Origin of the sequence: Inquilinus sp. CA228, from assembly GCF_052078665.1 — a bacterium.
In the GTDB taxonomy this organism is placed as follows: domain Bacteria; phylum Pseudomonadota; class Alphaproteobacteria; order DSM-16000; family Inquilinaceae; genus Inquilinus.
Genome location: NZ_JBQJIK010000068.1, coordinates 1 through 46615, shown reverse-complemented (window position 1 = coordinate 46615; position 46615 = coordinate 1). Strand labels below are relative to the sequence as shown.

Below are 46615 nucleotides of genomic sequence, written 5' to 3'. Positions count from 1 at the left end.
TCAGGCCCTCGGCCTCGCCTCCGTCGCCGACCCGCTCACCGCTTAATCCCCCGAACCGCCGGATACGGACCCGTATGTCCGGTGGTGTGGGAGGGGGGAGCCGCGAGGCTTCCCCCTATCCCGATACTGACCGGGCCGCCCATGCTCTCCTACATCGTCAATCGCCTGATCGGCATGGTCGCGGTGATGTTCATCGTGGCGACGGTCGTCTTTATCATCATCCGGGTGACGCCGGGCGACCCCGCCGCGGTGATGCTCGGCCCCGATGCCCAGCCGTCGGACATCGTCGAGCTGCGGGCCAAGCTCGGCCTCGACCAGCCGCTGCCGGTGCAATATGTCGGCTGGCTCGGCCAGATCGCGGTCGGCGATCTCGGCCAGTCGATCTTCCTGAACCAGCCGGTGCTGAGCGCGATCGGCGACCGGGCCGAGCCGACCCTGATGCTGACCCTGCTGTCGATGCTGATCGCGGTGGCCATCGCGCTGCCGGTCGGCATCGCCTCCGCCGTCTGGCGCGGATCGCTGCTCGATCAGTCGGTGCTGACCGTGTCGATGCTCACCGCCAGCATCCCCAGCTTCTGGCTCGGCCTGATCCTGATGCAGATCTTCTCGGTCAAGCTCGGCTGGTTTCCGGTCGCCGGCTATGGCGGGCCGGGCGCCAGCTTCCTCGACCGCATGACTCACCTGGTGCTGCCGGCGATCGTGTTGGGCCTCGTCAACTCCGCCCTGATCACCCGCTTTACCCGGGCCAGCATGCTCGACGTGCTGAACGACGACTATGTCCGCACCGCCCGCGCCAAGGGCCTGCCGGAGTGGCGCGTGGTGCTGAAGCACGCACTGAAGAACGCGCTGATCCCGATCCTGACCGTGATCGGCCTGACCACGGCGCTGCTGGTCTCCGGCGCGGTCGTGACCGAGACCGTGTTCGGCCTGCCGGGGGTCGGCAATCTCGTGGTCAACGGCGTGCTGCGGCGCGACTACCCGGTGATCCAGGGGGCGCTGCTGGTGATCGCGGCGCTCTACGTCCTGATCAATCTCGTCATCGACCTGCTCTACCTCTTCGTCGACCCCAGGGTGCGCACCTGATGGCCGCCACCGCCTCCATGCCCCGTTTAAACAATAATGGCGCCGGCGAGCGGTTGAAGCTCGCCCGCCTGCTGGTCCGCCGCAAGACCGCGCTGATCGGCCTGATCATCCTGGTCGTGCTGGTCCTGGCCGCGGCCCTGGCGCCATACATCACCGGCTACGCGCCGCAGAAGCTGTCGATCGTGAACCGGCTGAAGCCGCCCAGCGGCGCGCATTGGTTCGGCACCGACGAGTTCGGCCGCGACGTCTTCACCCGCGCCGTCTATGGCGGCCGGCTGTCGCTGTTCGTCGGCTTCGCGGTGGTGATCCTGTCCTCGGTGCTGGGCATCGTGCTCGGCCTCGTCGCCGGCTTCTTCCGGCCGGCCGACAAGGTGGTGGCCCGGGTGATCGACGCCATGATGGCCTTCCCGGACATCCTGCTGGCGATCTCGCTGGTCGCGGCGCTGGGGCCGTCGCTGGTCAACGTCATCCTGGCGCTCGGCATCGTCTACACGCCGCGCCTGGCCCGCATCGTCCGCGCCTCGACCCTGGTGCTCCGCGAGCTGCCCTTCGTCGAGGCGGCGCGGGCGCTCGGCGTCTCCACCTGGCGCATCGTCACCGCCCATGTCCTGCGCAACCTATGGTCGCCGATCCTGGTGCAGGGCACCTTCATCTTTGCCTACGCCATCCTGGCCGAGGCCGGGCTGTCCTTCCTCGGCGTCGGCGTCTCGCCCGAAATCCCGACCTGGGGGACCATGATCAATGCCGGCCAGCAATACATGGGCTCGGCCGACTGGATGATGGTCTTCCCGGGCCTCGCCATCGTGCTGTCGGTGGTGTCGCTGCAGATGGTCGGCGACGGCCTGCGCGACATCCTCGACCCCCGCCTGCGCAAGGAACTGTGATGCCTGTCCTGATCCGCGCCGCCCGTCCGGTCGGCTTCCCCGATCACCCCGGTGACACCCCGATCGACATCCTGGTCGCCGACGGCCGCGTGACTGCGGTGGGGCAGGGGATCGACGCCCCCGCCGACGCCGAGATCGTCGACGCCCGGGACGGCTGGGTGTCGCCCGGCTGGGCCGACCTGCACGCCCATGTCTATCACGGCGGCACCGACATCTCGATCCGCCCGTCCCAGGGCGGGCTTGCGCATGGCGTCACCACCATCGTCGACGCCGGATCGGCCGGCGAGGGCAACTTCGTCGGCTTCCGCGAGTTCATCGCCGAGCCGGCGGCGGAACGGGTGGTCGCCTTCCTCAACATCGGCTCGATCGGCCTCGTCGCCTGCAACCGGGTCAGCGAGCTGATCGACCAGCGCTCGATCGACATCACCCGCACGCTCGCAGTGATAGAGATGAACCGCGACATCATCCGCGGCATCAAATGCCGGGCCTGCAGCACGGTGACCGGCGCCTGGGGCATCACCCCGGTGAAGATCGCCAAGAAGGTGGCGAAGATCGCCAAGCTGCCGCTGATGGTCCATGTCGGCGAGCCGCCGCCGCTGCTGGAGGAGGTGCTGGAGGTGCTGACCCCCGGCGATGTCCTGACCCACTGCTTCCACGGCAAGCCGGGCGGCAACATCCTCGAGGACGAGGAGCTGTTCGGCATCGCCAAGCAGGTGGCGGCGGCCGGGGTGCGGCTGGATGTCGGGCATGGCGGCGCCTCCTTCTCCTTCAAGGTGGCGCGGGCCGGGATCGAGCGCGGCCTGCATCCCTTCTCGATCTCCACCGACCTGCATCTGCGGTCGATCGAAGGCCCGGTCTGGGACATGGCGACCACCATGTCGAAGCTGCTGGCCGTCGGCATGCCCTTCGCCGAGGTGGTGGCCGCCGCCAGCACCCGCCCGCGCTCGGTGGTCGGGCTGCCGGCGGAGGGCAACCTGCGGGTCGGGGCGGAGGCGGATTTCACCGTCTTTGGGCTGGAGGATGCGTCGGTGACGCTGCCGGATTCCTCCGGCGACAGCGCCACGCTCGACAAGCTGTTCACGCCGCGCCACGCCATCCTCGGCACCAGATCGGTCAAGGCCGCGCGCCTGTTCGATCCGGCGATCCACGGATGAGCGCCAGCAGCCGCGACATCGTCCTCGCGGTCGAGGATCTGCGGACCTGGTTCCACAGCCGGGACGGCGTCGCCAAATCGGTCGACGGCGTGTCCTTCGACCTGGCGCGCGGCGAGACGCTGGCGATCGTCGGCGAATCCGGCTCCGGCAAGTCGGTCACCAGCCTGTCGATCATGGGCCTGCTGCCGAAGCCGGCCGGGCGGATCGAGAGCGGCGCCATCCGCTTCCGCGACCGCAAGGGCACGACGCATGACTTGGCCCACGCCTCCCAGGCGCTGCTCCGCCGCCTGCGCGGCGCCGAGATCGCGATGATCTTCCAGGAGCCGATGACCAGCCTGAACCCGCTGTTCACCGTCGGCGACCAGATCGCCGAGGCGGTGCAGCTGCATGAGGGCACCGGCCGCGGGAAGGCGATGGCCCGCGCCCGGGAGATGCTGGATCTGGTCGAGATCCCGGCGGCGGCGTCGCGGCTGAACGACTACCCCCACCAGATGTCGGGCGGCATGCGCCAGCGGGTGATGATCGCGCTGGCCCTGTCCTGCAACCCGTCGATGCTGATCGCGGACGAGCCGACCACCGCGCTGGACGTCACCATCCAGGCCCAGATCCTGGACCTGCTGCGCCGGCTGCAGGCGGAGATCGGCATGTCGATCCTGTTCGTCACCCACAATATGGGCGTGGTGGCCGAGATCGCGCAGCGCGTCGCCGTGATGTATGCCGGACGGGTGGTCGAGGAGGCGCCGGTGCTCGACCTGTTCGACCGGCCGCGCCACCCCTACACCAGCGGCCTGCTGTCCTGCATCCCGAACGCCCGCACCGGCGGCCGGCACGACGACGCCAGGCTGCAGCCGATCCCCGGCACGGTGCCCAGCATCATGGCCCTGCCGCCCGGCTGTGCCTTCGCGCCGCGCTGCCCGCTGACCGAGACCGCCTGCGAGACGGCAGTGCCCGGCCTCGACGCGGTGCAGGCCGGCCACCGCTCCCGCTGCCGGAGGACCGACCAGCTGTGACCGCCGCCGCCCTCCGCACCGAAACCGATCCCGCCGCGCCGCTGCTCGACGTGCAGAACCTGTCGGTGCATTTCCCGATCGGCGGCGGCCGCGTCGTCCGCGCCGTGGAAAACGTCAGCCTGTCGATCCGGCGCGGCAGCATCGTCGGCCTGGTCGGCGAATCCGGCTCCGGCAAGACCACGACCGGCCGCGCCATCCTGCGGCTGATCGAGCCGACCGGCGGCCGGGTGATGTTCGACGGCACCGACATCACCGCCTTGCCGGAGCGTGCGTTCCGCGCCTGGCGCCGGCGCATGCAGATCGTGTTCCAGGACCCCTATGCCAGCCTCAACCCGCGGATGAGCGTGGCCGAGATCCTGGGCGAGGCGCTGGACACCCATGGCCTGGCCAAGGGCCGCCGCAGCCAGCGGATCGGCGAGCTGCTGGAACGCGTCGGCCTCAACGCCGACCACCAGCGCCGCTTCCCGCATGAATTCTCCGGCGGCCAGCGCCAGCGCATCGGCATCGCCCGGGCGCTGGCGGTGGAGCCCGACTTCATCGTGGCGGACGAGCCGGTCTCGGCCCTCGACGTCTCGGTCCAGGCCCAGGTGCTGAACCTGATCCAGGACATCCAGCGCGACCTCGGCCTGACCCTGCTGTTCGTCGCCCACGACCTCGCCGTGGTCGACTATCTCTGCGACGAGATCGTGGTGATGTATCTCGGCCGGATCATGGAGAAGGGGCCGACCCGCCTGGTCTATGACCGGCCGCGCCACCCCTACACCAAGGCGCTGCTGTCGGCCGCGCCGGTGCCGGACCCGCGGGCGAAGCGCGACCGCATCATCCTGAAGGGCGACATCCCCAGCCCGATCGCGCCGCCCTCCGGCTGCGTGTTCCGCACCCGCTGCCCGATGGCGATCGAGGCCTGCGCCCAGGCGGTGCCGCCGCTGGCCGAGCGCGAGCCCGGGCGCTTCGTCGCCTGCATCCGCGACGCCGAACTGAACGATCAAACGACCACGGACTGACCATGCCCAACGTCTACGACCGCCTTGCCGCGCTCGGCATCACGCTGCCCAAGGCGCCGCCGCCGGTCGCGAATTTCGAGACCCACCGGATCTCCGGCCAGCTCCTGTTCCTGTCCGGCCAGGGCCCGACCGAGGCCGACGGCTTCATGCATCGCGGCAAGGTCGGCGCCACGATCGACCGCGAGATCGCCTACCGCCATGCGCGGCTGACCGGGATCAACCTGATCGCTGTGATGCAGGAGGCGCTGGGCGACCTCAACCGCGTCACCGGCATCGTCAAGCTGCTCGGCATGGTCAACGCCGTGCCGGAGTTCGAGCATCATCCCGCGGTGATCAACGGCTGCTCCGACCTGTTCGTCGAGCTGTTCGGGCCGGAGATAGGGCGCCATGCCCGCTCCGCCGTCGGCATGGGGTCGCTGCCGAGCCAGATCACCGTCGAGATCGAAGCCATCGTCGAATTCGCGCGCTGAAGGATAGGGCCATGAAGTCGAACGAGGATATCCGCCGCCGCCTGGGCCTGCGCCCGGTGATCAACGTCTCCGGCACCATGACCTCGCTGGGCGCCTCGATCGTGGTGCCGGAGGCGGTGCAGGCCGTGGCCGAGGTGCTGCCGCAATTCGTCGAGATCACCGACCTGCAGCGCAAGGCCAGCGCCCGGATCGCCAGGTCCTGCGCCACCGAGGCCGGCTTCGTCACCGCCTCGGCCTCGGCCGGGATCAGCCTGGCCGTGGCCGGCGCCATGACCGGCGACGACCTGCTGGCGATCGAGCGGTTGCCCGACACCACGGGCCTGCCGAAGACCGAGGTGCTGCTGCAGGTCGGCCACATGGTCAGCTACGGCGCCCCGGTCGACCAGGCGGTGCGGCTGGCCGGCGCCAGGGTGGTGCCGGTCGGCACCGCCACCGCGGCCGCGGGCTACCAGCTGGACGGCGCCATCACCGAGCGCACGGCCGCGGCGCTCTATGTCGTCTCGCACCATGTCGTGCAGTATGGCCAGATCCCGCTCGAGGAGTTCGCCGCGATCTGCCGCGCCAAGGGCGTGCCGGTGATCGTCGACGCCGCCTCGGAATACGACCTGATCGGCTTCCTGGCCCGCGGCGCGGACCTGGTGATCTACAGCTCGCACAAGTTCCTCGGCGGCCCGACCGCCGGGATCGTCGCCGGCCGCGAGGACCTGGTGCGCGCCGCCTTCCTGCAGAACCGGGGCATCGGCCGCGGCATGAAGGTCGGCAAGGAGGGCGTGGTCGGCACCATCGCCGCGCTCGACGCCTGGGAGAAGCGCGACCACGCCGCGGCGCGGGCCCGTGAGGACAGCCACCTCAAGCTCTGGCATGAGGGCCTGGCCGGGCTGCCCGGCGTCACCGCGGTGATCGAGCCGGACCCGACCGACAATCCGCTCGACCGGCTCAAGGTGACGATCGACCCGGCCAAGGCCGGCCTCGCCGCCTGGGACGTCGCCGACCGGCTGGCCGCGGGCGACCCGCCGGTGATCGTCCGCGACCACGAGGTCGAGCACGGTTATGTCACCCTCGACCCCTGCAACCAGCATGACGGCGAGGCGCAGGTCGTGCTCGACCGCCTGCTGGCGGTGCTGCGCGGCGCCGCGGGCGACCCGCCGCAGGGCGACGCCCGGGCCCGGCTGCTGGCGCGGGCGCAGAAGGGGCTGGAGTCGCTGCTGCGCTTCCCGCGCTGACGGTCAAAAAGGGGATGCGGAGCCCACCCCATTCGGTCACACTCGAACCGTATCCGAGTTCGATTTGAGCCTGCCCGCCCGTCGGGCCGGGCCATAACGACCGAATGGGGTGGAGCGCCATGCCAAGATTTTGGCTGATGACGGCGGTGACCGCCGCGGTCCTGGGCTTCGCCGCGGTCCCGGCTTTGGCCCAGGACGCCGCCGTTCCGGACGCCGCCACCCAGCTGTCCTGGCCGCGGGATTTCGACCAGGGCGACCAGCGGGTCGAGATCTACCAGCCGCAGATCGAGGATTGGAGCGGCGACCGCCTCTCCGGCCGGGCCGCCATCGCCATCGGCGCCAAGGACGGCCAGCCGGTCTACGGCGTCGCCCGGTTCAGCGCCGATACCGACATCGACAAGACCGCCGGCCTGGTCCGGCTGCACGACATCACCATCGACGCGGTCGAGGTCCCGACCGCACCCGACAAGGCGCCGGAGCTGCAGAAGGCACTGCAGGCGCAGCTTCCGGCCGACGGCATGACCGTCGCGCTCGACCATCTGCAGACCAGCTACGCCGCGCAGCAGCAGATCGCCAGGCAGGCCGGCGTGCCGGTGCAGAACGACCCGCCGAGGATCGTCTTCGCCAGCGCGCCGACCGTGCTGGTGTCGATCGACGGCGATCCGGTGCTGCGCCCGGTGGACGGGGCGGCCGGCTATCAGCGGGTGGTGAACGCCCGCGCCCTGATCCTGCAGGAGGGCGAGACCTTCCACATCCAGGCCGCCGGGTCCTGGTACGCGGCGTCCGCGCTGGGCGGCACCTGGGTGGTGACGGCGGCGCCTCTGGCGGCGCTGCAGGCGGCGGCGACGGCGGCCGCGCAATCCGCCGCGCCCGACCCGCTGCTGCCGGAGGACGGCAAGCCGCCGGCGGCTCCGCCCTCCCTCCTTGTCGTCACCCAGCCGACCGAGCTGGTGGTCACCAGCGGGCCGCCGCAGATCGCGCCCGTGGCCGGGGTCGGCCTGCTGACCATGACCAATGCCGACCACGCCGTCTTCGTCGATCCGTCCAGCAACACCTATTACCTGCTGGTCTCCGGCCGCTGGTTCAAATCGGCCGGGCTGGACGGGCCGTGGAGCTTCGTGCCGCCGGACTCGCTGCCGGCCGATTTCGCCAAGATCTCGCCCGACGACCCGAAGGCCGATGTGCTGGTCTCGGTCGCCGGCACGCCGCAGGCGAAGGAGGCGGCGATCGCGGCCTCGATCCCGCAGACCGCCACGGTCTCGCGCAGCAAGGCGAGCCTCAAGGTGTCCTATGCCGGCGACGTGCCGGAGTTCCGGCCGATCGCGGGCACGCCGCTGGCCTATGCCGCCAACACGCCGGTGCCGGTGATCCGGGTCGACGCGGAGCACTATTACGCCGTGTCGAAGGGCGTCTGGTTCGTCGCCCTGGTGCCGGCCGGCCCGTGGCGCGTCGCCGATGCGGTGCCGGCGGTGATCTACACCATCCCGGCCGCGTCGCCGCTGCACTACGTCACCTATGTCCGGATCTATTCGGCGACGCCGGAGGAGGTGGTGGTCGGCTACACGCCGGGCTATCTCGGCGTCGTCGTCAGCCCCGCCGGCACCGTGGTCTACGGCACCGGCTACGTCTACCCGGCCTATGTCGCGGGCGATGTCTGGTACGGCTATCCGGCGACCTATGGCTACGGCGCCGGCTTCGGCCTGGGCACGGCGACGGGCTTCGCCTTCGGCTTCGCGGCCGGGGCGCTGTGGGGCTCCGCGTCGCCCTATTGGGGGCCGTATTGGGGTTATGACGGCCACTACGTCAACTGGGGCCATGTCGACGTCAACCAGGTCAACGTCTACGGCCGCTGGGGCGAGGGCACGGTCACCCATGCCAGCGGCTGGAACGGCTGGACCGACACGAGCTGGAGCGGCAGCCACGTCTCCGGCTTCAACCCCTACACCGGCGCCCACGGCCAGGCCGGCCGGGCCGGGGCGTTCGACTGGAACACCGGCGGCTACGCGGCCGGACGGCAGGGCTCCTTCGCCAACCCCTCGACCGGTGTCGCCGCCGCCGGCCGGGCCGGCATCACCGGCAATATCGACACCGGCAACTACCAGGCCGGCCGCCAGGTCGCCGGGGTGAATGCGCAGACCGGCCGGATCGGCGCCGCCGAGACCACCGTCACCGGCAATGTCCAGAGCGGCGACCGCTCGGTCGACAGCAAGGGGGTCGTGGTCAATCCCCGCACCGATTCCGGCGTGGCCTGGAACAACGGCAACGTCTATGCCGGCCATGACGGCAACGTCTACCAGCACAACGATGACGGCTGGCAGAAGCACGACTCCAGCGGCTGGCAGCCGGTGCAGCGCAACGACAACGAGTTGCGCGGGCTCGACGACCAGCGCGGGGCGCGCGGCCTGGGCGAACAGCGGCTGGACAGCTTCGACCGCGGCGGGCGGTACGGCGGCAGGAGCTTCCGCCGCCGCTGACCGCCGCCGGCCCTCAGACAGGGTCCTCCAGGCTGAACTGGCTGCTCTCGCCGTCATAGGCGAACAGCTCGGCGTAGCGGCCCCAGGAGATTGCGGCGCGGAGGGTTTCCTCCGCCCGGCCCTCGGACATGAAATCCTCCAGCTCCTCGCTGAAGCGCAGCCGCGGGGCGCGGTGGGTCGGCCGCTCGTCCAGCACCCGCCGGATCAGCGCCGCGATCGGCACATGCGCCAGCAGATGCGCCGCGAACAGCCGCTTGCGGTGGTCGACATCGGACTCCGCGAACAGCCGGCCGTGCTCGGTCAGGTGGATGTCGCCGTCGGCCAGCTCGGCGAAGCGCAGCAGCTGCAGCGTCTCGGCGATCGGGAACAGCTCGTCCGCCTCCATCTGCAGCGTCGCCGCCAAATCCGGCAGGTCGGCCCGGCCGTTGTAGGGCGCCGCGGCCAGCGCCTCCATCAGGCCCGACATCAGGTTGGTCGAGACATGCGGCAGCTCCATGCCGATGCCGGTGCCGGGGAAGCCCGCCTTGGGCCCGGCCTTCTCCGCCGGGCTGCGGTTGGTCATGCGGGCGTAGATGTCGTCGACCATCCGCCGGAACTCCGGGTCCAGCCGGTTGCGCGGATGCGGCAGGTCGATCCTGATCTCTGCCGCCACCCGGCCGGGGTTGGAGGAGAAGATCAGGACGCGGTCGCACATCAGGATCGCCTCCTCGATGTTGTGCGTCACCATCAGGATCGACTTGATCGGCAGCCGGCCTTCCATCCACAGGTCGATCAGGTCGGTGCGCAGCGTCTCCGCCGTCAGGACATCCAGCGCCGAGAACGGCTCGTCCATCAGCATCAGCCGGGGATGCACGACGAGGGCGCGGGCGAAGCCGACGCGCTGGCGCATGCCGCCCGACAGCTCCTTCGGATAGGCGCTCTCGAAGCCGTCCAGGCCGATCAGGTCGATCGCCTCCAGCGCCCGCCGCCGCCGCTCCGCCGCCGGGATGCCCTGGGCCTCCAGCCCGATCTCGACGTTCTGCAGCACGGTCAGCCAGGGGAACAGGGCGAAGCTCTGGAACACCATCGACAGGCCCTCGGACGGGCCGGCGACCGGGCGGCCGCACCAGGTGACGGCGCCGGCGGTCGGCGGCACCAGCCCGGCGATGATCCGCAGCAGCGACGACTTGCCGGAGCCGGAGCGGCCGAGCAGCCCGACGATCTCGCCCTCGCGGATGGTCAGCGAGACGTCGTCCAGCACCAGCAAATCGGCGCTGTCGCCCTTGCGGTAGGCCTGGCGGACGCCGGCGATGTCGATCAGCACCGGGTTGGGGTTGGAGGCCGGGGTGTGGGCAATGGTCTGGTACATGATCGTGGCCCTCAGTCGAGGCGCAGCCGGCGGGCGGCGAAGGTGAAGAGCGGCCGCCACAGCAGGCGGTTGAACAGCGAAACGAAGACCGACATCACGGCGATGCCGAGCACGATGCGCGGATAGTCCCCGGCACTGGTGGCCTGGGCGATGTAGGCGCCGAGGCCGTGCGCGGTCAGGGTGGTGTCGCCCCAGCTCGCCACCTCGGCGACGATGCTGGCGTTCCAGGACCCGCCGCTGGCGGTGATCGCCCCGGTGACGTAGTAGGGGAAGATCCCGGGCAGGATCACCTTGCGCCACCAGCTCCAGCCGCCGATGCGGAAGCTGGCCGCCGCCTCCTTCAAATCGGTCGGGAAGGCGCTGGCGCCGGCGATGACGTTGAACAGGATGTACCACTGGGTGCCCAGCACCATCAGCGGCGCCAGCCAGATGTCTGGGTCGAGGCCCAGCCGGACGATCGCCACCACCGCGAAGGGGAAGGCGATGTTGGCCGGGAAGGCGGCCAGGAACTGGGCCAGCGGCTGCACCCGCTCGGCGACGCGGGGGCGCAGGCCGACCCAGACGCCGATCGGCACCCAGACCACCGTCGCCAGCGCGATCAGCACCACGACGCGGATCAGGGTGTAGAACCCCAGCAGCAGCGCCTCGCCGGCATCGCCCCAGCTCAGCTCGGTGGCCACGAAGCCGACGATCTGCCACAGCGCATAGGCGATCGCCGCCAGCAGCAGGGCGATGAAGCCCCGATCCGCCCAGCGGCTGGACCAGATCCGGGCGACCACGCCGTCGTCGATCGTCCCGGCCGGGATGAAGGCGAAGCGCCGGCGCGACACGGTGCGAGTCAAAAAGCCGACCGGCGACAGCGCCAGCTGGAACAGCCGGGTGCGCTGCACCAGGGTCAGCAGCCAGGAGCGCGGCCGGGTGGTGCCGGCCGACTGCTCGAACCGGAACTTCTCGGCCCAGGCCACCAGCGGCCGGAACAGCAGCTGGTCATAGGCCAGGATCACCGCGCCCATCACCAGCACGGCCCAGCCGACGGCGGCCAGGTCGCGCTGGTCGATCGCCCGGGCGACGTAGGAGCCGACGCCGGGCAGGGTGATGGTGGTGTCGCCGACCGAGATCGCCTCCGACGCCACCACGAAGAACCAGCCGCCCGACATCGACATCATGGTGTTCCACACCAGGCCGGGCATGGCGAAGGGCACCTCCAGCCGCCAGAAGCGCTGCCAGGACGACAGGCGGAAGCTGCGGCTGGCCTCGTCCAGGTCGCGCGGCACGGTCTTCAGCGACTGGTAGAAGCTGAAGGTCATGTTCCAGGCCTGGGAGGTGAAGATGGCGAACACCGCGGCGCATTCGACGCCCAGCACCTGGCCCGGGAACAGGGCCATGAAGCCGACCACGGTGAAGGACAGGAAGCCCAGCACCGGCACCGACTGCAGGATGTCGAGCAGCGGGATCAGCACCATCTCCGCCCGCCGGCTCTTGGCCGCGGCGGTGGCGTAGACGAAGGTGAAGACCAGCGAGGCGACGATCGCCGCCAGCATGCGCAGCGTGGTGCGCAGCGCATAGTCGGGCAGCGCCAGGGGATCGAGCGAGATCGGCGTCTGTTGGAGGCCGGCCAGGGGCGCCAGCGTGGCGCGGCCGCCATGGGCGACCAGCACGATGCCGCCGAAAACGAGGGCGAACGCCACCAGGTCCCAGAGATTGGGCAGATAGCGCGGACGCTCCGCCGCGAGGGCGGGATAGTGGAAGGTCATGATGTCCGTCCGGAAGGCAGGCAGTCGCAATCGCCGCGCATCCGTCGGGACGCGCGGTGCGGAATCGCCGGCGGAGTGCCGGCGTCAGCCTTGCCTTCGGTCGTCACCCTCCAGGGTGGCGCGCCGATAGGACGGACGATGATCGAAAGACTGGTGCTTCATGGGTTCACCTCGCACCGGCGCGGCCTGGCCGCGCGACGAGGTGAACCGGACCCGGAGGGTCAGGCTCGCAGCGTCGGCGCCGGCAAAGTCGCGCTAGGTCGACTGGGCGTGCTCATCGGAGCGGCGGATCCTTGATTGCGTCGGGAACTGGCCTCGACAAGGGCGATATCGCGCCGCGGAGCGAAGCGGTCAAGCCGTTTCCCGGGCCTGTACGATTTGTAAGGAAAGGGTCATGCGCGGCCGGAGGTCCCGACCTCCAGCCGCTTCAGGAAGCGCAGCAGCGCGGCCTCGCCGCGGCGCCCGTCGGGATCGTCGCCCGGGGGCCAGCGCAGGGTCGCCGCCAGGTCGCCGTCGAGGAAGGCGCCGACCACGCCCGGATGGACATAGCAGGCCCGGCACACGGCCGGCGTGTTGCCCAGCTGCACCGCCACCTGCTCGATGCAGCGCACCACCGCAATCTTGGTCGGCGGCGCCTCCGGCTCCGCGCCCGAGGCCAGGATCTGGGCGGCCAGCAGCGTGCCGGCCCAGGTGCGGAAATCCTTGGCGGTGAAGTCCTGGCCTGCGATCTCGCGCAGATAGTCGTTCACGTCGTCCGACCCGACCGAATGGCGCTCGCCCGCGTCGTCGACATATTGGAACAGGCGATGGCCGGGCAGGTCCTGACAGGACCGGACGATGCGGGCGATGCGGCGGTCGCGGAAGGCGGCGCGGTGCAGCCGGCCGCTCTTGGCCTTGAACTCGAAGCGCACGGCGCCGCCTTCGACATCGACATGGCGCTTGCGCAGGGTGGTCAGGCCGAAGCTCTTGTTGGCCTTGGTGTATTCGTCGTTGCCGATGCGGATCAGCGTCGCTTCCAGCAGGCGCACGATGGCGGCCAGCACCTTGGTCCGGGTCAGGCCGCGCTCGGCCAGGTCGGCGTCGACCCGCTTGCGGATGCGGGGCAGGGCGCGGCCGAAGGCGAGCATGCGGTTGTACTTGGTCTCCGCCCGCGCCTCCTTCCAGCGCGCATGGTAGCGGTACTGCTTGCGGCCGCGCTGGTCGCGCCCGCTGGCCTGCAGATGGCCGCGCGGGTTCAGGCAGATCCAGACATCGGTGTAGGCCGGGGGGATGGCGAGCTTGCGGATCCGGGCCAGCGTGTCCCGGTCGCGCACCGAGCTGCCGTCCGGCATCCGGTAGGCGAAGCCCGTGCCGGACCGGCGGCGGCTTATGCCGGGATCGGTGTCGGAGACATAGCGCATCCCGTTCGCCCGCGCCTCGTCGGGTGGGGAAGGGGCGGGGGCTGCGGTGTCGGCCATTCTGGAAAAGCGACTCCTGCGCGGGGAACGGCGCTTGGACCAACGGCGCCGCCGCCGCTATGGTTCCGGTCCCGACCGCAACCGTGCCGAAGCCTGTGGCCGATCCGATCCGCATCCTCGTCGACGCCGATGCCTGCCCGGTGAAGGCCGAGATCTACCGCGTCGCCGAGCGCTACGGGGTGGAGGTCTTCGTCGTCACCAATGGCGGGGTGCTGGTGCCGCGCGACCCGCGCATCCGGCTGGTGATCGTCAGCGACGGCTTCGACGCCGCCGACGACTGGATCGCCGAGCGCTGCGGGCCGTCCGACATCGTGGTCACCGCCGACATCCAGCTGGCCGACCGCTGCCTGAAGGCGGGGGCGACCGTGATCGGCAACACCGGCCGGCCCTTCACCAAGGAATCGATCGGCATGGCCCTGGCCAGCCGGGCGCTGATGGCCGATCTGCGCGCCATGGGCACGGTCGGCGGCGGCAACAAGCCGATGGTGGCCAAGGACAAGTCCACCTTCCTGTCGGCGCTCGACGCCGCCGTGGTCCGCCTGCGCCGCGCTCCGCCGCCGCGGCCGGCTTGAGGAGCCGATGGGGCGAACTGCCCGTGCGGCGAGACGATCATGTCCCGCGGCACGCCCGCCTGCAGCAGCCCCTCGCCGATCTGGCGCTCGGACGGAAAGCTGGAGATCACCACCTTGCGGCCGCCGCGCAGCACGTCGTCGGGCGCGATCACGGCGTGGCGGCCGACGGTGTGGCCGTGCTTCTGGGTGTCGCGGTCGGGGATCGCCAGGATCCGGGCAGGGCTCTCCAGCGACGTCCGCTCCAGCATGGTCGAGGTGTGCAGCCCGGCGCCCCAGACATAGATCTCCTCGCCCGGCCGGAGGCCGGCCTGCAGCCGCTCCTCGACCGCGCCCCAGCGCCGCGCCTCGACATCGCCATAGGCCCGGCAGAAGGCGCGGTTCTTGGCGAAGCCGCCGACCAGCGGCCGGTCGGGCTGCGGCGCCTGCTTGCGGGCCAGGACGGTGATCACCGGATAGGGGTAGTGCTCGACCGTGACCGGCGCCTGCAGGATGCCGAAGCCGGTGCGGGCCAGCAGGTTGTCGAGCGAGGTCTCGTCGAAGTAGTTGACGTGCTCCATCATGAACAGGCCGGGCGGGTTGACCTCCGGCGCGGCCAGGCACGGCACCTCGAGCAGCAGCAGCCCGCCCTCGGCCAGGGCCGCATGCACGCGGCGCAGCGTCGCCGCCGGGTCGTAGATGTGTTCCAGCACATGCGAGAAGGTGATCAGGTCCTCGCCGGCGCGATGCGGCAGCGCCTCCTCGTCGCCGCCCAGGTCGACCTCGATGCGGTTGCGCTCGCGCGCCTGCTCGACCGCCCTGGGCGACAGGTCGCAGCCGGCCACGGTCCAACCCAGCTTGCGGAAGTGCCAGAGCATCGAGCCGCTGGAGGAGCCGACATCATACATCCGGCCGGGCCGCACGCCGTCGGCCTGGACCATGGCGATCATCCGCCGGGCGGTGTCGATCAGCGGCGGCTCGCCGCCGCCGAAGACGGTGTAGTTGGAGAAGGTCTGGTACTGGCGCAGCATGGTCTCGGGCGAGACCGCGGGGTCCTGCAGCGTCAGGCCGCACTGGGAGCAGCAGCGCAGGGCGTAGGTGACGCGGCCGAGGCCGCAGACATCCATCGCCGTCTCGAACACCGTCTCGCCCTCGGTCGAGCCGCAGACGAAGCAGGCGCGGCGGATGGTCGAATTCTGCATTAAACTTCCCCCGGAAATCCGATGTCCCAGGAAATATTCGGAAGTTCCCGGAAGCATTCAGAAACACGATGGGAGGATAGGCGGCCGATCCCGATCTGTCACGCTTGGCGCAAGGCGCAAGGCGCCTGCGCGGGCGGGTGAGGCGGCTGCCCTACGCCTCGACCAGATCGAGGCGCTTTTTGATCCGCTCGATGTCGCCGGCCATCCGGTCAAGCCGCCGAGACACGCTGGCATACTGGCTTTCCAGATTGCCGACGCGCTCCTTCAGTTCGACGAGGTCCGTTTTGACCTCGGCGATGTCGCCGCGGATCGCACGGAGCAGATCCAGAACGATGTTGTCGGGCTTGTCGGTCATCTGTCGGCCGGAGTGTCGATGGCTGCCGGGCAGCCTACACTAGAAATGGGGACGCAGCGAAAAGCGTAAAGAGCGCCGCTGCAACCCGCGGAAGCCCAAAAAATATGGTGCCGGATGCAGGGGTCGAACCCGCGACCTTCGGTTTACAAAACCGCTGCTCTACCGACTGAGCTAATCCGGCGCCGGCCCATTCCCTAACGAGTCCCGCCGCCGCTGTCCAGCGGGGAGGCGGCCGCCGCGCGACACGCTGGCCGGGCTGGGTCCCCGGGCTCTATCATTCCCCTCCCGCCATTCGAGATAGGGCGGGTCTTTCTGCGGGACCGGCGATGAGGAGCATCGGTTCGACCGCGCCCGGCGCCTGGGGCGAACTGGCCGGGCGGAGCGCCAATGACAACAACGCGCCCGGGACCATGCGGCCCGGGCCGGCCGGGTCATGGGCATGGCGCCTGATGCTGGCCTTGGAGGATGCGCTGGAACGAATCCGCCAGCGCCGCGCCCTGGCCGGCCTGTCGGAGCCGGATCTGAAGGATCTCGGCTGGACCCGCGGCGACGCGCTGGCCGAGCTGTCGAAGCCGTTCTGGCGCTGAATGGCCTGCCACCCGAAGCCGCTGGGCGTAGGGTGGCGGAGGGACCGGGATTCGAACCCGGGCACGGAATTTCTCCCGTGGACGGTTTAGCAAACCGTTGCCTTCAGCCGCTCGGCCACCCCTCCGTCGAACGGCAGCGCCGCTCGGTCCGGGGTTCTTAAGGGGGCTTCGAGGCCTTGTCAATGACGGCTCGCGCCGCATCCCGGCCCGCTCCGCTGCCCGGCCGTGGCTGGCCCGTGGCGCGACCACCTCAGGGTGTGGCAAATCGGCATCCGGCCATGCCCCCGTCACCGGATTTTCTTGATCGCGCCATCGCTCCCCTATAGTGCTGGAAAGGTTACCGGGCAGGAAAATGATGGGGTGCTTCGGCCGAATGTCTGCCGTCACGGTGCGAGAGAGACCGATGCCGATGCCGCCCGAACCGCTGGACCAAGCCTGCCGAAAGCGAAGCTGAATGAAGCCAGTCACGCCGCTGCTCGACGCCATCCACACCCCAGAAGACCTCCGACTCCTGCCGGCTTCCGACGTGAAGCAGGTCGCCGATGAGCTCAGGGCCGAGACCATAGACGCGGTCTCGACCACGGGCGGGCATCTCGGCGCCGGCCTCGGCGTGGTCGAGCTCACCGTCGCCCTCCACCGGGTGTTCGACACCCCGCGCGACAAGCTGATCTGGGATGTCGGCCACCAGGCCTACCCGCACAAGATCCTGACCGGGCGGCGCGACCGCATCCGCACCCTGCGCCAGGGCGGCGGCCTGTCCGGCTTCACCAAGCGGTCGGAGAGCGCGTACGACCCGTTCGGCGCGGCGCACAGCTCGACCTCGATCTCGGCCGGCCTCGGCATGGCCGTGGCGCGCGACCTGAAGGGTGAGGACTTCCGAGTCGTCGCCGTGATCGGCGACGGCGCCATGAGCGCCGGCATGGCCTATGAGGCGATGAACAACGCCGGCGCGCTGAAGAGCCGCCTGGTCGTCATCCTCAACGACAACGACATGTCGATCGCCCCGCCGGTCGGCGCCATGAGCGCCTATCTGTCGCGGCTGATCTCCTCGCGCTCCTACCGCTCGCTGCGACACCTGATGCGCGACGTCACCGCGGTGTTCCCGAAGCCGGTGGCGCGCGCCGCCAAGCGGGCCGAGGAATACGCCCGCGGCTTCGTCACCGGCGGCACGCTGTTCGAGGAGCTCGGCTTCTACTATGTCGGCCCGATCGACGGGCACAATCTCGACCACCTGCTGCCGGTGCTCGAGAATGTCCGCGACGCCGATGACGGCCCGGTGCTGGTCCATGTCGTCACCCAGAAGGGCAAGGGCTACGGCCCGGCCGAAGCGGCGCCGGACAAGTATCACGGCGTCAGCCGCTTCGACGTCATCACCGGCGCCCAGGCCAAGCCGAAGAGCAACGCGCCGAGCTACACCGGCGTCTTCGCCCAGGCCCTGATCCAGGAGGCGGAGGCGGACGAGCGCATCGTCGCCGTCACCGCCGCGATGCCGTCCGGCACCGGGCTCGACAAGTTCGCCCAGCGCTTCCCGGACCGCACCTTCGATGTCGGCATCGCCGAGCAGCATGCGGTGACCTTCGCGGCGGGCATGGCGACGGAAGGCTTCAAGCCGTTCTGCGCGATCTACTCGACCTTCCTGCAGCGCGCCTACGACCAGGTGGTGCACGACGTGGCGATCCAGCACCTGCCGGTGCGCTTCGCCATCGACCGCGCCGGGCTGGTCGGCGCCGACGGCGCCACCCATGCCGGCGCCTTCGACATCCCCTATCTCGGCTGCCTGCCCGGCATGGTGCTGATGGCCGCGGCCGACGAGGCCGAGTTGGTGCACATGGTGGCGACCGCCGCGGCACTCGACGACCGGCCCTCGGCCTTCCGCTACCCGCGCGGCGACGGCGTCGGCGTCGAGCTGCCGGCCCGCGGCCAGCCGCTGCCGCTCGGCAAGGGCCGCGTGCTGCGCGAGGGCACCACCATCGCGCTGCTCAGCTATGGCACCCGGCTGCAGGAATGCCTGGCGGCGGCCGAGGTCCTGGGCGGCATGGGCCTGTCGACCACCGTCGCCGACGCCCGCTTCGCCAAGCCGCTCGACACCGGGCTGGTCGGCCAGCTGGCCCGCCACCACGCCGTGCTGATCACGGTGGAGGAGGGGGCCGAGGGCGGCTTCGGCAGCATCGTGCTGCACCATCTGGCCCGCGCCGGCCTGTTGGACCACGGGCTGAAGATGCGGCCGATGACGCTGCCGGACCGGTTCCAGGACCACGAAAAGCCGGAGCTGCAATATGCCGAGGCGGCGCTGTCGGCGCAGGACATCGTCGCCACCGCCGCCGCCGCGCTCGGCCTCGACACGCCGGCCACCGGTGTGATCCGCGCCTGACCGCTTCCGCTGTTTCCGGGTGAACGGCCGTCCCGATCTCCGGGCGGCCGTTTTCCTTTGTGCGGGACCGATTTCCCGTGCGGCGGAAGCGGCGCATCGGCGATGATGGCCGCCGAATCGATCCTGTGGGGACGGGAAGGGGGACAGAATGAGGCTGCGGCACGCCATCCTGGGGGTGGCTGCGATCACGGCGCTGGGCGCCTGCGTTCCGGCATCCGGGGAGACCAAGCCGCCCGCGGCCGCTGCGGCGCCGGCCGCGGTGACCGGGATCGAGGCGTTTCGCGGCTCCTGGGTCGGCGCCAGCCAGGGCGAGGGCGACACCCGCCGGGCCGCGGCGCTGGTGATCGATGCGTCGGCCGATGGCGGGCTGTTCCTGCGCTGGCGCAGCGCCGAGGGGCCGCGCGACGGCGCGGCCAATGACGACCAGCTCAAGATGCGCGAGAACACCGCGATCTTCGCGCCCGGCAAGACGCCGAACGTCTGGTCGGCCCGGGCGGACAGCGGCGCCCAGGCCAAGGCGCGGCTGGAAGGCTCGGTGCTGACCACCGAGCTGACGGCGAAGACCGGCGGCCAGACCGAGCTGCAGACCTACCGCCGCACCCTGACCGCGCCCGGCAAGCTGTCGCTGCACTACACCCGGACGGTGAACGGCAAGGTCGATTCCACGATCGACGCGGATTTCGTCAAGCTGCCGTGAGGTGATCGACCTCCACATGAAGCCAGAATCTTACTTGCTCGGGTAGCGGCGTAGGTTGGGTTCGCGTTTGCGAACCCAACATCGGCTCGGGCTGTTGGGTTCGCTGTCGCGAACCCAACCTACAGCTGGTCTTTTTCACACCCGGCTCAGACGGATGTCGATCTCGCGGTCGACGTAGCGCCACTCCGTCGTCTCGCGCAGCCGGCGCACCAGGGCCTCGAAGGCGTCGACATGCTCGGGCGCGTATTCGAACCAGGTCAGGAAATCGAAGGGCTCGCCCAGTTCGCGGCTGTGATGCAGGCGCTGGGCGACGGCCGGCAGGTATTCCAGGCCGATGGCGATATGGCGCGACTGCTCCTCGAACACGGCGCGGCGCTGGTCCTGGGCCAGAGCCCACCAGGCCTCGGTCTTGCGGATCGGGATCAGCGCCGCCCGGGTCGCCTCCGGCCGGCCCAATCCCTGCTGCCGGGCGACGAGCGCATCGGCCTCGGGCCGGGTGGTGTAGCGCTGGTTGCTGGTGGTGCCGCGCAGTGCCCACGCGCCACCGGCGCCATCCGGCGGCTGCGGCCCCTCCCGCACGGCGAGCCGTTCGGCCATGGGCAGGGCATCGCCGATCACGGCATCGATCCGGTCGATCCGCCACGGGCCTCGCAGGCCGGCGGCGAAGGTGACGAGGAGAGGGACGGGCATACCGCATTCTGAGCATGGCAGGAGGATCGGGTGCAATTGCTCTGGTCGTGGGAAAAGCTGTTGCAGGCGTACAAGCCCGGCCTCATCTTATGTCAAGGTTTGACATAGGTGTGTTCAATGGCGACCAACGTACACCTGACGCCAGAGCTGGAGCGCTTCGCCCGCAAATGCGTGGAGGAGGGGCGCTACAACAACGTCAGTGAGGTCGTGCGGTCCGGCCTGCGCCTGTTGCAGGAAGCCGAAGAGCGCCGCCAAGCCTTTATGGCGATGCTACGAGAGGCGGAGGAAGAAGGTGACCGGGAGGGCACGTTCACGCTGGACGAGGTTCTCGCAGAAGCTCAACAGATCATTGCCGACGCCAAACGGTGAAAGCGGCGAAATTCTTGCCACAGGCGCGGCGCGACCTTTTGGAAGCGGTGCGCTGGATCGCGAAGGATAACGCTGCGGCCGCTCAGGCTTTGCTGGATACCGCAGCGGGCGGAGCGAACCGGATCGGCGCACATCCCGACATCGGTGCTCATCGACCTGATGTCGCAGAACGGCGATATCGATTCCTGATCCTGCCGGGTTTCCCTTACGTCATGGTCTATGACTGCGAGCGCCGGCCGCCGATCATCATTCGTGTGCTGCACGGAGCTCGCGATCTCGCCGGGCTGCTGCGGGATCTGCCGCCGACGGCATGATCCTTATCTACGCTCACCCCGCCCGTCTTCCGATCGGCTCGGCTCTATATTCGTTCGGGTCGATGCCGTGGCGGGTGAGCTTGTCGTAGAAGGTCTTGCGCGGCAGGCCCAGCGCCTCGTGCGTCGCCCGCACGTCGCCCTTGTGCGCCGCCAGCGCCTCGCGCAGCAGGGCGGCCTCGTAGCGCTCGACCCGCTCCGGCAGGCTGGCCGGCGTCTCCAGCGGCGCCGGGGCGTCGATCCCGCCGAGGCCGAGCGCGACCCGGTCGGCGAAATGCGCCAGCTCCCGCACATTGCCCGGCCAGTCATGGTCCAGCAGGTGCCGCCGCACCGCGTCGCCGAGCGGCGGCGGGTCGCGGCGGAAGCGTTCGGCGGCGCGGGCCAGGAAATGGGCGAACAGCAGCGGGATGTCGGCCCGGCGCTCGCGCAAGGGCGGGATGCGCAGCGTCACCACGTTCAGCCGGTAGTACAGGTCGGCCCGGAACTTCCCCTCCTGCGACGCCGTGGCGAGGTCGGTCTTGGTGGCGGCGACCACGCGCAGATCCAGCGGCCGGCGCTCATTGGTGCCGAGCGGCTCGACCGCCCGCTCCTCCAGCACGCGCAGCAGCTTGACCTGCAGCGCCGCCGGCATGCTCTCGACCTCGTCCAGGAACAGGGTGCCGCCATCGGCATGCTCGATCCGGCCGATGCGGCGCTTCTGCGCCCCGGTGAAGGCGCCGGCCTCGTGCCCGAACAGCTCGCTCTCGATCACGCTCTCCGGCAGCGCGCCGCAGTTCAGCGCCACCAGCGGCTTCGACCGCCGCCGACTCCAGCGGTGGAGCGCCTCGGCCACCACCTCCTTGCCCGATCCGGTCTCGCCCAGCACCAGCACGTCGACATCGGCGTCGGCGACGTTGCGCACGGCGTCGCGCAGCCGCTCCATCTCCGGCGTGTCGCCAAGGAAGGCGAGGTCGTCGGCCTCTTCCAGCTGCGCCTTCAACCGGCGGTTCTCGATCACCAGGCGCCGCTTCTCCACCGCCCGGCGGACGCTGTCGACCAGCCGCTCGGCCGGGTAGGGCTTGGCCAGGAAGTCGTAGGCGCCGTCCCGCATGGCGCCGACCGCCATGGCGATGTCGCCATGGCCGGTGATCAGGATCACCGGCAGGTCGGGGTCGAGCTCGCGCAGCTTCTGGAACAAGGCGAGGCCGTCGGTCTCCGGCATGCGGATGTCGGTGACCACGGCGCCCGGGAAGTCGCGGTCGACCGTGTCCAGCGCGGCGCGGGCGGAGTCCAGCGCCGTGACCTCGAAGCCGGCCAGCTCCAGGCTTTGCACATTGGCGTGCCGGATCTCGGCCTCGTCGTCGACGAAGACCACTTGCCCCGCCGTGGTCATGGCGCCCGCTTCAGCGTCACGGTGAACACGGCGCCGCCGCCGTCGCGGTTGGTGGCGGCGATGCTGCCGCCGAACTCCCGCGCGATGTCCTGGCAGATCACCAGGCCGAGGCCGAGCCCGGCCGGCTTGGAGGTGGCGAAGGGGATGAACAGCGCCTTCATCGCGTCGGAGTCGAGGCCCTTGCCGGTATCGGACACCGCGATCCTAACCTCCTCGGCCTCCCCCGCGTCCACGGGGATGTCCACCGCGATGCGGATCTCCGGGCCGGGCCGGCCGTCGACGGCGTCGAGCGCGTTCTGCAGCAGGTTGACCAGGATCTGCTCCAGCCGCACCCGCTCCGCCACCACCCGGATGTCGCCCGGGGGCAGGTCCTGCACCAGCCGCACCGACTGGCGGCGGATCCGCGGCCGGGTCAGCAGCAGCGCCCCCTCGACCGCATCGGCGCAGGAGGTCGCCTCGATCCGGTTGGTCGCCTTGCGCGAGAAGGCGCGCAGATGCTGGGTGATGGTGCCGACCCGGTCGGTCAGCCCGGCGATGGTCGACAGGTTCTCGCGCACCGCCGCCGGCTTGTCGCGCTCCAGGAACACCGAGGCGTTGTCGGCATAGGCGCGGATCGCCGCCACCGGCTGGTTGATCTCATGCGCCACGCTGGCCGCGACCTGGCCCAGGATCGCCAGGCGGTTGGCCTGGGTCAGCTCCTCCTGCAGCTGCTGCCGGCGCTGCTCGCCGCGGCGCCGCTCCTCCATCTCCTCAGTCAGGCGCTGGTTGGCGTCGTTCAAGGCCCGGGTGCGCTCGACGACCCGGCGCTCCAGCTCCGCCTGCGCCGCCGCCTGCCGCGCCGTGTTGGTCAGGGCGCGGTTGCGGCGATACAGCAGCGCCGCGGCAGCGGCCAGGGCCAGCAGTGTCACCAGCCCGGCGATCAGCCGCGTGTCCATCATGGCGCGGCCGACGGCCGGCGAGGTCGGGGCCAGCAGATGCAGGGTCCAGCCGGTGGTCGGCACCGGGGCGGCGAGGGCCAGGAAGCGCCCGGCCATCCGCGCGCCCGGCAGGGTCGCGGTCACCGCCTCGGGCCGGGGCGAGGTCGCGTCCGGCGCGATCGGCAGCGGGTCAAGCGGCGCGCCGCCGTATTGCAGGCTCTCGCGCACCGCCGCGCGCTCTTCCTCCGGCAGCGGGCCATAGCTGCGGAAGCGCCAATCCGGCATGTCGGTCAGCAGCACCACGTTGCGCTCGTCGGTGACGAAGGCGGTCTCGGCGAAGCGGCCCCAGGCCTCCTCCATCTCGTCGAACTCGACCTTGACCACGATCACGCCCAACAGGCCGTTCGGCCCGTCGATCCGGCGCGACAGGTACGAGCCCGGCTTGCGGCTCATCGTGCCCATGGCGAAGAACTCGGCCTCGCCGGTCTCGACCGCGCGCTGGTAATAGCCGCGGAAGGCGTAGTGCTGGCCGACGAAGCTGATCGGCTCGCGCCAGTTGCTGGCCGCGATCGCGGTGCCGCCGCGGTCCAAGAGATAGATCACCGCCGCCCGCGTGCCGCGGCTCAGCGCCTCGAACTTGGCGTTGATCCCGTCCAGCCGCTGCCGGTCGTTGGCGGCGGTCAGCGCGGCGCGGACATCCGGGTCCTGGGCCAGGACGAAGGGCAGGGAGCGCTGCTTCTCCAGCTCGCTGCGGAGCATCGCGACATGCAGCCCCAGCGCCGCCTCGGCCGAGCGCGCGATCTCGCCCAGCGCGCGGTCGCGCCCGACCGGTCCGGCCTGCCAGACCACGGCGGCGAACAGCGCGGCGCCGACCGCGGCGAAGACCGCCCAGCTGCGCCACCGGTGCGGCGCGACCGGCACCGCGGCGGCGGGCCGGGCCGGGGCTGCGGCGGACAGGGGACGGTCGACAGCGGTCATGCCGGCGAGTCTAGCACCGCGGGGCCGGAATGACTGCGGCGAAGGGCTGTGCGGAACTCCGCCCGGCCCTATCCGGTCTTGTGCGGGATTCCGCACACATCGACCTGAGGTGAGCGACGGACGTCCGGGAATGGCCCTTTCCGATCAAGGGGATAACGAAAAATTGCGCAGATGCGCCTCGGCTGGCACGGCGATTGCACCTTTCCTGGGGCCGTCCGTAAGAAGGGGCATCCCCGGGGCGGCAGGAAACCCCATGCCGGCTGCGGTCATCGCGGCCTGCGCCCCGAGGAGTGTGTGCCATGGCCACAGCCGACGCCACCCCGCGTCCCGTGCCCTTCTACCGCCATCTCTACGTCCAGGTGCTGATCGCGGTCGTGATCGGCGTCCTGCTCGGCCATTTCTACCCCGAGCTCGGCGCGTCGATGAAGCCGCTCGGCGACGCCTTCATCAGCCTGGTCAAGATGATCATCTCGCCGGTGATCTTCCTGACCGTCGTCACCGGCATCGCCGGGATGCGCGACCTGGAGAAGGTCGGACGGGTCGGCGCCAAGGCGCTCGGCTACTTCCTGGTGTTCTCGACCTTGGCGCTGATCGTCGGCCTGGTGATCGCCAACCTGGTGCAGCCGGGCGCCGGCCTGAACATCGACCCGGCCACGCTCGACGCCAAGGCGGTCGAGGGCTACGCCGCCAAGGCACATGACCAGTCGATCATCGGCTTCCTGACCGGCATCATCCCGGCGACGATGTTCAGCGCCTTCGTCGGCGGCGACATCCTGCAGGTGCTGTTCGTCTCGGTGCTGTTCGGCGTCGGCCTGGCCATGACCGGCGAGAAGGGCGTGCCGGTGCTGAACTTCATGAAGGCCGTGTCGGGCGCGGTGTTCAAGGTTGTCCACATCCTGATGAAGGTGGCGCCGATCGGGGCCTTCGGCGCCATGGCCTTCACCATCGGCAAGTTCGGCATCGGCTCGGTGATCAACCTGGCCTTCCTGGTCGGCACCTTCTACGCGACCTCGATCATCTTCGTGGTGGTCGTGCTCGGCGCCGTCGCCCGCTACAACGGCTTCTCGGTCCTGGCCCTGATCCGCTACATCAAGGCCGAGCTGCTGCTGGTGCTGGGCACCAGCTCGTCGGAGGCGGCGCTGCCGTCGCTGATCGAGAAGATGGAGCGCGCGGGCTGCGCCAAGTCGGTGGTCGGGCTGGTGATCCCGACCGGCTATTCCTTCAACCTCGACGGCACCAACATCTACATGACCATGGCGGCGCTGTTCATCGCCCAGGCGACGAACACGCATCTGTCGCTCGGCGACGAGATCCTGCTGCTGGCGGTGGCGATGCTCAGCTCCAAGGGTGCGGCCGGCGTCACCGGCTCGGGCTTCATCACCCTGGCGGCGACGCTGTCGGTGGTGCCGACCGTGCCGGTCGCCGGCATGGCGCTGATCCTCGGCGTCGACCGCTTCATGTCGGAATGCCGGGCGCTGACCAACTTCATCGGCAACGCCGTCGCCGCCGTCGTGGTCGCCCGCTGGGAAGGCGCACTCGACGAGAACCGGCTGCGGGCCGCCCTCGCCGGCGAACCGCTGCCGGTGCCGGAGGACGGCACGGCCCCCGCCCCGGCGGAGTGAGACGACAGGGCGGCGGGCCGACGGTCCACCGCCCTTTCTGCGTGCAGGGTTCGAGATCACAGGGAGGCGCAGCATGGTCCTGCGATATGTCCTCGGTGTCCTCGCCGCGGCAGCGGCCTTGGTCACCCTGTCGGCGCCGCCGCTGCGGGCGGCCGATGAGAGCCCGCCCGAGAAGCCGGTCAAGGAAGTCGCCGACCGGCGCCTGCCGGTGACCACGTCGGCCGGCAGCGGCGAGCTGGCGCTCTATGTCTCGCGCGACTGGTCGCGGCCGCAGCCGGGCGTGACCCGGGCGGTGATCGTCATCCATGGCCGGCTGCGCAACGCCGACGTCTACCGCGCCTCGGCCGAGAAGGCGCTGGCGGCGGCGGGGGAGTCGGGCCAGGCCGCGATCCTGGTCGTGCCGCAATTCCTCGCCGAGGTCGATGCGCGGGCGCACCGCCTGCCGGCCGACACGCTGCGCTGGGGCACCACCGGCTGGGAGGGCGGCGGCGACGCCCGCGGCCCGGCGCCGATCAGCGCCTTCGCCGGGCTCGACGCGATCCTGGCCCGGCTGGCCGACCGCACGCTGTTCCCGGACCTGACGACGATCGTGGTGGCCGGCCATTCCGGCGGCGGCCAGGTGGTGCAGCGCTACGCCATCCTCGGCCGGGGCGAGGCAACGCCGGTCGCAGCCGGCATCGCCGTGCGCTACGTCGTCGCCAACCCGTCCTCCTACGCCTATTTCAGCCCCGACCGGCCGGACGGGGAGGGCGGCTTCGGCCCCTTCGCCGGCGCCGCCGCCTGTCCGAAATTCGACCGCTGGAAATACGGCATGGCCGATCTCCCCGCCTATGCCGGGGCAGCGACCCCGGCGGCGCTGGAGCAGGCCTATCTCGGCCGCGACGTGACCTATCTGCTCGGCACCGCCGACACCGATCCGAACCACCCGGCGCTGGACAAGACCTGCATGGCCGAGGCGCAGGGCCCTTACCGCCTCGCCCGCGGCGAGGCCTATGTGCAGTATCTGCGCGGCCGCCATCCGGACGGGTTCCGGCAGAAGCTGCTGCTGGTCCAGGGCGTCGGCCATGACGGCGACCGCATGCTGACCTCGGCCTGCGGCCTGGCCGCGCTGTTCGACCGGCCGGGCTGCGCGCCCCCGACTCCGTGACATCCGACGCCGTGACATCCGGGCCGGGGCGGCGTGGCACCGCCCCGGCATCCGGTCATTCGTGTACGGTGTACTTGCCGAGCTCGCACAGGTTGATGCCGTCGTTCTCCGCCGTCCGGCCGTCCTCGAACACTGTCTTCAGGTCGTAGGTGCAGGTGCGCCGGCCGTCGCCGATGGTCACCGTCACCTCGTTGCCGGCGGGCAGGTACTTGCCCTCCAGCAGATTGTCCTCCCAATCGTCGACATTGACCGGCGACACGTAGAACTCCGTGGCGCTGACCGAGGTGGCGTTGGTGAGGGTGAACTCCAGCTCGTCAGCCGCCATCGCCGGCGTGGCTGCGGCCAGGCCGCCGAACGCGGCCAGGGCGAACAATGCCCCTATCGAAAAGCGCATGATAATTCCTTCGACTATCCATCTCCGAACATCGGAGACGTCGGTCGAGAGTATAATGGATTATTCTTAAATTCACGGATTTCCGTTGCCCGGCTGTCGTCGCGCGCCGCAGGAATCGCGGATCACCAGCTCGGTCGGCAGGGCGATGCGGCGCTGCTCGACCGTCTCGCCCTTGAGCAGGCGGATCAGCAGCTGCGCCGCCTGGCGGCCCTGCTCGACCCCCGGGTTGCGCACCGTGGTCAGGGCCGGGCGCAGCAGGGCGGCGAAGGGCAGGTCGTCGAAGCCGACGATGGCGATGTCGTCCGGCACCGACAGCCCGGCATCGGTCAGCGCCGCCATCGCGCCCAGCGCGATGGTATCGTTGCCGGCCAGCACCGCCGTCGGCCGCGCGCCGCCGCGGTCCAGCAGCTCGCGCATCGCCCGATGGCCGCTCTCGGCGCTGAAGGCGCCATAGGCGACCAGCCGGTCCTCCGGCTCGATGCCGTGGGCGCGCAGCGATTCGCGGTAGGAGTTCAGCCGCGCATCGGTGGCGACGAAGCCGGGCGGCGAGAAGCCGATATGGGCGATCGCCCGGTGCCCCAGCCCGACCAGATGGTCCATCGAGCGGCGGATGGCGCGGCGGGTGGAGAAATTCACCGCATGCTCGCGCGGATGGCGGACCGAGCCGAGCAGCACCAGCGGGAAGCCCTGGTCGATCAGCGCATGGATCTGCGGCGCGTCGGTCGGCGGGTTCAGCACGATCAGCCCGTCGATGCGGCGGCCCTCCACCAGCTCGCCATAGGCGTGCGGCCCGGCGCCGGGCTCGACCCCCTCCAGCAGGATGCGATAGCCGCTCTCGCTCGTCGCCTGGCTGATGCCGTACAGCAGCTGCGGCACGAAGCCGTCGACCGCCAGCACCTGCGGGTCGGTGACCACCAGGCCGATGGTCTCGGTGTCGCCGCGCACCAGCATCCGCGCCGCCGAGTTCGGCCGGTACCCCAGCGCCGCCGCGGCCTCCAGCACGCGCTGCCGGGTCTCGGCGCTGATCACCACCGCCTTCGACCGGTTCAGCACCATCGAGACGGTGGCGCGCGACACCCCGGCCCGGCGGGCGACATCGTGGCTGGTGACCCTGCGTCGTTCCATGTCCATCCGCTTCACGGGCGCCCCGGCCGATCGGAAACGCCCTTGTCCCTGTGCCATGCCGGTCGGCGCTTGACAAGCCGGCCGGATCTCGTTTGACTATAGCTAACACGTGTTAGTAACGATACTGACACGTGTCATCCACAGACAGAAGCCCTGCTTCCATAGGATGCCGGGGCCCGATCCGGGGAGGATGGTCGAGGATGGTGGCAGCGGAATGGAGCAGGCCGGCGGCGGCCGGCTGGCTGCGGTCCCGGCCCAAGCTGCGGGCGGCGCTGCAGCGCAACCTGACCGGCTGGCTGTTCATCTTGCCGGCGCTGATCGGCTTCGGCATCTTCTACCTGTACCCGACGCTGCGGGCGGTCGAGATCAGCCTGACCGACTGGAACCTGATGCGGGCGCCGAAATTCATCGGCTTCGACAACTACGTGAAGCTGGCCGGGGACCCGCGCTTCTGGCAGTCGGCCCGCATCACCATCGCCTATGTGCTCTACAACATCCCGCTGCAGACCGTGCTGGGCTTGGCCCTGGCGGTGATGATGGACCGGCTGAGCAAGTCGGTGGCGCTGCGGGCGGTGGTGATCGCGCCCTATCTCCTGTCCAACGTCATCGCCGCGCTGATCTGGCTGTGGCTGCTCGACCCGCTGCTCGGCATGACCAACGCCTTCCTCGGGCTGGTCGGGGTGCCGCGCCAGTCCTTCCTGGCGACGCCGGACATCGCCATCATGTCGATCGCCGGGATCAACATCTGGCGCCATGTCGGCCTCACCGCGCTCCTGTTTTACGCCGGGCTGCAGGCGATCCCGCGCTCGCTGTACGAGGCGGCGCGGCTGGAAGGGGCGGGGGAGTGGGTGGTGTTCCGCCGCATCACCCTGCCGCTCTTGCGCCCGGTGCTGGTGTTCGTGCTGGTGACCAGCGTGATCGGCTCGTTCCAGGTGTTCGACACCATCGCCGTCACCACCCAGGGCGGGCCGGCGAACTCGACCAGCGCGATCATCTGGTATGTCTACGAAAGCGCCTTCCGCTTCTCGAAGATGGGCTACGCCTCGGCGATGTCGGTGGCGCTGTTCGCGGTGCTGATCCTGATCACCATCCTGCAGATGCGGGCGCTGCGCGCCGGCAGCTCGGATCTCGAGTGAGGGGGCAGCCATGACCGCGACCGCAATCCTGCCGCAAGCCTCCGCCTTCCGCCTGTCCCCTGGCCGCATCCTGGCCTGGGCGATGCTGGCCGGCTTCATCGTCTGCTCGCTGTTCCCGCTCTGGATCACGCTGAAGACGGCGCTGGTGCCGACCTCGACGCTGTTCGACCAGGCGACTTTGCTGGTGCCGGTCGAGGTGACCCTCGACAACTTCCGTCGCGTGCTGGGCCTGGCGCCGGTCGACCCCGCCACCCCGTCGACGCCGATCAACTTCGCCCTGGCGCTGCGCAACAGCCTGATCTTCACGCTGCTGACGGTCGGCGGGCAGATCTTCTTCTCGGCGCTGGCCGCCTATGCCTTCGCGCGGATCCGCTTCATCGGGTCGACGGTGATCTTCTACCTGTTCATCGCCGCCACCATGATCCCGGCGATCGTGCTGTTCATCCCGAACTTCGTGCTGATCAAGGAGCTGGGCTGGCTGAACACCTTCCAGGGCATGGTGGCGCCGACCATCCTGATGTCGCCCTTCGCCGTGTTCTTCCTGCGTCAGTTCTTCCTGACCACCCCGCGCGAGCTGGAGGAGGCGGCGCGGATCGACGGCGCCACGCCGTTCCGCACCTTCTGGTCGGTGGTGCTGCCGGTGCACAAGAGCGCCATCGCCACCCTGGCGATCCTGCTGTCGATCAACGCCTGGAACGATTTCTTCTGGCCGTTCCTGGTCGGGCGCGACGCCGACGTCCGGGTCATGTCGGTGGCGCTGGCCGCCTTCAAGACCCAGCAGCAGAACGGCAATCCGGACTGGACCGGGCTGATGGCCGGTACCGTGCTGTCGATCGTGCCGGTGATCGTGCTGCTCGTGCTGTTCGGCCGGCGCGTCGTCGAATCCCTGCAGTTCAGCGGGCTGAAATGACCCGCGGCATCAACAAACATCGGAGGAGGCTCAAGATGCGTACCAGTCTGTCGAGGATCCTGCTTCTATCGGCGGCGGCGATGTCGCTGGCCGGCGCCGCCCGGGCCGAGACCACGCTGAACTACTGGCTGTGGGACGCGCTGCAGGCGCCGCACTACCAGGCCTGCGGCGACGCGTTCCACGCCAAGCACCCCGACATCACCGTCAAGGTGACGCAGTATGGCTGGCTCGACTACTGGACCACGCTGTCGACCGGCTTCGTCTCCGGCGAGGCGCCGGACGTCTTCGCCGACCATCTGCGCTCCTATCCCGAATTCGTCGCCAACGAGCAGATCATGGACCTGGCGCCGCTGGTCGAGCGCGACAAGGTCGACACCAAGATCTACAGCGCCGGGCTGGTCGACCTGTGGACCCGCGACGGCAAGCTCTACGGCATGCCCAAGGACTGGGACACGGTGGCGCTGGTCTACAACAAGGAGATGCTGGACAAGGCCGGGGTGACGGTCGACGAGCTGCGCGCCGCCACCTGGAACCCGAAGGACGGCGGCAGCTTCGAGAAGATCCTGGCCCGGCTGTCGCTCGACGCCAATGGCAAGCGCGGCGACGAGGCCGGATTCGACCCCAAGAACGTCGTCCAGTACGGGCTGATCACCCCGAAGATCGACGGCTACGGCCAGACGCAGTGGAGCTGGCTGGCCGTCTCCGCCGGCTTCAAGTTCATCGACGAGCCCTGGGGCACCAAATACCACTACGACGACCCGGTGCTGGCCGAGACCCTGACCTGGCTGCGCGACCTGTCGCTGAAGAAGGGCTACGGCCTGCCGCAGAAGGATGTCGGCGCCCTCGGCGGCACCGCGCTGCTCGGCGCCCGCAAGGGGGCGATCGTCGCCGACGGGTCCTGGAACTCCACCTGGTACGGCAAGAACGTGTCCTTCGCCTACGGCTTCGTGCCGCTGCCGACCGGGCCGCAGGGCCGCAAGAGCATGTTCAACGGTCTCGGCGATTCGATCTGGACCGGCACCAAGCACCCGGACGAGGCCTGGGAATGGGTCAAGTTCCTCGGCTCCGCCGACTGCCAGAGCATCATCGGCAAGGCCGGCGTGGTGTTCCCGGCGATCCCGGCGGCGGCCAAGATCGCGCAGGACGCCTTCGCCGAGCGCGGCCAGGACGTCACCGCCTTCACCAGCGAGGCCACGCCGGATCAGACCTTCCTCTTCCCGATCACCGACTACTCGCCGCAGATCCTGTCGACCATGAACGTGGCCTTCGACCGGATCTTCCTCGAGGACGTGCCGGTCGCGCCGCTGCTGAAGGAAGCGAACGACCAGGTCAACGCGCTGTTCGAATAGCTCTTCCAATCCGGCCCGCGGCCGCCGCGCCGCGGGCCCTTCCGCCAACCGGGACCCTCCGCATGACCTCTCCCAAGATCACCTTCATCGGCGCCGGCAGCACGGTCTTCGCCAAGAACCTGATCGGCGACATCCTGTCCTATCCGGAGCTGGCGGATGCGCGCATCACCCTCTACGACATCGATCCGGAGCGGCTGGCCACCTCCGAGACCGTGGCCCGGCGCATCGCCGAGGCGTTGAAGGCGCCGGCGACGATCGAGGCGACACTGGACCGCGCCCGGGCGCTGGACGGCGCCGACTATGCCATCACCATGATCCAGGTCGGCGGCTACAAGCCCTGCACGGTGACCGATTTCGAGGTGCCGAAGACCTACGGGCTGCGCCAGACCATCGCCGACACGCTCGGCATCGGCGGCATCATGCGGGCGCTGCGCACCGTGCCGGTGCTGCTGGAGCAGGCCCGGGACATGGAGCGGCTGTGCCCGGACGTGACCCATCTGCAATACGCCAACCCGATGGCGATGAACTGCTGGGCGCTGAACCGGGCGACCAGGATCAAGACCGTCGGCCTGTGCCACAGCGTGCAGGGCACCGCGGCGGAGATCGCCGAGGACATCGGCGTGCCGGTCGAGGAGATCAGCTATCTCTGCGGCGGCATCAACCACATGGCCTTCTACCTGAAGTTCGAGCGCAACGGCGAAGACCTGACGCCCTTGATCCGCAAGGTGGTGGAGGAGGGCCGGGTGCCGGAGTGGAACCGCGTCCGCTACGACATGTTCCTGCGGCTCGGCTATTTCGTCACCGAATCCAGCGAGCATTTCAGCGAATACGTGCCCTGGTACATCAAGCGCGGGCGCGAGGAGATCGTCGACCGGTTCAACATCCCGCTCGACGAATACATCACCCGCTGCGAGCGCCAGATCGACAAATGGGGCGCGCTGAAGGCCCAGCTGCAGGACCCGTCGGTGCCGCTGGAGATCCGGCGCAGCGTCGAATACGGCTCGACCATCATCCGCGCCAAGGAGACGGGGCAGCCGGCGGTGATCTACGGCAATGTGCAGAATGGCGGGCTGATCGAGAACCTGCCGGAAGACTGCACGGTCGAGGTGCCCTGCCTGGTCGACCGCAACGGCGTGCAGCCGATCGGCATCGGCCGGCTGCCGCCGCATCTGGCGGCGCTGATGCAGACCAACATCAACGTTCAGTCGCTGGCGGTCGAGGCGCTGCTGACCGGCAACCGCGACCACATCTACCACGCCGCCATGCTGGACCCGCACACGGCGGCGGAGCTCGACCTGGACCAGATCTGGAAGCTGGTCGACGACCTGCTCGCCGCCCATGGCGAGTGGATCCCCGAGGCGCTGCGGCCGCCGGCCAAGGCGGCGCCGCTGCTCCGGGTGGCGTGATCGCCTGAAAACGGAGGCGCCGGTCCCGGCGCCTCCACGCCTGATCTCACATCCAAGGGGGGAAGCCATGACTCGTCGCAGGCCGGCGTCGGCCATCCGTGTCTTGCATCCTTTGCTGGCCGGCGCCGCATTGGCGCTGCTGGCCCTGGCGCCCGCCGGCGCCGCGGAGGTGCCGATCCTCAACCCCGGCTTCGAAAGCGGCGCCACCGGCTGGCAGTTCTCGTCCGGCACCGGCGTCGCAACGAACCTGCCGCACAGCGGGGCGAAGCTGGCCTATCTCGACGCCGGCACCGGGCTCAGTGTCCGCCGCAGCGTCACGCTCGACCGGGCCGGGCCGTTCCAGGTCTCGGCCTGGGTCGCGACCTCCGGCAGCGACGGCACGCTGGAGGCGCGGATCGGCGGCCGGCTGGTGGCGTCGTCGCCGCTGCCGAAGGACACCACCTACCAGCGCTATGTGGTCGGCAACGTGGCGGCCCGGCCCGGCGACGTGCTGGAGGTCACGGTGACCTCGGCGACCGACGGCTGGGTCAATTTCGACGACCTCCAGGTCGCCGATGACGAGGCCGAGATCGCCGTCGCCTCGTCCAACCCCAAGCTGGTCGACCTGTTCAGCTGGGCCAAGGCCAAGGCGAACAACTGGGTGCTGGCGGACGGCACGGTCGGCAGGATCAATGTCGACGAGCGCCAGCCGGATGGCACCGGCACCGCCACCTACCGCGCCAGCTACTGGGCCGGCTACCGCCACCGCTCCGGCTACTACGCCCGCGACATGGTGCACCAGATGGTCGGCGCCCAGCTGCTGGGCCTGGCGCCGGCCAACAAGAACATGCTGCGCAGCTTCGCCACCTCGGCGACCCCCGCCCGCGGCCTGTACACGGTCTGGGCCTTCAACTTCGACACCGCGACGCCGCTGTCGATCGACTTCCGCGGCGACGACAATTTCGTGCGCGAGCTGCCGGCGGTGTTCGAGTTGGTCGAGGCCGTCGACAAGGCGTGGCGCTGGTCGGGCGACCGCGACTACATCGCCGACGCGGATTTCACCACCTTCGCCCGGAACTCGACGACCACCTTCGTCGACACCCATGACAGCAAGATCCCGAACGGCGCGGTCAAGGTGGCCGAGGGCGTCAGCGGCGACATCTTCGAGGGCGTCGCCAGCTACAACGAGAATGGCGAGGGGCTGATCGAGGCCGGCGACGGCATCGGGTCGCAGTACCGCGCCTATCTCGCCGCCTCCGACCTGGCCGTCGCCGGCGGCGACCTGCGAGGGGCCGTGGCCAACCGGATCCGGGCGGAGGCGCTGAAGCTCTATTTCAACAAGAGCTGGTCGGACCGGCCCGGCGTGACGCCGCTGGTGCGCGGCTACGCGGTCTCGGGTGCCACGGCGCAGCCGGTCGGCGGCTGGGGCAAGGAGAACAGCTGGTTCATGCCGATGAAGCGCATCGTCACGCCCGGCGCCCGGCTGGATGCCTATCTCGACTACATCGACGCGCAGGCGACCGACCCGGCGACGCGGCCGGGCAACATCGAGGCGCTGACCTACCTGCCCGACACCTTCTTCCCCTATGGCCGCGACGCCACCGCCTGGAAGTGGATGCAGCACATCTACGACCAGCGCAACAACCCGCATCCGGTGGCGGCGCAGGGCACCAACGGCAACTATCCGGAGACGTCCTTCACCCTGGTCAGCCAGACCGTGCAGGGCCTGCTCGGCGTCGATCCCGATGCGGCCAAGGGGCTGGTGACCACCCGGTCGCACCTGCCGGCCGACATCGGCTGGCTGGAGGCGCGCAACATCCGCATTGGCGACGGGCTGGTGACGGTGCGGCATGACGGGCTGGCGCGGTCGACCCTGACCAACGCCCGGGGTGGCCGGGCCCTGACCTGGCGGGCCGAGTTCCCGGGCCGCCACGACATCGTCAAGGTCGACGGCATCGGCCGGCGGGCGATCCCGCAGACGGTCGACGGCGTCACCGTCTCGGTGGTCGAGGTCAGGGTCGCGCCGGGCCGGAGCGTGACGGTGACGGCGGGCTGGCGGTAGCCGCCGCGTCGCCCGCGGGGCGCGCCGCGCTGTCCAGCAGCCAGGCGCGCACCGCCGCCACGCTCACCCGCCGCATGGCGCCGGGGGCGATGTCGAGCCAATAGGCGGTCCAGGACAGGCCCAGCCCCGGGAACGGGGCGACCAGCCGGCCACAGCGTACAGCGTCCTCGGCCAGCGCATCGCTCTCCAGCACCACGCCGAGGCCCTTCACCGCCGCCTCGATGGCGACATGCGACGGGTCGAGCTGCAGGGTGCGGGCGAAGCCGTCGTCCAGCGCCACGCCCTGGCGGCGGAACCAGCCCTCCCAGGAGACGCGGTTGTCGCGGGTCACGATCAGCGGCAGCGCCAGCAGGTCGCGCGGCGCGCGCAGGCCGCCGCCGGCGGCCAGGGAAGGGGCGCAGAGCGGCTGGATCGTCTCCGCCAGCAGCGGCACCGCCGTCGCCGGCGCGTGGTCGCCGTACCAGATCGCCAGATCCACCCCGTCGGCCTCGGAGCGGCTGCCGCTCTCGGTGGCGAGGCGCAAATCGGCATGGACCCGGATGTCGATCTCCGGATGCTCGGCCAGGAAGGCGGGCAGGCGGGGCAGCAGCCAGCTGCCGGCCAGCGACGGCGGGGTGCGCAGCAGCACCACCTCCGGCCGGCAGGCGCGGCGGCCGCGACGGGCAGCGGTCTCGACCGCCTCGGCCAGGGCATCGAAGCTGCCGCCGATCCGGCCGAACAGCTCGGCGCCGTCGGGTGACAGCACCACGCCGCGGCCAACCCGGTTGAACAGCCGCAGGCCCAGCCGCGCCTCCAGGATCCGGACCTGGTGGCTGACCGCCGATGGGGTCAGCGCCAGCTCCGCCGCCGCCGCCCGGAAGCTCTCCAGGCGGGCGGCGGCTTCGAAGGCGGCGAGCGCGCGCAGCGGCAGGGTCGACCGGCTCATCCGCCGATGAATGGTGAATTCCCCTCATGAGTCCAGCGAATTCTCTGCGTTTGCGGCGGGACGGGCCGGGGCGGAGGATGGCGGTATCTTCTGGCCCTGGAGCCTGCCATGGACACGATCGCGACCGATCTCGACGCCACGTTCTGGACCCGCGCCCGCCGCCACCTGCTACGCTATGGCGGCGACTTCGTGCCCTTCGTCCCGGTGCGGGCCGAGGGCGCCTTCCTGTATGACGCCGCCGGCCGTCGGGTGCTGGACTTCACCTCCGGCCAGATGAGCGCCATCCTCGGCCATTCCCATCCGGAGATCGTGGTCACGGTGCGCGACATGGTCGGGCGGCTCGACCATCTGTTCTCGTCGATGCTGTCGGCGCCGGTGGTAGACCTGGCCGAGGCCCTGGCCGGGCTGGTGCCGAGCCTGCCGAAGGTGATGCTGCTGTCGACCGGCGGCGAGTCGAACGAGGCGGCGATCCGGCTGGCCAAGCTGGTCACCGGCAAATGGGAGATCGTCGGCTTCACCCAGTCCTGGCACGGCATGACCGGCGCCGCCGCGGCCGCCACCTACAAGGCCGGGCGGCGCGGCACCGGCCCGCTGATGCCCGGCCAGTTCGCCATCCCGGCGCCGAATCCCTTCCACCCGCGCTTTCCGGGCGTGGATTGGCGGCAGGAGCTGGACGATTCCTTCGCGCTCTTGGACCGGCAATGCACCGGCAATCTGGCCGCCTTCATCGCCGAGCCGATCCTGAGCAGCGGCGGCGTGCTGGACCTGCCGCTCGGCTACCTGGCGGCGCTGCAGGCGCATTGCCGGGCCCGCGGCATGCTGCTGATCCTGGACGAGGCGCAGACCGGCATCGGCCGCACCGGCGCGATGTTCGCCTTCGAGCGCGACGGCGTGGTGCCGGATATCCTGACGCTGTCGAAGACGCTGGGGGCCGGGCTGCCGCTGGCCGCGGTGATGACCAGCGAGGCGATCGCCGCCGAGGCCGAGGCGCGCGACTTCCTGTTCTACACCACCCATGTCAACGACCCGCTGCCCGCCGCGATCGGGCTGAAGGTGCTGGAAATCGTGGCCCGCGACGGGCTGGCGGCCAGGGCGGCGGCGAGCGGGGGCCGACTGGCGGAGGGCCTGCGCGGGCTGCAGCGGCGCCACCCCTGCATCGGCGACGTCCGCGGCCGCGGCCTGCTGCTGGGGCTGGAATTCGCCGATGCCGGCGGGCGCGACGCGGCCTGGATCTCCGACGCCGTGACCGACACGGCGCTGGAGCTCGGCCTGTCCGCCAACATCGTCCGCGCCGGCTTCTCCGGCGGCACCATGCGCATCGCCCCGCCGCTGACCGCGACCGATGCCGAGATCGACCTGGGCGTCGAGTTGCTGGATGCGGCGATCACCCAGGTCGTGGCCGGCGCCTGAATCCCCGAGGACCCCTAATCCTCGGGGGTTGAGGGCGTTCCCGATTCCCGACACTGTCTCGCTCAATCGACCGGACCCGGCGGCACGACCCGCCGGCGGCGACGGCGCCCCTGCAGGGGCCCGTCGCGACCGAACCGGACAGGGCGGCTTCTCCTCATCTTTCGGAATTCCAGGGCCGTCCATGCGGCGGGCGGCCTCTGAGCAGGAGAACCCCATGGTCCAGTGGACCGGCAGTGACGCAAACGAATTCGCCGGCGGCGACGCCGGGGACGATGTTCTGGACGGCCGCGGCGGCGATGATGTGCTGGTCGGCTACGGCGGCGGTGACAGGCTCCGGGGCGGCGACGGCAACGACGAGCTCTGGGGCGACGACGGCGACGACTTCCTCCAGGGCGCGGCCGGCGGCGACCGGCTGCATGGCGGCGCCGGCATCGACACCGTCGACTACAACGGCACCGTCGGGGTCACCGTCGTCATCGGCGGCACCTCCTGGGGCGGCGAGGCCAGCGGCGACGTGGTCGACGGCGACATCGAGAATGTCTGGGGCACCAACTCCGACGACTACGTCGTCGGCTCGGCGGTGAACAACGTCCTCAGCGGCTATGACGGCAACGATTTCCTGGGCGGGGCGGACGGCGACGACACGCTCTGGGGCATGATCGGCAACGACATCCTCTCCGGCGACAACGGCAATGACCGGATCGAGGGCAGCTACGGCGACGATGTCCTGCGCGGCGGGGCCGGGGCGGACACCCTGCTCGGCGGGGACGGCATCGACACCATCGAATACTCCGCCAGCGACGCCGCGGTCGACGTCAACCTGGAATACCAGTACGCCCGCGGCGGCCATGCCGAGGGCGACACCATCCAGGGCGTCGAGAACATCTACGGCAGCCCCTACAACGACCGGCTGATGGGGGAATGGGGCAACAACCGGCTCTACGGCGCCGAAGGCAACGATGTCCTCGAGGGCCGGTATGGCGACGATGTCCTGGTCGGCAGCAGCGGCGACGATGTCCTGATCGGCGGTGCGGGGCGCGACCAGCTCGAGGCTGGCGGCGGCAACGACTGGCTCGACTACACCTATCCCCAGCTCAGCGCCGCGATCGATGTGAACCTGACGACCGGCGCGGGCTATGGCGGCGATGCCGAGGGCGACGTGCTCATCGGCGCTTTCCGGGGCCTCGTCGGCACCGCCTACAACGATGTCCTGACCGGGAACTACGTCGACAATATCCTGCGCGGCAATTCCGGCGACGACGTGCTGTCCGGATTGGGCGGAGACGATTCGCTGGAGGGGTATGGCGGCGCCGATGTGCTGGACGGCGGCGACGGCAACGACCTGCTCCGCGGCGACGGCGACGGCGACCGGATCAATGGCGGGGCCGGTATCGACACGGTCGAATACTGGGGCGACACCAGCGTGACCGTCACCATCGGCGGCACCGGCCATGGCGGCGATGCCGAGGGCGACGTCATCGGCACCGATGTCGAGAACGTCTCCGGCACCAGCGCCTATGATTTGATCACCGGCTCCTCCTACTCCAACCAGCTGCAGGGCTGGGGCGGCAACGACACGCTCAGCGGCCTCGGCGGCGAGGATGTGCTGCTGGGTGGCGACGGCAACGATGTCCTGCGCGGGGGCGAAGGCGCGGACCGTTTCGAAGGCGGGGTCGGCATCGACTCCGTCAGCTACACCGAGGGGGCGATCGGCGTGACGGTCGATCTCGGCGCCAGCAAGGGCACCGGCGGCAACGCCGAGGGCGACATCCTGATCGGCATCGAGAATGTCAACGGCAGCCAGGGCGGCGACATCCTGACCGGGACCGGCGGCGCCAATGCGCTGCGCGGCTTCGACGGCAACGACGTGCTCCGCGGCGGCGCCGGGGCCGATGTGCTCGACGGCGGCAACGGCGTCGACACCGCCAGCTACTACACCGGCACCAACGGTGTCGCGGTCAACCTCACCACCGGCACCGCCAGCGGCGGCGGCGCCCAGGGCGACACGCTGACCGGAATCGAGAACCTGTCCGGCAGCCAGGGCAATGACAGCCTGGCCGGGAATGCCGGCGCCAATGTGCTGCAGGGCTGGAACGGCAACGATGTCCTCACCGGGGCGGGCGGCAAGGACACGCTCACCGGCGGCGCCGGGGCCGACCGCTTCGTCTATGGCGGCACGGCGCAGAGTCCGACCGGCGCCGGGGCGGACCTGATCACCGATTTCAGCCACGCCCAGAGCGACAGGATCGACCTCTCGGCGATCGATGCCAGCACCGCGGCCGCCGGCAACCAGGCGTTCCGCTTCATCGGCACGGGGCTCTACACCCACCATGCCGGCGAGCTGCGCTACGCCGTCGCCGGCGACGTCGCCACCATCGCCGGCGACATCAACGGCGACGGCACCTCCGACTTCCACATCCGCCTGGACGGGGTGGTCGGCCTGCAGGCCTCGGACTTCGTGCTGTAGCCGGCCCGCCCGGCCCCGCCGGTCGCATCGGCCGGCGGGGCCAAGCGGAGACGCGCGTCTTCAGCGAGACGCCGTCCGCGTGTCGGTCGCGATCCAGTTCTCTTCCCAGATCCTGCCGCCATCCGCGGAGAAGGACTGGACGAAACGATAGACATCGGGCGCCATGGGCAGGATCTCGAAGCGGACCAGCACGGCGCGGCCGTCATCGAGGAAATCCTCGCCCTGGAACATGCCGTGGCCATCCGTGAACTCGCCATACACCGGCGGCGTCAGCTTGCCGACCCGCGCATTGGAGAAATGCAGGCTCCATTGCCGCGATTTCGGGTTGTACAGGCGCAGGCTCAGGCCCTCGATGTGGTGCCCGCCGGCGCCGTCGGCCGCCAGCTCCAGCAGGTTCGCGCGGCCGTCCCAGACCTTGCGGACCGTCGAGGTACCGTCGAATTCGAGCCATTGGTCCGGAGTCTCGCTGAGGGGCTCCGCCAGCACTTTCATCTGCGTCTTCCAGGTGCCGATCTCGAAGTCGAAATCGTGCTGGCCGTCGGCTGACGCGGTGGTCGCAGTTTGGGCCGCTGCCGGCGGCGGCAGCAGGAGCGTGCCGGCCAGCAGCAGGAGGGGAAGGCCCGCGAACCACGGGTGGATCATCGCCGGCATGACGCTCTCCTGGATCTGAAGGATGAGCCACGCTAGGCAGGGAGTGGTAATCTGGAAATCACCACTTCCAGCGTAAATAGCATGACCACTCTGCACCTGCCCCTCGACCGGTCCGGCGGCCTGCCGCTGCACCGGCAGATCTATGACGGCATCCGCGGCGCGATCCTCGCGGGCGCGCTGCGGCCCGGCCAGCGCATCCCGTCGACGCGCGGCCTGGCCGTCGAGCTGGGCGTATCGCGCCTGCCGGTGCTGGCCGCCTATGAGCAGCTGCTGCACGAGTGTTATCTCGAGGGGCGGGCGGGGTCGGGCACCTATGTCAGCCAGGCGCTGCCCGATGAGCTGCTGGAATCGCGGCCCGCGCCGGACGCGCCGCGGCCCGAGCCCCGGGTCCCGCCGGAACGCGACTATGGCGGGCTCGCCCCGTTCCGCACCAGCCTGCCGGCGCTGGACCGGTTTCCGCACGCGGCCTGGGCCCGGCTGGTGGCGCGGCATGCGCAGCGGCTGCCGCTGGCGCACATGGCCTATGGCGATCCCGCGGGGCTGCCGGCGCTGCGCGCGGCGATCGCCGACCATCTGCGCGCCGCGTGCGGAGTCCGCTGCAGCGCCGGGCAGATCCTGGTGGTGTCCGGCTCGCAGGCGGCGCTGCGCATCGCCGCCGCGATGCTGGTCGCGCCCGGCGACGGCGTGGCGATCGAGGAGCCGGGCTATCCGGGCGCGCGCGCCGCGCTGGCGGCCGGCGGGGCGCGGCTGCTGCCGGTCCCGGTCGACGAGGCGGGCATCGACATCGACGCGCTGCGCCGCGCCGGCCCGGTGCGCGTCACCTATGTCACGCCCTCGCACCAGTATCCGCTCGGCATGTCGATGACCGCGGCGCGGCGGCTGGCGCTGCTGGACTGGGCCCGGCGCGAGGATGCCTGGGTGCTGGAGGACGATTACGACAGCGAGTACCGCTATGTCAGCCGCCCGCTCGGCGCGCTGCAGGGCATGGATGGGCATGGGCGGGTGATCTATATCGGCACCTTCAGCAAGGTGCTGTTTCCGGCCCTGCGCATCGGCTACCTGGTGATGCCGCCGGCGCTGCTGCCGGAGGCCGTGCGGGCGCGGCTGGCCTTCGACCTGTTCCCGCCAACGCTCTACCAGTCGGCGCTGGCCGAGTTCCTGGCCGAGGGGCATTTCGCGCGGCATCTGCGCCGCATGCGCGGCGTCTACCAGGCGCGGCGCGCGGCGCTGCTCGACGGCCTGGCGCGGCATTGCGGCGACCGCCTGGTCGTCCACAACGCCGATGCCGGGCTGCATGTCGCGGTGCTGCTGCCCGACGGGCGCGACGACACAGACTTGGTCCGGCGCATGGGCGAGCGCGGCCTGACGGCGACGGCGCTGTCCACCTGCTACGCCGGCCCGGCGCACCGCTGCGGCCTGCTGCTCGGCTTCGGCGGATCGGACGAGCGCCGGCTGCTGGAGGCGACGCGGGTGCTGGGCGAGGTCCTGCGCGGGCCCGGCTAGGCCGGGCGCGGCGCGCCACGGGTGACCAGGCGGATGCCGAGCGCGATCGGCACCACGCCGAGCAGGTCGAGCGGCGGCACGTGCTCGCCCAGCACCGCCCAGCCCAGCAGCAGGCCGATCGGCGGCACCAGGAAGTGCAGCGCGCTGGCGGTCGAGGCGCCGAGCCGGTCCAGCATGTCGAACCACAGCAGGTAGCTGCACAGCGACACGGCGAGGGCGAGCCAGAGGAAGCCGGCCAGCAGCTCCGGCGCCCAGCGGATCGCCGAGACCGGCTCCAGCGCCAGGCCCAGCGGCAGCAGCACGATGCCGGCCGCCAGCGTCTGGACCGCGGTGCCGTACCAGAGGTCGCCGGACGGTCCGTTCGATGGCGGCGCGATCCGCTTGTACAGGATGGTGCTGGCCGACAGCGCCACCAGCGCGCCGAAGGTGAAGGCGATGCCGACCGGCCCCTCGATGCCGCCGGCGAGGCGGCTCTGCAGCACGATGCCGACGCCGACGACGCCGAGCGCCAGCCCGGCCAGTTTCGTCCGGGTCAGCCGCTCGCCCAAGAGGGGCGCCGCCAGCACCGCGGTCAGCACCGGGTTCATGCTGATGATCAGCGCCGCGAAGCCGGAGGTCACGCTCTGCATCCCGAAATAGGACAGGGTCAGATAGACCGCCATGGTGACGATGCCGAGCAGGGCGAAGCGCGCCACCGCGCCGGGTCCGAGCGTCCAGCGCCGGCCCGACAGCCAGGCCAGGCCGGCCAGCACCAGCCCGGCCAGCAGGAACCGCGTCGACAGCAGCAGGAAGGGCGGGGCATAGGTCACCGCCACCTTGGCGGCGGTGAAGGCCGAGGCCCACAGCACCACGAACAGGGCGGGGAAGCCCCAGCGCACCAACGCGCTGCGGCCGGGGGCCGGGATCGAGACGGCGTGCATGGTCGATCTCCTTCGGATCGGCTGCACCTTAGAGGCCGGCGTGACTATTTGGAAATTCAATGATTAAATGGGGTGCAGTGGAAAATCTGATAGGTGCTTCATGCTCGATCTCGATCTGCTGCGCAGCTTCGTTTCCGTGGTCGATGCCGGCGGCTTCACCCGCGCCGGCGAGCGGGTGCACCGCACCCAATCCACCGTCAGCCAGCAGATCCGCAAGCTGGAGCAGGCGGTCGGCCGGCCGCTGCTGCACCGCCAGGGGCGGGGCGTGGCGCCGACCGAGGAGGGCGAGCGCCTGCTCGGCTATGCCCGCCGCCTGCTGGCGCTGAGCGACGAGGCCGAGGATTCGCTGCGCCGGCCGGACGGGATGGCGGTGGTCCGGGTCGGGCTGGGCGAGGATTTCGCCGCCGCGCGGCTGACCGAGGCGCTGTCCGGCCTGGCCCGGCTGCGCCCGGCGCTGCGGCTCGACGTCCGCTGCGACGCGGGGTCGGAGCTGCGCCGCGCCTTCGGCCAGGGCGAGCTGGACATCGCCGTGATCAAGCGCGATTCCGGCATCGGTACCGCCGTCGCCGCCTGGCCGGAGCGGCTGGTCTGGGTCGCCAGCCGCCGCCACGGCGTACCGGAGGGCGACCCGGTGCCGCTGGTGGCCTATGGCCAGGGCTGCATCTATCGGGCCCGGGCGATCCATGCGCTGGAGAGCGCCGGCCGGCGCTGGCGCATCGCCTTCACCGGTTCGAACCTGCCGGCGGTGCAGGCCGCGATCGCCTGTGGCTTCGGCATCGGCATCCTGGTGGCGCGCTCGGTGCGCGACGACCTGCGCATCCTGCGGCCGGAGGAGGGATTCCCGCCGGTCCCGCCCAGCGAGCTCGCCGTCATGCTGCAGCCCGGCGCATCCCCGGCCGTCCGGATCGTGGCCGAGCAGCTGGCGGAGAGCTGCGCCGAGGAACGGCCCGAGGCGGCGTAAGTCAATTACACTTTCTAATTATGTTATTTATATATTAATCAACATGTAGAAATCAGAATCAGATTGACGTACTCCACAATCAGCTGAGAGATTGTCGGCCCCTTCCCGGAGGACCAGACATGCTCTCCCGCCGCACCCTGCTGTCGACCACTCTCGCCCTCGCGGCGGCCGCACCGCTCGCCGGTCGCCCGGCCGGGGCAGAGGAGGCACCGAAGGCCCTGCGCATCGGCTACCAGAAGAACGGCATCCTGCTGGTCGCCAAGACCCGCAAGTCGCTGGAGCAGCATTTCGCCCCCCAGGGCATCGCGGTGGAGTGGGTCGAGTTCTCCTTCGGCCCGCCGCTGCTGGAGGCGCTGAACGCCGGCAGCATCGATTTCGGCGCCACCGGCGACACGCCGCCGATCTTCGCCCAGGCGGCGCAGGCCGACCTGGTCTACGCCGCGGCCCAGCCGGCGGCCGGCAAGGGCCAGGCCCTGGTGGTGCCGAAGGGGTCGGCGGCGAAATCCGTGGCCGATGTGAAGGGGCTGCGGGTCGGCGTCGGCAAGGGCTCCAGCGCCCACAACTTCCTGGTCGCGGCGCTGCAGAAGGCCGGACTCGGCTGGCAGGACATCACCCCGGTCTACCTCGCCCCGGCCGATGCCCGCGCCGCCTTCGCCGGCGGCAGCCTGGACGCCTGGGCGATCTGGGACCCCTATTTCGCCATCGCCGAGCTGGAGGAGGGGGCGCAGGTGCTCGCCACCTCCGCCGATGTCGAGCCGCAGAACTCCTTCTTCCTGGCCAGCAAGACCTTCGCCGAGACCCATCCCGCCGCGCTGCGCAGCCTGGTCGGGGCGCTGGGCGAGGTCGGCGCCTGGGCCGAGGCCAACCACGCCGAGGTCGCCAAGCTGTTCGCCGACGAGACCGGCATCAGCCTGGCGGCGGAGCAGCGCTCGGTCGACCGCGCCGGCTTCCAGATCGGCCCGCTGACCGAGGAGATCGCGGCCCAGCAGCAGAAGATCGCCGACCGTTTCGCCGCGCTCGGGCTGATCCCGGCGCCGATCGCGATCCGCGACATCGTCTGGACCGGCGCCTGACCACAGCAGGAATTCACCCCATGTCCGACACCCGCAAGCCGCTCGACCTGTTCTGGTTCATCCCGACCAGCGGCGACGGCCCCTATCTCGGCACCCAGGACCGGCACCGCCCGGCCGAGTTCCGCTATCTGCGCGAGATCGCCACGGCGGTCGACCGGCTCGGCTACTCGGGCGTGCTGCTGCCCACCGGCCGCGGCTGCGAGGATGCCTGGATCACCGCCACGGCGCTGGCCACGGCGACGGAGCGGTTGCGCTTCCTGGTGGCGCTGCGCCCCGGCGTGGCGACGCCCGCCTTCTTGGCCCGCCAGGCCGCGGCGCTGGACCGGATCAGCAACGGCCGGCTGCTGCTCAACGTCGTGGTCGGCGGCGACCCGGCCGAGCTGGCCGGCGACGGCGTCTTCCTCGACCACGACACCCGCTACGCCCAGGCGGCGGAGTTCCTGACCATCTGGCGCCGCCTGCTGGCCGGCGAGACGGTGGATTTCGACGGCGACTTCCTCAAGGTGAAGGGCGGCAAGCTGTCCTTCCCGCCGGTGCAGCGGCCGCATCCGCCGCTGTGGTTCGGCGGTTCCTCCGACGCCGCGCTGGACCTCGCCGCCGACCAGGTCGAGACCTACCTGACCTGGGGCGAGCCGCTGGACCAGGTGGCCGGGAAGATCGAGGCGGCCAAGGCGCGCGCGGCGGCCCGCGGCCGCACATTGCGCTTCGGCATGCGCATCCACCTGATCGTGCGCGAGACCGAGGAGGAGGCCTGGCGGGTGGCCGAGCGGCTGATCCGCGACGTCTCCGACGACGCCATCGCCGAGGCCCAGAAGAAGCTGGCCGACGGCTCGGACTCGGTCGGGCAGAAGCGGATGTCGGCGCTGCATGGCGGCCGGCGCGACAAGCTGCTGGTCGGACCGAACCTCTGGGCCGGCATCGGCCTGGTGCGGCGCGGCGCCGGCACCGCCCTGGTCGGCGACCCCGAGACTGTCGCGGCCCGGCTGCGCGAATACCAGGCGCTGGGCATCGAGGCCATCATCGCCTCCGGCTACCCGCATCTGGAGGAGGCGTACAACGTCGCCGAGCTCTTGTTCCCGGCCCTCGGCATCGGCGGCGAGCAGGCCGGGGCGCATGAGCTGCATCCGGGTGAGTTCGGCACCGGCGCCGGACGGCCGAAGCTGACCGCGGTGTCGTGAGGCGGAGGCGGCATCGGGATAGGGGGAAGCCTCGCGGCTCCCCCCTCCCACACCACCGGACATACGGGTCCGTATCCGGCGGTTCGGGGGATTAAGCGGTGAGCGGGTCGGCGACGGAGGCGAGGCCGAGGGCCTGAAG

Annotated in this window: 39 protein-coding genes, 2 tRNA genes and 1 pseudogene; 27 read left to right on the top strand and 15 right to left on the bottom strand. The window is 70.5% G+C overall.

All coding sequences use genetic code 11. The features are described 5' to 3' along the window. The first annotated feature begins 141 nt into the window (after window positions 1-141). The 8 genes from ACTOWL_RS28225 (at window position 142) to ACTOWL_RS28190 (ending at window position 9302) form a co-directional block, all read left to right on the top strand. A complete protein-coding gene (locus ACTOWL_RS28225) occupies window positions 142-1083 on the top strand; it encodes an ABC transporter permease (protein WP_441324609.1) in 942 nt (313 codons plus the stop codon). Window positions 1084-1136: 53 nt separating this feature from the next. Continuing rightward, the gene (locus ACTOWL_RS28220; RefSeq protein WP_441324608.1) at window positions 1137-1967 is read left to right on the top strand and encodes an ABC transporter permease; all 831 of its coding nucleotides are present in this window, start codon (window positions 1137-1139) and stop codon (window positions 1965-1967) included. Next, window positions 1967-3121: an amidohydrolase/deacetylase family metallohydrolase gene (locus ACTOWL_RS28215; protein ID WP_441324607.1), complete on the top strand. Its 1155-nt coding sequence runs from the start codon at window positions 1967-1969 to the stop codon at window positions 3119-3121. Before ACTOWL_RS28220 ends, ACTOWL_RS28215 begins: the two co-directional genes overlap by 1 nt. Continuing rightward, entirely contained in the window at window positions 3118-4131 is a 1014-nt protein-coding gene (locus ACTOWL_RS28210) for an ABC transporter ATP-binding protein (RefSeq protein ID WP_441324606.1), read from the top strand. Before ACTOWL_RS28215 ends, ACTOWL_RS28210 begins: the two co-directional genes overlap by 4 nt. Continuing rightward, entirely contained in the window at window positions 4128-5135 is a 1008-nt protein-coding gene (locus ACTOWL_RS28205) for an ABC transporter ATP-binding protein (RefSeq protein ID WP_441324605.1), read from the top strand. The genes ACTOWL_RS28210 and ACTOWL_RS28205 overlap by 4 nt, the downstream gene beginning before the upstream one ends. A 2-nt stretch (window positions 5136-5137) precedes the next feature. Then, window positions 5138-5605 carry a RidA family protein gene (locus tag ACTOWL_RS28200; RefSeq protein WP_441324604.1) on the top strand — a complete coding sequence of 156 codons (468 nt, stop codon included), beginning with the start codon at window positions 5138-5140 and terminating at the stop codon, window positions 5603-5605. Window positions 5606-5616: 11 nt separating this feature from the next. Continuing rightward, window positions 5617-6828: an aminotransferase class V-fold PLP-dependent enzyme gene (locus ACTOWL_RS28195; protein WP_441324603.1), complete on the top strand. Its 1212-nt coding sequence runs from the start codon at window positions 5617-5619 to the stop codon at window positions 6826-6828. A gap of 119 nt (window positions 6829-6947) precedes the next feature. Next, the gene (locus ACTOWL_RS28190; protein WP_441324602.1) at window positions 6948-9302 is read left to right on the top strand and encodes a hypothetical protein; all 2355 of its coding nucleotides are present in this window, start codon (window positions 6948-6950) and stop codon (window positions 9300-9302) included. 13 nt (window positions 9303-9315) lie between these two features. On the opposite strand, the gene ACTOWL_RS28185 is transcribed toward ACTOWL_RS28190, so the two are convergent. The 3 genes from ACTOWL_RS28185 to ACTOWL_RS28175 all read right to left on the bottom strand — a co-directional run bounded on the left by ACTOWL_RS28185 (window position 9316) and on the right by ACTOWL_RS28175 (window position 13861). After that, window positions 9316-10650, bottom strand: a complete 1335-nt coding sequence (locus tag ACTOWL_RS28185) for an ABC transporter ATP-binding protein (RefSeq protein WP_441324601.1) — start codon at window positions 10648-10650, stop codon at window positions 9316-9318. 11 nt (window positions 10651-10661) lie between these two features. Further along, window positions 10662-12404, bottom strand: coding sequence for an ABC transporter permease (locus ACTOWL_RS28180; protein WP_441324600.1), 1743 nt, complete (start codon window positions 12402-12404; stop codon window positions 10662-10664). Between the two features lie 392 nt (window positions 12405-12796). Further along, window positions 12797-13861 carry a DNA topoisomerase IB gene (locus ACTOWL_RS28175; RefSeq protein WP_441324599.1) on the bottom strand — a complete coding sequence of 355 codons (1065 nt, stop codon included), beginning with the start codon at window positions 13859-13861 and terminating at the stop codon, window positions 12797-12799. 107 nt (window positions 13862-13968) lie between these two features. Here ACTOWL_RS28175 and ACTOWL_RS28170 point away from each other — a divergent pair, with 107 nt between their 5' ends. Then, complete coding sequence (locus tag ACTOWL_RS28170; protein ID WP_441324610.1) at window positions 13969-14433, top strand: YaiI/YqxD family protein; 465 nt, start codon at window positions 13969-13971, stop codon at window positions 14431-14433. A gap of 494 nt (window positions 14434-14927) precedes the next feature. Here the strand turns inward: ACTOWL_RS28170 and ACTOWL_RS28165 are convergent. The 3 genes and pseudogenes from ACTOWL_RS28165 to ACTOWL_RS28155 form a co-directional block, all read right to left on the bottom strand. Next, window positions 14928-15350: pseudogene (locus ACTOWL_RS28165) on the bottom strand (class I SAM-dependent methyltransferase); the annotation flags it as partial. Window positions 15351-15762: 412 nt separating this feature from the next. Continuing rightward, window positions 15763-15966, bottom strand: a complete 204-nt coding sequence (locus tag ACTOWL_RS28160; RefSeq protein ID WP_380310420.1) for a hypothetical protein — start codon at window positions 15964-15966, stop codon at window positions 15763-15765. 105 nt (window positions 15967-16071) lie between these two features. After that, window positions 16072-16147, bottom strand: a tRNA-Thr gene (locus tag ACTOWL_RS28155). 145 nt (window positions 16148-16292) lie between these two features. Here ACTOWL_RS28155 and ACTOWL_RS28150 point away from each other — a divergent pair. Beyond that, window positions 16293-16553 (top strand): DUF1127 domain-containing protein, encoded by a 261-nt coding sequence (locus ACTOWL_RS28150; protein ID WP_441324598.1) that lies wholly within the window; start codon window positions 16293-16295, stop codon window positions 16551-16553. A 33-nt stretch (window positions 16554-16586) separates the two neighbouring features. On the opposite strand, the gene ACTOWL_RS28145 is transcribed toward ACTOWL_RS28150, so the two are convergent. After that, window positions 16587-16678: transfer RNA gene (locus tag ACTOWL_RS28145), tRNA-Ser, on the bottom strand. 329 nt (window positions 16679-17007) lie between these two features. Here ACTOWL_RS28145 and dxs point away from each other — a divergent pair. Next, the gene (gene dxs, locus ACTOWL_RS28140) at window positions 17008-18924 is read left to right on the top strand and encodes a 1-deoxy-D-xylulose-5-phosphate synthase (RefSeq protein ID WP_441324597.1); all 1917 of its coding nucleotides are present in this window, start codon (window positions 17008-17010) and stop codon (window positions 18922-18924) included. A gap of 148 nt (window positions 18925-19072) precedes the next feature. After that, a complete protein-coding gene (locus tag ACTOWL_RS28135; protein WP_441324596.1) occupies window positions 19073-19621 on the top strand; it encodes a hypothetical protein in 549 nt (182 codons plus the stop codon). A 135-nt stretch (window positions 19622-19756) separates the two neighbouring features. On the opposite strand, the gene ACTOWL_RS28130 is transcribed toward ACTOWL_RS28135, so the two are convergent. Continuing rightward, a complete protein-coding gene (locus tag ACTOWL_RS28130; RefSeq protein ID WP_441324595.1) occupies window positions 19757-20311 on the bottom strand; it encodes a chlorite dismutase family protein in 555 nt (184 codons plus the stop codon). 117 nt (window positions 20312-20428) lie between these two features. On the opposite strand from ACTOWL_RS28130, the gene ACTOWL_RS28125 reads away from it, so the two are divergent. Next, window positions 20429-20680 (top strand): type II toxin-antitoxin system ParD family antitoxin, encoded by a 252-nt coding sequence (locus ACTOWL_RS28125; RefSeq protein ID WP_441324594.1) that lies wholly within the window; start codon window positions 20429-20431, stop codon window positions 20678-20680. Continuing rightward, window positions 20677-20994 (top strand): type II toxin-antitoxin system RelE/ParE family toxin, encoded by a 318-nt coding sequence (locus tag ACTOWL_RS28120; protein ID WP_441324593.1) that lies wholly within the window; start codon window positions 20677-20679, stop codon window positions 20992-20994. The genes ACTOWL_RS28125 and ACTOWL_RS28120 overlap by 4 nt, the downstream gene beginning before the upstream one ends. Before the next feature lie 13 nt (window positions 20995-21007). Here ACTOWL_RS28120 and ACTOWL_RS28115 read toward each other — a convergent pair whose 3' ends face one another. Further along, the gene (locus ACTOWL_RS28115) at window positions 21008-22363 is read right to left on the bottom strand and encodes a sigma-54-dependent transcriptional regulator (RefSeq protein ID WP_441324592.1); all 1356 of its coding nucleotides are present in this window, start codon (window positions 22361-22363) and stop codon (window positions 21008-21010) included. Further along, entirely contained in the window at window positions 22360-24258 is a 1899-nt protein-coding gene (locus ACTOWL_RS28110) for a sensor histidine kinase (protein WP_441324591.1), read from the bottom strand. Before ACTOWL_RS28110 ends, ACTOWL_RS28115 begins: the two co-directional genes overlap by 4 nt. Before the next feature lie 299 nt (window positions 24259-24557). On the opposite strand from ACTOWL_RS28110, the gene ACTOWL_RS28105 reads away from it, so the two are divergent. Beyond that, on the top strand, window positions 24558-25880 hold the full coding sequence (locus ACTOWL_RS28105; protein ID WP_441324590.1) for a dicarboxylate/amino acid:cation symporter: 1323 nt from the start codon (window positions 24558-24560) through the stop codon (window positions 25878-25880). A 73-nt stretch (window positions 25881-25953) separates the two neighbouring features. Then, a complete protein-coding gene (locus tag ACTOWL_RS28100) occupies window positions 25954-27027 on the top strand; it encodes a hypothetical protein (protein ID WP_441324589.1) in 1074 nt (357 codons plus the stop codon). 55 nt (window positions 27028-27082) lie between these two features. Here ACTOWL_RS28100 and ACTOWL_RS28095 read toward each other — a convergent pair whose 3' ends face one another. Both ACTOWL_RS28095 and ACTOWL_RS28090 read right to left on the bottom strand, forming a co-directional pair. Next, window positions 27083-27421, bottom strand: a complete 339-nt coding sequence (locus tag ACTOWL_RS28095; protein WP_441324588.1) for a hypothetical protein — start codon at window positions 27419-27421, stop codon at window positions 27083-27085. Between the two features lie 72 nt (window positions 27422-27493). Continuing rightward, the gene (locus tag ACTOWL_RS28090; RefSeq protein WP_441324587.1) at window positions 27494-28546 is read right to left on the bottom strand and encodes a LacI family DNA-binding transcriptional regulator; all 1053 of its coding nucleotides are present in this window, start codon (window positions 28544-28546) and stop codon (window positions 27494-27496) included. A 200-nt stretch (window positions 28547-28746) separates the two neighbouring features. On the opposite strand from ACTOWL_RS28090, the gene ACTOWL_RS28085 reads away from it, so the two are divergent. From ACTOWL_RS28085 to ACTOWL_RS28065, 5 genes are all read left to right on the top strand, one after another. Next, the gene (locus tag ACTOWL_RS28085) at window positions 28747-29682 is read left to right on the top strand and encodes a carbohydrate ABC transporter permease (RefSeq protein WP_441324586.1); all 936 of its coding nucleotides are present in this window, start codon (window positions 28747-28749) and stop codon (window positions 29680-29682) included. 10 nt (window positions 29683-29692) lie between these two features. After that, window positions 29693-30592 carry a carbohydrate ABC transporter permease gene (locus ACTOWL_RS28080; protein ID WP_441324585.1) on the top strand — a complete coding sequence of 300 codons (900 nt, stop codon included), beginning with the start codon at window positions 29693-29695 and terminating at the stop codon, window positions 30590-30592. A 35-nt stretch (window positions 30593-30627) separates the two neighbouring features. Continuing rightward, window positions 30628-31941 carry an ABC transporter substrate-binding protein gene (locus ACTOWL_RS28075; protein WP_441324584.1) on the top strand — a complete coding sequence of 438 codons (1314 nt, stop codon included), beginning with the start codon at window positions 30628-30630 and terminating at the stop codon, window positions 31939-31941. 62 nt (window positions 31942-32003) lie between these two features. Beyond that, a complete protein-coding gene (locus ACTOWL_RS28070; protein WP_441324583.1) occupies window positions 32004-33347 on the top strand; it encodes an alpha-glucosidase/alpha-galactosidase in 1344 nt (447 codons plus the stop codon). 67 nt (window positions 33348-33414) lie between these two features. Beyond that, on the top strand, window positions 33415-35388 hold the full coding sequence (locus tag ACTOWL_RS28065) for a hypothetical protein (protein ID WP_441324582.1): 1974 nt from the start codon (window positions 33415-33417) through the stop codon (window positions 35386-35388). Here ACTOWL_RS28065 and ACTOWL_RS28060 read toward each other — a convergent pair. After that, window positions 35339-36313 (bottom strand): LysR substrate-binding domain-containing protein, encoded by a 975-nt coding sequence (locus tag ACTOWL_RS28060; protein ID WP_441324581.1) that lies wholly within the window; start codon window positions 36311-36313, stop codon window positions 35339-35341. The two genes, ACTOWL_RS28065 and ACTOWL_RS28060, sit on opposite strands and share 50 nt — an antisense overlap. A 108-nt stretch (window positions 36314-36421) precedes the next feature. Between ACTOWL_RS28060 and ACTOWL_RS28055 the strand changes: the two genes are divergently transcribed. Together ACTOWL_RS28055 and ACTOWL_RS28050 are read left to right on the top strand one after the other, a co-directional pair. Beyond that, window positions 36422-37723: an aspartate aminotransferase family protein gene (locus ACTOWL_RS28055; RefSeq protein WP_441324580.1), complete on the top strand. Its 1302-nt coding sequence runs from the start codon at window positions 36422-36424 to the stop codon at window positions 37721-37723. A gap of 214 nt (window positions 37724-37937) precedes the next feature. Continuing rightward, entirely contained in the window at window positions 37938-40190 is a 2253-nt protein-coding gene (locus ACTOWL_RS28050; RefSeq protein ID WP_441324579.1) for a calcium-binding protein, read from the top strand. Window positions 40191-40250: 60 nt separating this feature from the next. On the opposite strand, the gene ACTOWL_RS28045 is transcribed toward ACTOWL_RS28050, so the two are convergent. Then, the gene (locus ACTOWL_RS28045; protein ID WP_441324578.1) at window positions 40251-40841 is read right to left on the bottom strand and encodes a hypothetical protein; all 591 of its coding nucleotides are present in this window, start codon (window positions 40839-40841) and stop codon (window positions 40251-40253) included. A gap of 81 nt (window positions 40842-40922) precedes the next feature. Here ACTOWL_RS28045 and pdxR point away from each other — a divergent pair, with 81 nt between their 5' ends. Further along, window positions 40923-42344 (top strand): MocR-like pyridoxine biosynthesis transcription factor PdxR, encoded by a 1422-nt coding sequence (gene pdxR, locus ACTOWL_RS28040; protein ID WP_441324577.1) that lies wholly within the window; start codon window positions 40923-40925, stop codon window positions 42342-42344. Here the strand turns inward: pdxR and ACTOWL_RS28035 are convergent. Then, the gene (locus ACTOWL_RS28035) at window positions 42341-43264 is read right to left on the bottom strand and encodes a DMT family transporter (RefSeq protein ID WP_441324576.1); all 924 of its coding nucleotides are present in this window, start codon (window positions 43262-43264) and stop codon (window positions 42341-42343) included. The two genes, pdxR and ACTOWL_RS28035, sit on opposite strands and share 4 nt — an antisense overlap. Before the next feature lie 100 nt (window positions 43265-43364). Here ACTOWL_RS28035 and ACTOWL_RS28030 point away from each other — a divergent pair, with 100 nt between their 5' ends. The 3 genes from ACTOWL_RS28030 to ssuD all read left to right on the top strand — a co-directional run bounded on the left by ACTOWL_RS28030 (window position 43365) and on the right by ssuD (window position 46476). Then, entirely contained in the window at window positions 43365-44225 is an 861-nt protein-coding gene (locus tag ACTOWL_RS28030; RefSeq protein WP_441324575.1) for a LysR substrate-binding domain-containing protein, read from the top strand. A gap of 119 nt (window positions 44226-44344) precedes the next feature. Beyond that, window positions 44345-45298: an aliphatic sulfonate ABC transporter substrate-binding protein gene (locus tag ACTOWL_RS28025; protein WP_441324574.1), complete on the top strand. Its 954-nt coding sequence runs from the start codon at window positions 44345-44347 to the stop codon at window positions 45296-45298. 20 nt (window positions 45299-45318) lie between these two features. Then, window positions 45319-46476 (top strand): FMNH2-dependent alkanesulfonate monooxygenase, encoded by a 1158-nt coding sequence (ssuD, locus tag ACTOWL_RS28020; RefSeq protein WP_441324573.1) that lies wholly within the window; start codon window positions 45319-45321, stop codon window positions 46474-46476. Window positions 46477-46615: the final 139 nt, after the last annotated feature.

Coding starts and splice junctions, on each gene's coding strand:
- ACTOWL_RS28225 (WP_441324609.1), top strand. CDS start 142: ATGCTCTCCTACATCGTCAATCGCCTGATCGGCATGGTCGCGGTGATG.
- ACTOWL_RS28215 (WP_441324607.1), top strand. CDS start 1,967: ATGCCTGTCCTGATCCGCGCCGCCCGTCCGGTCGGCTTCCCCGATCAC.
- ACTOWL_RS28210 (WP_441324606.1), top strand. CDS start 3,118: ATGAGCGCCAGCAGCCGCGACATCGTCCTCGCGGTCGAGGATCTGCGG.
- ACTOWL_RS28200 (WP_441324604.1), top strand. CDS start 5,138: ATGCCCAACGTCTACGACCGCCTTGCCGCGCTCGGCATCACGCTGCCC.
- ACTOWL_RS28195 (WP_441324603.1), top strand. CDS start 5,617: ATGAAGTCGAACGAGGATATCCGCCGCCGCCTGGGCCTGCGCCCGGTG.
- ACTOWL_RS28190 (WP_441324602.1), top strand. CDS start 6,948: ATGCCAAGATTTTGGCTGATGACGGCGGTGACCGCCGCGGTCCTGGGC.
- ACTOWL_RS28185 (WP_441324601.1), bottom strand. CDS start 10,650: ATGTACCAGACCATTGCCCACACCCCGGCCTCCAACCCCAACCCGGTG.
- ACTOWL_RS28180 (WP_441324600.1), bottom strand. CDS start 12,404: ATGACCTTCCACTATCCCGCCCTCGCGGCGGAGCGTCCGCGCTATCTG.
- ACTOWL_RS28175 (WP_441324599.1), bottom strand. CDS start 13,861: ATGGCCGACACCGCAGCCCCCGCCCCTTCCCCACCCGACGAGGCGCGG.
- ACTOWL_RS28160 (WP_380310420.1), bottom strand. CDS start 15,966: ATGACCGACAAGCCCGACAACATCGTTCTGGATCTGCTCCGTGCGATC.
- ACTOWL_RS28150 (WP_441324598.1), top strand. CDS start 16,293: ATGAGGAGCATCGGTTCGACCGCGCCCGGCGCCTGGGGCGAACTGGCC.
- dxs (WP_441324597.1), top strand. CDS start 17,008: ATGAAGCCAGTCACGCCGCTGCTCGACGCCATCCACACCCCAGAAGAC.
- ACTOWL_RS28135 (WP_441324596.1), top strand. CDS start 19,073: ATGAGGCTGCGGCACGCCATCCTGGGGGTGGCTGCGATCACGGCGCTG.
- ACTOWL_RS28130 (WP_441324595.1), bottom strand. CDS start 20,311: ATGCCCGTCCCTCTCCTCGTCACCTTCGCCGCCGGCCTGCGAGGCCCG.
- ACTOWL_RS28125 (WP_441324594.1), top strand. CDS start 20,429: ATGGCGACCAACGTACACCTGACGCCAGAGCTGGAGCGCTTCGCCCGC.
- ACTOWL_RS28115 (WP_441324592.1), bottom strand. CDS start 22,363: ATGACCACGGCGGGGCAAGTGGTCTTCGTCGACGACGAGGCCGAGATC.
- ACTOWL_RS28110 (WP_441324591.1), bottom strand. CDS start 24,258: ATGACCGCTGTCGACCGTCCCCTGTCCGCCGCAGCCCCGGCCCGGCCC.
- ACTOWL_RS28105 (WP_441324590.1), top strand. CDS start 24,558: ATGGCCACAGCCGACGCCACCCCGCGTCCCGTGCCCTTCTACCGCCAT.
- ACTOWL_RS28100 (WP_441324589.1), top strand. CDS start 25,954: ATGGTCCTGCGATATGTCCTCGGTGTCCTCGCCGCGGCAGCGGCCTTG.
- ACTOWL_RS28095 (WP_441324588.1), bottom strand. CDS start 27,421: ATGCGCTTTTCGATAGGGGCATTGTTCGCCCTGGCCGCGTTCGGCGGC.
- ACTOWL_RS28090 (WP_441324587.1), bottom strand. CDS start 28,546: ATGGAACGACGCAGGGTCACCAGCCACGATGTCGCCCGCCGGGCCGGG.
- ACTOWL_RS28085 (WP_441324586.1), top strand. CDS start 28,747: ATGGTGGCAGCGGAATGGAGCAGGCCGGCGGCGGCCGGCTGGCTGCGG.
- ACTOWL_RS28080 (WP_441324585.1), top strand. CDS start 29,693: ATGACCGCGACCGCAATCCTGCCGCAAGCCTCCGCCTTCCGCCTGTCC.
- ACTOWL_RS28075 (WP_441324584.1), top strand. CDS start 30,628: ATGCGTACCAGTCTGTCGAGGATCCTGCTTCTATCGGCGGCGGCGATG.
- ACTOWL_RS28070 (WP_441324583.1), top strand. CDS start 32,004: ATGACCTCTCCCAAGATCACCTTCATCGGCGCCGGCAGCACGGTCTTC.
- ACTOWL_RS28065 (WP_441324582.1), top strand. CDS start 33,415: ATGACTCGTCGCAGGCCGGCGTCGGCCATCCGTGTCTTGCATCCTTTG.
- ACTOWL_RS28060 (WP_441324581.1), bottom strand. CDS start 36,313: ATGAGCCGGTCGACCCTGCCGCTGCGCGCGCTCGCCGCCTTCGAAGCC.
- ACTOWL_RS28055 (WP_441324580.1), top strand. CDS start 36,422: ATGGACACGATCGCGACCGATCTCGACGCCACGTTCTGGACCCGCGCC.
- ACTOWL_RS28050 (WP_441324579.1), top strand. CDS start 37,938: ATGGTCCAGTGGACCGGCAGTGACGCAAACGAATTCGCCGGCGGCGAC.
- ACTOWL_RS28045 (WP_441324578.1), bottom strand. CDS start 40,841: ATGCCGGCGATGATCCACCCGTGGTTCGCGGGCCTTCCCCTCCTGCTG.
- pdxR (WP_441324577.1), top strand. CDS start 40,923: ATGACCACTCTGCACCTGCCCCTCGACCGGTCCGGCGGCCTGCCGCTG.
- ACTOWL_RS28035 (WP_441324576.1), bottom strand. CDS start 43,264: ATGCACGCCGTCTCGATCCCGGCCCCCGGCCGCAGCGCGTTGGTGCGC.
- ACTOWL_RS28030 (WP_441324575.1), top strand. CDS start 43,365: ATGCTCGATCTCGATCTGCTGCGCAGCTTCGTTTCCGTGGTCGATGCC.
- ACTOWL_RS28025 (WP_441324574.1), top strand. CDS start 44,345: ATGCTCTCCCGCCGCACCCTGCTGTCGACCACTCTCGCCCTCGCGGCG.
- ssuD (WP_441324573.1), top strand. CDS start 45,319: ATGTCCGACACCCGCAAGCCGCTCGACCTGTTCTGGTTCATCCCGACC.